Annotated in this window: 49 protein-coding genes (2 of these 49 only partly in view); 24 read left to right on the top strand and 25 right to left on the bottom strand. The window is 63.2% G+C overall.

What is annotated here, in order from left to right; translation table 11 throughout:
• Window positions 1-330 carry the 5' portion of a DUF5998 family protein gene (locus tag ON058_RS06110; protein WP_274668142.1) on the bottom strand. 231 nt of this gene lie to the left of the window's left edge, so 330 of the gene's 561 nt are visible here — the first part of the coding sequence; the start codon lies at window positions 328-330; its stop codon lies beyond the left edge, outside the window.
• Between the two features lie 123 nt (window positions 331-453).
• On the opposite strand from ON058_RS06110, the gene ON058_RS06105 reads away from it, so the two are divergent.
• Both ON058_RS06105 and ON058_RS06100 read left to right on the top strand, forming a co-directional pair.
• Window positions 454-2,889: a DNA topoisomerase (ATP-hydrolyzing) subunit A gene (locus tag ON058_RS06105; RefSeq protein WP_274668141.1), complete on the top strand. Its 2,436-nt coding sequence runs from the start codon at window positions 454-456 to the stop codon at window positions 2,887-2,889.
• A gap of 4 nt (window positions 2,890-2,893) precedes the next feature.
• The gene (locus ON058_RS06100; RefSeq protein ID WP_274668140.1) at window positions 2,894-3,307 is read left to right on the top strand and encodes a GNAT family N-acetyltransferase; all 414 of its coding nucleotides are present in this window, start codon (window positions 2,894-2,896) and stop codon (window positions 3,305-3,307) included.
• Window positions 3,308-3,371: 64 nt separating this feature from the next.
• On the opposite strand, the gene ON058_RS06095 is transcribed toward ON058_RS06100, so the two are convergent.
• From ON058_RS06095 to ON058_RS06085, 3 genes are read right to left on the bottom strand one after another with little or no spacing between them, the layout of a single operon-like run.
• On the bottom strand, window positions 3,372-6,047 hold the full coding sequence (locus ON058_RS06095) for a phosphoenolpyruvate carboxylase (RefSeq protein WP_274668139.1): 2,676 nt from the start codon (window positions 6,045-6,047) through the stop codon (window positions 3,372-3,374).
• Between the two features lie 57 nt (window positions 6,048-6,104).
• Complete coding sequence (locus tag ON058_RS06090; protein WP_274668138.1) at window positions 6,105-7,499, bottom strand: threonine/serine exporter ThrE family protein; 1,395 nt, start codon at window positions 7,497-7,499, stop codon at window positions 6,105-6,107.
• Window positions 7,500-7,540: 41 nt separating this feature from the next.
• On the bottom strand, window positions 7,541-9,640 hold the full coding sequence (locus tag ON058_RS06085) for a type IIA DNA topoisomerase subunit B (protein ID WP_274668137.1): 2,100 nt from the start codon (window positions 9,638-9,640) through the stop codon (window positions 7,541-7,543).
• 105 nt (window positions 9,641-9,745) lie between these two features.
• On the opposite strand from ON058_RS06085, the gene ON058_RS06080 reads away from it, so the two are divergent.
• On the top strand, window positions 9,746-10,585 hold the full coding sequence (locus ON058_RS06080; protein ID WP_274668136.1) for a tryptophan-rich sensory protein: 840 nt from the start codon (window positions 9,746-9,748) through the stop codon (window positions 10,583-10,585).
• Here the strand turns inward: ON058_RS06080 and ON058_RS06075 are convergent.
• The gene (locus ON058_RS06075; protein ID WP_274668135.1) at window positions 10,580-11,074 is read right to left on the bottom strand and encodes a GNAT family N-acetyltransferase; all 495 of its coding nucleotides are present in this window, start codon (window positions 11,072-11,074) and stop codon (window positions 10,580-10,582) included. The two genes, ON058_RS06080 and ON058_RS06075, sit on opposite strands and share 6 nt — an antisense overlap.
• 1 nt (window position 11,075) lies before the next feature.
• Window positions 11,076-11,447, bottom strand: a complete 372-nt coding sequence (locus ON058_RS06070; RefSeq protein WP_274668134.1) for a hypothetical protein — start codon at window positions 11,445-11,447, stop codon at window positions 11,076-11,078.
• An 84-nt stretch (window positions 11,448-11,531) separates the two neighbouring features.
• Between ON058_RS06070 and ON058_RS06065 the strand changes: the two genes are divergently transcribed.
• Together ON058_RS06065 and ON058_RS06060 are read left to right on the top strand one after the other, a co-directional pair.
• Window positions 11,532-12,512 carry a DMT family transporter gene (locus ON058_RS06065; protein ID WP_274668133.1) on the top strand — a complete coding sequence of 327 codons (981 nt, stop codon included), beginning with the start codon at window positions 11,532-11,534 and terminating at the stop codon, window positions 12,510-12,512.
• 69 nt (window positions 12,513-12,581) lie between these two features.
• On the top strand, window positions 12,582-14,045 hold the full coding sequence (locus tag ON058_RS06060; RefSeq protein ID WP_274668132.1) for a sodium:alanine symporter family protein: 1,464 nt from the start codon (window positions 12,582-12,584) through the stop codon (window positions 14,043-14,045).
• Between the two features lie 44 nt (window positions 14,046-14,089).
• On the opposite strand, the gene ON058_RS06055 is transcribed toward ON058_RS06060, so the two are convergent.
• Window positions 14,090-15,394: an RNA polymerase sigma factor gene (locus ON058_RS06055; protein ID WP_274668131.1), complete on the bottom strand. Its 1,305-nt coding sequence runs from the start codon at window positions 15,392-15,394 to the stop codon at window positions 14,090-14,092.
• A gap of 240 nt (window positions 15,395-15,634) precedes the next feature.
• Complete coding sequence (locus tag ON058_RS06050; protein ID WP_274668130.1) at window positions 15,635-16,681, bottom strand: DUF4192 domain-containing protein; 1,047 nt, start codon at window positions 16,679-16,681, stop codon at window positions 15,635-15,637.
• Window positions 16,682-16,788: 107 nt separating this feature from the next.
• On the opposite strand from ON058_RS06050, the gene ON058_RS06045 reads away from it, so the two are divergent.
• Window positions 16,789-17,862, top strand: coding sequence for a polyprenyl synthetase family protein (locus ON058_RS06045; RefSeq protein WP_274668129.1), 1,074 nt, complete (start codon window positions 16,789-16,791; stop codon window positions 17,860-17,862).
• 61 nt (window positions 17,863-17,923) lie between these two features.
• On the opposite strand, the gene ON058_RS06040 is transcribed toward ON058_RS06045, so the two are convergent.
• Complete coding sequence (locus ON058_RS06040; protein ID WP_274668128.1) at window positions 17,924-18,274, bottom strand: Rv2175c family DNA-binding protein; 351 nt, start codon at window positions 18,272-18,274, stop codon at window positions 17,924-17,926.
• Window positions 18,275-18,384: 110 nt separating this feature from the next.
• Here ON058_RS06040 and ON058_RS06035 point away from each other — a divergent pair, with 110 nt between their 5' ends.
• Together ON058_RS06035 and pknB are read left to right on the top strand one after the other, a co-directional pair.
• Window positions 18,385-19,743 (top strand): LysM peptidoglycan-binding domain-containing protein, encoded by a 1,359-nt coding sequence (locus ON058_RS06035; RefSeq protein ID WP_274668127.1) that lies wholly within the window; start codon window positions 18,385-18,387, stop codon window positions 19,741-19,743.
• 60 nt (window positions 19,744-19,803) lie between these two features.
• Window positions 19,804-21,753: a Stk1 family PASTA domain-containing Ser/Thr kinase gene (pknB, locus tag ON058_RS06030; RefSeq protein WP_274668126.1), complete on the top strand. Its 1,950-nt coding sequence runs from the start codon at window positions 19,804-19,806 to the stop codon at window positions 21,751-21,753.
• A 96-nt stretch (window positions 21,754-21,849) separates the two neighbouring features.
• On the opposite strand, the gene ON058_RS06025 is transcribed toward pknB, so the two are convergent.
• Genes ON058_RS06025 through ON058_RS06010 form a run of 4 tightly spaced genes read right to left on the bottom strand, consistent with a single transcriptional unit; the run spans window position 21,850 to window position 26,222 of the window.
• A complete protein-coding gene (locus ON058_RS06025; protein WP_274668125.1) occupies window positions 21,850-23,199 on the bottom strand; it encodes a class II 3-deoxy-7-phosphoheptulonate synthase in 1,350 nt (449 codons plus the stop codon).
• Between the two features lie 4 nt (window positions 23,200-23,203).
• On the bottom strand, window positions 23,204-24,403 hold the full coding sequence (locus tag ON058_RS06020; protein ID WP_274668124.1) for a pyrophosphate--fructose-6-phosphate 1-phosphotransferase: 1,200 nt from the start codon (window positions 24,401-24,403) through the stop codon (window positions 23,204-23,206).
• Between the two features lie 53 nt (window positions 24,404-24,456).
• A complete protein-coding gene (locus ON058_RS06015) occupies window positions 24,457-25,230 on the bottom strand; it encodes a 1-acyl-sn-glycerol-3-phosphate acyltransferase (protein ID WP_274668123.1) in 774 nt (257 codons plus the stop codon).
• 26 nt (window positions 25,231-25,256) lie between these two features.
• Window positions 25,257-26,222: an ROK family glucokinase gene (locus ON058_RS06010; RefSeq protein ID WP_274668122.1), complete on the bottom strand. Its 966-nt coding sequence runs from the start codon at window positions 26,220-26,222 to the stop codon at window positions 25,257-25,259.
• Window positions 26,223-26,314: 92 nt separating this feature from the next.
• Between ON058_RS06010 and ON058_RS06005 the strand changes: the two genes are divergently transcribed.
• Entirely contained in the window at window positions 26,315-28,099 is a 1,785-nt protein-coding gene (locus ON058_RS06005; RefSeq protein ID WP_274668121.1) for a long-chain fatty acid--CoA ligase, read from the top strand.
• A gap of 385 nt (window positions 28,100-28,484) precedes the next feature.
• A complete protein-coding gene (locus tag ON058_RS06000; protein ID WP_274668120.1) occupies window positions 28,485-30,182 on the top strand; it encodes a DEDD exonuclease domain-containing protein in 1,698 nt (565 codons plus the stop codon).
• A gap of 31 nt (window positions 30,183-30,213) precedes the next feature.
• Here the strand turns inward: ON058_RS06000 and trpD are convergent, their stop codons facing one another.
• Both trpD and ON058_RS05990 read right to left on the bottom strand, forming a co-directional pair.
• On the bottom strand, window positions 30,214-31,254 hold the full coding sequence (gene trpD, locus ON058_RS05995; protein WP_274668119.1) for an anthranilate phosphoribosyltransferase: 1,041 nt from the start codon (window positions 31,252-31,254) through the stop codon (window positions 30,214-30,216).
• A gap of 38 nt (window positions 31,255-31,292) precedes the next feature.
• Window positions 31,293-31,721 carry a hypothetical protein gene (locus tag ON058_RS05990; RefSeq protein ID WP_274668118.1) on the bottom strand — a complete coding sequence of 143 codons (429 nt, stop codon included), beginning with the start codon at window positions 31,719-31,721 and terminating at the stop codon, window positions 31,293-31,295.
• A 107-nt stretch (window positions 31,722-31,828) separates the two neighbouring features.
• Here ON058_RS05990 and ON058_RS05985 point away from each other — a divergent pair, with 107 nt between their 5' ends.
• From ON058_RS05985 to ON058_RS05965, 5 genes are all read left to right on the top strand, one after another.
• The gene (locus ON058_RS05985; RefSeq protein ID WP_274668413.1) at window positions 31,829-32,467 is read left to right on the top strand and encodes a heme-copper oxidase subunit III; all 639 of its coding nucleotides are present in this window, start codon (window positions 31,829-31,831) and stop codon (window positions 32,465-32,467) included.
• A gap of 13 nt (window positions 32,468-32,480) precedes the next feature.
• Window positions 32,481-33,263 (top strand): c-type cytochrome, encoded by a 783-nt coding sequence (locus ON058_RS05980; RefSeq protein ID WP_274668117.1) that lies wholly within the window; start codon window positions 32,481-32,483, stop codon window positions 33,261-33,263.
• On the top strand, window positions 33,260-34,333 hold the full coding sequence (locus tag ON058_RS05975) for a ubiquinol-cytochrome c reductase iron-sulfur subunit (RefSeq protein ID WP_274668116.1): 1,074 nt from the start codon (window positions 33,260-33,262) through the stop codon (window positions 34,331-34,333). Before ON058_RS05980 ends, ON058_RS05975 begins: the two co-directional genes overlap by 4 nt.
• The gene (locus ON058_RS05970) at window positions 34,333-36,054 is read left to right on the top strand and encodes a cytochrome bc complex cytochrome b subunit (protein WP_274668115.1); all 1,722 of its coding nucleotides are present in this window, start codon (window positions 34,333-34,335) and stop codon (window positions 36,052-36,054) included. The genes ON058_RS05975 and ON058_RS05970 overlap by 1 nt, the downstream gene beginning before the upstream one ends.
• 232 nt (window positions 36,055-36,286) lie before the next feature.
• Complete coding sequence (locus tag ON058_RS05965; RefSeq protein ID WP_274668114.1) at window positions 36,287-36,904, top strand: superoxide dismutase; 618 nt, start codon at window positions 36,287-36,289, stop codon at window positions 36,902-36,904.
• Window positions 36,905-37,137: 233 nt separating this feature from the next.
• On the opposite strand, the gene ON058_RS05960 is transcribed toward ON058_RS05965, so the two are convergent.
• From ON058_RS05960 to coxB, 3 genes are read right to left on the bottom strand one after another with little or no spacing between them, the layout of a single operon-like run.
• Complete coding sequence (locus ON058_RS05960; protein ID WP_274668113.1) at window positions 37,138-37,539, bottom strand: cytochrome c oxidase subunit 4; 402 nt, start codon at window positions 37,537-37,539, stop codon at window positions 37,138-37,140.
• 4 nt (window positions 37,540-37,543) lie between these two features.
• Window positions 37,544-39,265, bottom strand: coding sequence for a cytochrome c oxidase subunit I (gene ctaD / locus ON058_RS05955; RefSeq protein WP_274668112.1), 1,722 nt, complete (start codon window positions 39,263-39,265; stop codon window positions 37,544-37,546).
• Entirely contained in the window at window positions 39,265-40,134 is an 870-nt protein-coding gene (coxB, locus tag ON058_RS05950; protein ID WP_342452996.1) for a cytochrome c oxidase subunit II, read from the bottom strand. Before coxB ends, ctaD begins: the two co-directional genes overlap by 1 nt.
• 32 nt (window positions 40,135-40,166) lie before the next feature.
• Between coxB and ON058_RS05945 the strand changes: the two genes are divergently transcribed.
• Window positions 40,167-41,291 carry a cysteine desulfurase family protein gene (locus ON058_RS05945; RefSeq protein WP_274668111.1) on the top strand — a complete coding sequence of 375 codons (1,125 nt, stop codon included), beginning with the start codon at window positions 40,167-40,169 and terminating at the stop codon, window positions 41,289-41,291.
• Between the two features lie 110 nt (window positions 41,292-41,401).
• Here the strand turns inward: ON058_RS05945 and erpA are convergent, their stop codons facing one another.
• Window positions 41,402-41,755 (bottom strand): iron-sulfur cluster insertion protein ErpA, encoded by a 354-nt coding sequence (erpA, locus tag ON058_RS05940; RefSeq protein WP_274668110.1) that lies wholly within the window; start codon window positions 41,753-41,755, stop codon window positions 41,402-41,404.
• A gap of 77 nt (window positions 41,756-41,832) precedes the next feature.
• Window positions 41,833-42,810 (bottom strand): glycerate kinase, encoded by a 978-nt coding sequence (locus ON058_RS05935; protein ID WP_274668109.1) that lies wholly within the window; start codon window positions 42,808-42,810, stop codon window positions 41,833-41,835.
• A gap of 40 nt (window positions 42,811-42,850) precedes the next feature.
• Between ON058_RS05935 and nadA the strand changes: the two genes are divergently transcribed.
• From nadA to ON058_RS05920, 3 genes are all read left to right on the top strand, one after another.
• A complete protein-coding gene (gene nadA, locus ON058_RS05930) occupies window positions 42,851-44,056 on the top strand; it encodes a quinolinate synthase NadA (protein ID WP_274668108.1) in 1,206 nt (401 codons plus the stop codon).
• A 35-nt stretch (window positions 44,057-44,091) separates the two neighbouring features.
• A complete protein-coding gene (locus ON058_RS05925; protein ID WP_274668107.1) occupies window positions 44,092-44,688 on the top strand; it encodes a DUF3043 domain-containing protein in 597 nt (198 codons plus the stop codon).
• An 89-nt stretch (window positions 44,689-44,777) separates the two neighbouring features.
• Window positions 44,778-45,800, top strand: a complete 1,023-nt coding sequence (locus tag ON058_RS05920; protein ID WP_274668106.1) for an aldo/keto reductase family protein — start codon at window positions 44,778-44,780, stop codon at window positions 45,798-45,800.
• Between the two features lie 143 nt (window positions 45,801-45,943).
• On the opposite strand, the gene ON058_RS05915 is transcribed toward ON058_RS05920, so the two are convergent.
• Window positions 45,944-46,849, bottom strand: a complete 906-nt coding sequence (locus ON058_RS05915) for a LysR family transcriptional regulator (protein ID WP_274668105.1) — start codon at window positions 46,847-46,849, stop codon at window positions 45,944-45,946.
• On the opposite strand from ON058_RS05915, the gene ON058_RS05910 reads away from it, so the two are divergent.
• Window positions 46,848-48,029, top strand: a complete 1,182-nt coding sequence (locus ON058_RS05910) for a C4-dicarboxylate ABC transporter (RefSeq protein WP_274668104.1) — start codon at window positions 46,848-46,850, stop codon at window positions 48,027-48,029. The genes ON058_RS05915 and ON058_RS05910 overlap by 2 nt on opposite strands.
• Here ON058_RS05910 and ON058_RS05905 read toward each other — a convergent pair.
• Window positions 48,005-49,009: a quinone-dependent dihydroorotate dehydrogenase gene (locus ON058_RS05905; RefSeq protein ID WP_274668103.1), complete on the bottom strand. Its 1,005-nt coding sequence runs from the start codon at window positions 49,007-49,009 to the stop codon at window positions 48,005-48,007. The two genes, ON058_RS05910 and ON058_RS05905, sit on opposite strands and share 25 nt — an antisense overlap.
• 32 nt (window positions 49,010-49,041) lie before the next feature.
• Here ON058_RS05905 and ON058_RS05900 point away from each other — a divergent pair, with 32 nt between their 5' ends.
• Window positions 49,042-50,481, top strand: a complete 1,440-nt coding sequence (locus ON058_RS05900; RefSeq protein ID WP_274668102.1) for a leucyl aminopeptidase — start codon at window positions 49,042-49,044, stop codon at window positions 50,479-50,481.
• Window positions 50,482-50,588: 107 nt separating this feature from the next.
• Here the strand turns inward: ON058_RS05900 and ON058_RS05895 are convergent, their stop codons facing one another.
• Window positions 50,589-50,921, bottom strand: a complete 333-nt coding sequence (locus tag ON058_RS05895) for an oxidoreductase (RefSeq protein ID WP_274668101.1) — start codon at window positions 50,919-50,921, stop codon at window positions 50,589-50,591.
• A gap of 89 nt (window positions 50,922-51,010) precedes the next feature.
• On the opposite strand from ON058_RS05895, the gene lpdA reads away from it, so the two are divergent.
• Genes lpdA through ON058_RS05880 form a run of 3 tightly spaced genes read left to right on the top strand, consistent with a single transcriptional unit; the run spans window position 51,011 to window position 55,074 of the window.
• The gene (gene lpdA, locus ON058_RS05890; RefSeq protein ID WP_274668411.1) at window positions 51,011-52,399 is read left to right on the top strand and encodes a dihydrolipoyl dehydrogenase; all 1,389 of its coding nucleotides are present in this window, start codon (window positions 51,011-51,013) and stop codon (window positions 52,397-52,399) included.
• A 20-nt stretch (window positions 52,400-52,419) separates the two neighbouring features.
• Entirely contained in the window at window positions 52,420-54,177 is a 1,758-nt protein-coding gene (gene sucB / locus ON058_RS05885) for a 2-oxoglutarate dehydrogenase, E2 component, dihydrolipoamide succinyltransferase (protein ID WP_274668100.1), read from the top strand.
• A 6-nt stretch (window positions 54,178-54,183) separates the two neighbouring features.
• Window positions 54,184-55,074: a TIGR01777 family oxidoreductase gene (locus ON058_RS05880; RefSeq protein ID WP_274668099.1), complete on the top strand. Its 891-nt coding sequence runs from the start codon at window positions 54,184-54,186 to the stop codon at window positions 55,072-55,074.
• A 15-nt stretch (window positions 55,075-55,089) separates the two neighbouring features.
• Here the strand turns inward: ON058_RS05880 and ON058_RS05875 are convergent, their stop codons facing one another.
• Together ON058_RS05875 and ON058_RS05870 are read right to left on the bottom strand one after the other, a co-directional pair.
• On the bottom strand, window positions 55,090-56,433 hold the full coding sequence (locus ON058_RS05875) for a protein kinase (protein ID WP_274668098.1): 1,344 nt from the start codon (window positions 56,431-56,433) through the stop codon (window positions 55,090-55,092).
• Window positions 56,434-56,561: 128 nt separating this feature from the next.
• On the bottom strand, window positions 56,562-57,671 hold the 3' portion of the coding sequence (locus ON058_RS05870) for an MMPL family transporter (RefSeq protein ID WP_274668097.1). It continues 1,098 nt past the right edge of the window; 1,110 of the gene's 2,208 nt are visible here — the last part of the coding sequence; its start codon lies beyond the right edge, outside the window; it ends in the stop codon at window positions 56,562-56,564.

The following is a 57,671-nucleotide window of genomic DNA, read 5'->3' as shown; positions in this document are numbered from 1 at the left end:
GTCCACGAAGTTCTCGGGGTGGTGGACCACATGAGTCATTGCCACGTTCGTCACTGCACGCAGCAATGCCGTCTCGACGGTCGCGGAGGCTTCGTGAGGGCCTTGCGCGGCATGCCCCGCGCCGTCGTCGATGTGCATCCGTAGGAGGCGTGTCTCTGTCAATGCCAGCACGGTCATGTGACGACGCACTTCACGGTCGTCAAATGTTGTCTCGGCATGCACAAAATGCGCGACGACCGCTTCATCTCCCAGGGCTCGACGGAGAACGGAGTTGGCGAGGACGGGGTAGTAACCCGCCACCGCAACGGCTTGGGTGAGCGTGTCAGACATGCCGGTATTGTTCCACTTCGCGACACAGGTGACCACTTGCGCCGCGTGGCAGCGGGTCCATTCTCATGGACCTAAGGCAGAATACGACAGTCACTTTGCTAGACCGAGAGCCTGAGGAGTCACATGGCCGACGCGCACGACGGACAGATCATCGATATCGACGTCAGCGCTGAGATGGAGACCTCGTTCCTCGAGTACGCCTACTCGGTCATCTACTCTCGCGCTTTGCCCGATGCACGCGACGGCTTGAAGCCGGTACAACGACGCATCATCTACTCGATGAGCGACATGGGATTGCGGCCAGAACGGGCACATGTGAAGTCCTCACGTGTGGTCGGTGAAGTGATGGGTAAGTACCATCCACACGGCGATAGCGCGATCTACGATGCGCTGGTCCGCATGGCGCAACCGTTCTCCCTGCGCCTGCCCATGGTCGACGGCCACGGAAACTTCGGCTCACTCGACGACGGCCCCGCCGCATCTCGTTACACCGAAGCGCGCCTCGCTTCCGCATCCATGGCGATGGTCGCCGACCTCAACGAAGACGTGGTCGACACGGTCCCCAACTACGACAACAAACTCACCCAGCCTGAGGTGCTGCCCGCAGCATTCCCCAACTTGCTGGTCAATGGAGCGGCCGGAATCGCGGTGGGTATGGCCACCAACATGGCGCCCCACAACCTCATCGAAGTGGTGTCCGCGGCCCGTCATCTCCTGGACAACCCCAAGGCCGACCTCGACGACCTGATGCGCTTTGTGCCAGGCCCGGACCTACCCGGCGGAGGCAAGATCGTCGGCCTCGACGGGGTCAAGGAGGCCTACGCGACTGGTCGCGGAAAGTTCATGACCCGCGCGAAGACTCGCATCGAGAAGGTCACCGCCCGCCGCCAAGGCATCGTTGTCACAGAACTGCCCTACTTGGTGGGTCCGGAGAAAGTGATCGAGAAGATCAAGGACGCGGTATCCGCCAAGAAACTTCAGGGCATCACCGCAGTCACCGACCTGACCGACCGCCACAACGGGCTGCGCTTGGTCATCGAGATCAAGAACGGCTTCAACCCTGAGGCAGTGCTGGAGCGCCTGTACAAGCTCACTCCGCTGGAGGAGAGCTTCTCGATGAACAACGTTGCGCTGGTCAACGGACAACCTCGCACCCTGGGATTGCGCGAAATGTTGTCCGTGTGGGTTGACCACCGCCTCGATGTGGTGCGCCGCCGTAGCCAGTTCCGCTTGAACGCGCGTCGTGACCGCCTGCACCTGGTCGACGGGCTTCTGATCGCCATCCTGGACATCGATGACGTCATTCAGATCATTCGCTCGTCCGAGGATGCTTCCGAGGCGAGGGAACGGCTTCGCACCGCTTTTGACCTGTCGGAGATCCAGGCCGACTACATTCTCGAGCTGCGCCTGCGCCGACTCACCAAGTTCTCGCGTCTCGAACTCGAAAATGAGAAGGCCCAGTTGCTGGCCGAGATTGCGGAGCTCGAAGAGATCCTCGCATCGGACAGGGCGTTGCGTGCTGTCGTGGGTGCGGAGATGGACGCTGTCGCGGCCGAGTACGGCACGCCGCGCCGCACCATCTTGTTGGCCGATGCTGGCGCAGTGACGTCTGCCGCTAGCGTTCCGAGCGGCAGACGGGGAGCGGCTCCCGCATCACTCGAAATTGAAGACACTCCATGCTGGGTGATGCTGTCAGCAACGGGCCTCATCGCTCGTACCGCGGATGACACAGAACCCACTCGGGAGGGGCGCCGCAGCGCGCACGATGTCCTACGCGCATGCGTACGGACCACAACGCGTTCAGATGTGGGCGTCATCACCTCCGCCGGTCGCATGATTCGCTTGGCGGTCGAAGAGACTCACGCGATTGCTGCAACGAGTGAGCCTCCTTCACTGGGCGGCGGCACTCCCCTGGCCGAGCACATCGTGTTGGAGAAGGACGAGACTGCCATCACCTTGGTGCCTCTCGAAAGCGACGCACCACTTGCGCTGGGAACCGCACACGGAATCGTCAAGCGCGTCAAGCCCGAGCCCGCACCGAACAAGGACGCCTGGGAAGTCATGGGCCTCAAGGACGGCGACCGCGTCATCGGCGCAGCGAACGCGGCGGACAATGCTGAGCTCGCCTTCGTCACCGATCAAGCAGCACTCCTTCACTTCCCTGCCGACAAGGTGCGCCCCCAGGGACGGTCCGGCGGCGGTATGGCTGGCGTCAACTTGCCGGAAGGCGTCTCCGCTTTGTTCTTCGGAGTCATTGACAACCCCGCAGACGCGGTCGTGGTCACGATCTCGGGCTCATCGACAGCCTTGCCAGGCACCATTCCTGGCGCTGCCAAGATCACTCCGCTGTCGGAGTACCCCGGCAAGGGGCGCGCCACCGGTGGCGTGCGTGCCCATCGCTTCCTCAAGGGTGAAGACGTTCTGCTTCATGCCTGGGTCGGGACCGGGCCCGCGAAGGCCACCTCGGGCGCGGGACAGGAAGTTGCGCTCCCGGAGGAGCACGGCCGACGCGATGGCTCGGGAGCGCCGTTGGCGACACCCGTCGGCGGGCTGGGATAACCGGATGGACGCGCTCATCCGGCGAGTCGACACGTTCGACACCGATGAGTACATCGACCTCTTGGTTCGTTCCACGCTGGCGGAACGCAGGCCTGTCCACGACCGCGGTGCTATCGAAGGTGCGCTCCGCGGCAGTGATCTCTGCGTCGAAGCACGCACGGAGGGAACTCTCGTCGGCGCGGCACGCGCTGTGACCGACTTCCATCTCGCCTGCTACCTCGCAGACCTTGCCGTGGATTCCGCGCTCCATCGCAGCGGTGTCGGGCTTGCCCTCCAACGCGAGTTGCGTACGCACCTAGGTCCCCACTGCAAGGTCAAACTGTCGGCGTCACCTGCGGCATCGGACTACTACCCGCGCATCGGCTACAGCCCCAGTACCCGGGCTTGGCAGCTCAATCCTGGCGATACGCTCGGTTGACACATGACGAGGGGCCCGGCATCTCGGTGAGATGCCGGGCCCCTCGTCATGTCCTAGGAGGAACTCAACCCGTGTTCTGCAGGCCTGCGGAGACACCAGAGACCGTGAGCAGCAACACCTGACGGATCGCATCCGTCGTGGTCTCGTCAGCGGAGCCTTCACGCAATGCAGCGAGCGCGCGCACCTGGATCAATGACAGCGCGTCCACGTACGGTGCACGCAACTGAACGGCACGCCCAAGAATCCGCCGCTTCGACAGTGGCCACTCGCTCTCCGTGACCTTCAGGACCCACTCGCGGGTGATCCGCATCTCGTCGAGCACCAACTCCGCGAGATCGGGGCGGTCGCCCAGCGCAAGGTAGCGCGCAGCGAGAAGCTCGTCTGTCTTGGCCAGCGACATCTCGATGTTGTCCAGCAACGTCGTGAACAACGGCCACTCGCGGTACGCGCGGCGAAGCTCGTCGATATCGCCGTACTCAGCGAGTGCGGTGCCCAGGCCGTACCACCCAGCAAGGTTGATGCGAGCCTGGCTCCATGCGAACACCCACGGAATCGCACGCAGATCGTCCAAGGAGTTCACCGACAGCCCACGCTTGGCGGGACGGGAGCCGATCTGCAGCATCCCGAGTTCCTCCAACGGAGTCACCTGAGCGAACCACTGGGGGAAGCCGTCAGCCTTCACAAGCGAATGGAAGCGGGTGCGCGAGGTCGCGTCTAGACGCGAAGCCAGGTCAGCGAACTCCTGGGTCGCGCCAGTGTTACGCGCCTCAACAGACGGCGAGGCCTGAAGTAGCGTCGCCGCCGCGACTTCCTCAATGTGACGCTGAGCGATCACCGGATCACCGTAGCGAGCAAGAATGACTTCACCTTGCTCCGTCAACTTGAAACGGCCATCCACGGAACCTGCTGGCTGCGCAAGCACAGCACGATTCGCAGGGCCACCACCACGGCCGAGTGCACCGCCACGGCCGTGGAAGAGCGTCAACTGAATCTCGTGACGAGCCGCCCACTGCGCGATGCGCTCCTGCGCCGCGTGCAGCGCCAAGGTCGCGGCAACCGGACCAACGTCCTTCGACGAGTCCGAGTAGCCCAGCATGACCTCGACACGGCGTCCGTTCTCAGCAAGACGCTTCTGCACCTGAGGCAGGGTCAGCATCGTCTCAAGGATGGGGACCGAGTTCTCAAGGTCGTCAAAGGTCTCAAACAACGGAACCGCGTCGATGATGGGTGCTTCTTGGTCCCCGAACGCGTGTTCCGCAAGTTCATAGACAGCAGCAAGATGCTCAGGCGCCTGGGTGAAGGACACGATGTAGCGTCGTGCCGCACGAACGCCGTAGCGCTTCTGAATGGCACCAATGGCGCGGTACGTGTCCAGCACCTCAACAGTCTGAGTCTGCAACTCGCCGTGAACACCGTTCGCACGGATGTCCTCGAGCGCGGCAGCATGCACCTGCGAGTGCTGTCGGACTTCCAACTCTGCAAGGTGGAAGCCGAAGGTCTGCACCTGCCACAACAGCGTTTGGAGTTCGCCGTATGCCGTACGCGGTGCACCAGCCGCGACGAGCGACTCCTGCACCACCGTGAGGTCTGCTTCCAACTCACTCGGGTCGCCGTACTGCAGGTCAGCGTTGCGGGCCTGCGTGGCAGCCACACGTGCCGCGACGAACATCATGGCGGCGCGGTGCGGTTCACGGGGAGACTCTGCGTCAGCGTGCGCAGAGACCTCGGCATCGATCTGTGCCTGACGTTGGCGCAAGAGCAGCAAAGCTTCCGACGGCGGTGTGGACTTGTCGTCCAGCGTCAGTTGACGGGCAACCTTGACCGACGCGCTTTCCAAAGCCTTGAGCGCATGGTCTGCCGCCAGAGCCGCAGCGGCACGGGTGACATCGGCGGTGACGTTGGGGTTACCGTCACGGTCGCCGCCAATCCACGATCCCAACGACACGAACGGGCGCGCCAGCGGTGCTGTGCGGCCCGCATCGTCGCCCGACAAGAAGTCGTCGAAGCGGCGGTAGACGTCGGGGAAAGTCGTAAACATGGTGGCGTCGAAGACCGCAAGCGCCGATTGGACCTCATCGAGCACCGTGGGCTTGTGAGCCCGGATCAGTGCGGTGCGCCAGAGCGCGTCGATTTCGGCCAGCAGCGCACGGTCGTTCTCCGCGCGAGACGTACCACCCGCGTGGTCCTGAGCGCGGTCATCCATGAGATCAGAGATGCGGCGGATCGCACCCGACACGGCACGGCGGCGCGCCTCCGTGGGGTGGGCCGTCAACACCGGCCGGAACTCGAGGTCCTGGACCCGACGCAATGCTTCCTCACGGCCCACTTCATCCGTCAACTGAGCAAAAGCTGCCGACAGCGAGTCATCGTCGGTCAAGGCCGACGACTGGCGGTGGCGCAAGACACGCACACGGTGGGACTCCTCCGCCAGGTTGGCGAGGTGGAAGTAGCACGTAAATGCTCGGGCTACCTGCTCGGCACGTTCAAGGGAGAATCCCTCGACGAGTGCATGGGCTTCCTCGATGGCAGCGGTACCGACATCGCTGGAGTTGTCGTGGGCACGAATGGCGAGCTCGCGAAGCCGCTCGACATCGTGCAACAGATCCGGTCCACCCGACTCCTCGATCACGCGTCCCAGGAGTCCGCCCAGCAGGCGAACATCGTCGCGTAGCGGATCGGGGACATCGTGTCTGGCGAGGGAGCGCTCGGCCGGGGAGCTGAGGTTCTCTTCGATAGTCACGGACACGAGGGTAGCGGCATAGAGCCCTTAAGTGAATTCCCACGCTTGGGTAAAGGCTCAGTCTTCGAATGCCCAATGCTTGTCGGTGAGGAGTTTCGCTCCCACCAAACCGACCATGATCGACAGCACCACGAGGGTCACCTCGAGCATGCCAGCCACCGCAGACAAATAGTCTCCTTGGTTCACCGCGACGAGCGCTTGGTGAGCTGCTACTCCAGGAATCATCACCAACACCGCTGGTACGGACAACGTGATGTGGGGGAAACGCCCTCCTCGGGCAGCAAAAGCTGCCATGCACCCCACAGCCAAGCAGGCCACGGCCGTTGCCATCTGCGTCTCCATGCCAGCATCGATCGCAGCGAGTCGCCCCGTGTTGCCGATCGCTCCGATCACTGCCGCAGAAAGAGCCATCCGCCACGGGCTGTTGAACATCAGTGCAAACCCCAAAACACCGAGGAACGAAGCCGCCGCCCACAGTGACAGGTCCCCCGCAAGCGGATACTCGTGATCCATCCGCGGCTGGGTGTCCAACGTACTCACCAAAGACACTGCCCACACGGCAACCCCTGCAGCCATCGTCATCATGGTGCCGTAAGCAATGCGTTGAATACCCGACTGAAGGTCCAGCTTCGCCATATCGAGCGCGCCAGTAATAAGCGCGAACCCAGGCAGCAGGAACAGCACCGAGGAGATGTAGCCCGCCGCATGCGTGCCGAGTTGGGGCCCCATCAGCCCAATCACCGCGAGACCAGCGACGTACAGCGACGTACTCACGACCGCAGCCGCCAAGGTGGTCCCAAAACCGTTAAAGCCGCGGTGCGCAAGCGTGCGGCGCACCCACTGGGCAATCGCCGCAGCGACAAACACCGTCAGGACTTCCCACAGCACCGCACCGTTCAGAACCGCGAACGCAGCGCACGCGAGACCCGCAACCGCAGAGTTCACCCAGCCTGGATACAGCGCTCCCCTACCCTCGATCTCGTCAAGCGCACGGTGAACCTCTGCCGGCGTAGTTTGCTGAGGCAGCGTGCGGCGCATGCGGTCCAAATGCCACAGTCGATCCGTATTGACGGCGAAAGAACGGTTTTCTGCGACTTCCGTGCGGAAGATCCGTCCCCGATGAGATGTGGCAGCGATATCCGTCATGGCGACGTGGTTGGTGTGCTCATGCACACCAATGGACAACGCCACCGCTTGCATCGCCTGCTTCACCCGGTAGCTGGCAGTCCCCGCGGCAAGCATGAGCCGTCCGGTACGGAGCACCACCCGGGACTGTTCGATCAGCGCGACGGGCTCGAGTGATTCCTCGTGCTCGTGGTCAACATCGTGGATCTCCTCGCGACACTCACGAGAACGGTCCGAAGCCTCCTCAAGCATGTGTGGCTCGCCTGCGCCGATTTCGTCGACAGAGCGCACCTGCGTCTCGTCCCGGTCGTCTCCCAGATCCCTCACGGTGTCCATTGTGCCGATGAAACTCCAGGAGACGCAGGACTTTAGGCGTCGATCTGTGCCATATCGAGTTTCTCGGCGCCCGCGACAATGAAGTCACGACGGGGAGCAACCTCGTTGCCCATCAGAAGTTCAAAGACACGTTCGGCGGCCTCAGCATCGTCCGCAGTGATTCGACGCAACGTGCGGTGAGCGGGGTCCATGGTGGTTTCGGCAAGCTGATCTGCGTCCATCTCGCCCAAGCCCTTGTAGCGCTGGATGTCCTCGTTGTACTTACGGCCGGCACGACGCAGGTCACGCAACGTGTCCGCAAGTTCCTTCTCCGAGTACGTGTAGATGTACTCCTTTTCCCGGCGCGCCGACCCCTTGACCTCAACTCGGTGCAACGGCGGTACCGCGGCATACACGCGGCCAGCGTCGATCATGGGACGCATGTACCGGAAGAACAACGTCAACAGCAGGGTGCGAATGTGCGCGCCATCAACGTCAGCATCCGTCATCAGAATGATCTTGCCGTAGCGAGCCTGCTCAAGGTCAAAGGTGCGGCCCGAGCCTGCACCGATGACCTGAATGATCGATGCACACTCGGCGTTGTGCAGCATGTCGGTGACGGAGGCCTTTTGGACGTTGAGGATTTTGCCCCGGATCGGCAGCAACGCCTGGAAGTCCGACTGCCGCGCAAGCTTGGCCGTGCCCAAAGCGCTGTCGCCCTCGACGATGAACAACTCAGACTTCTCGACATCGTTGCTACGGCAGTCGGCAAGCTTCGCCGGCAGCGAGGAAGTCTCCAAAGCGTTCTTGCGTCGTGAGATCTCCTTCTGCTTGCGTGCAGCCACTCGTGCCCGCATTTCCGCGACGATCTTCTCCATCACGGTGTTCGCCTGCGCCTTGTCATCACGCTTGCTCGAGGTGAGGCGCTCCAGCAGTTCCTTCTCCACGACCTTGGCGACAATCGCACGTACCGGGGTGGTACCCAGGACTTCCTTGGTCTGACCCTCGAACTGAGGCTCAGGGATCCGGACGGTGACAACGGCCGTCAAACCGGCCATGATGTCGTCCTTCTCGATGCGCTCAGCGCCATCTTTGCCGGTCAGCTTGAGGCGGCGCGCGTTGGTCTCAATGACCTTGCGGATCACTTTGGTGAGGCCCGCTTCGAAGCCTGCCTGGTGGGTGCCGCCCTTGGGCGTCGAAATAATGTTGACGAAGGACCGCACCTCGGTCTCGTAGCCCACGCCCCACCGCAAGGCAACATCGACCTGGCATTCTCGTTCAACTTCTTCGGATACCAGCGTGCCGTCCGCTTTGAGCACCGGGACTGTCTCGCGATAGTGACCGCTACCCTTCAGCTCCCAGGTATCGGTCACCCCAGCATCGGCCGCAATGTACTCAACGAAGTCACGCGGTCCACCGTCGTAACGGAACGACTCAGCGCTAATCTCGTCGGGATTGCGTTCGTCACGCACGGTCAGGGTCAGGCCGGGGACCAGGAACGCGGTCTGGCGGGCACGGGTGAGCAGGTCCTCAAAAGTGAACCGGGCGTTCTTGTTGAAGATCTGGCGATCGGCCCAGTACCGGATACGGGTACCGCTACGTCCCTTCGCGACCTTGCCGACGACTGCAAGCTCGGAGCCCGTCGTAAAAGGCGCGAACGTGGAGTCCGTGCTGGGCCCGTGGGCGGAGTCGTCCCAGTTTCCTGGCTCACCACGACGGAAAGCCATGTGGTGCGTTTTCCCGCCACGGTCAACCCACACGTCGAGACGCTCGCTCAGAGCGTTGACCACGGACGCACCCACACCGTGGAGGCCACCGGACGCAGCGTAGGACGAGCCGCCGAACTTTCCTCCTGCGTGCAATTTGGTCATCACGACCTCGACACCGGTCAGACCAGTCTTGGGTTCGACATCGACGGGGATGCCACGGCCGCTGTCACGCACCTCGACAGAGTCATCAGGGTGCAGGATCACGACGATCTCGTCACCGTGACCGCCCAGCGCCTCGTCAACTGAGTTGTCGATGACTTCCCACAAGCAGTGCATGAGACCACGCGAGTCCGTGGTGCCGATGTACATGCCGGGTCGTTTGCGAACCGCCTCGAGCCCCTCGAGAACGGAAAGATGCCGTGCGGAATAGTCGGATGCTGCCACGGCGACAAGGGTAGTTGCCGGATCTGACGTAGAGAACCAGCCACACCGCACTGACGTGCGGAATATCGCCCCCGGATCAGTGTTGTCCCACGTAGGAGGCCAACGATGACCCACAACACCAACAACATTCGTCCTGTGGATGCCCGCACCCCAGCGGACCGAGTGCGACAGGTGTGCGTCGCTGCCGGTTCCGCGCTCGCAATCGCGGGTGCCGCCTGGGGTTCAGGCGCATGGAGCGGCACGCCCATCGAGGAGGCCGCAGATGGGGCACTCGCCGCAGACGCCACGTTGCTGGCACCGGCTTCTCCTGCCTTCGGCGTGTGGTCAGTGATCTACATAGCGCTCGCCGCGTTCGCTGTGCTTCAAGCGCTGCCTTCGAGGGCAAACGATCGTCGTATGCGGACGGTCTCGTGGCTCATCCTCGTCTCGATGGTGCTCAATGCGGCATGGATCGCAGTGGTGCAAGCGGGCTGGCTGTGGGCTTCTGTGGTGGTGTTGGCGACGCTGGTCGCGGTCCTTGGCATCATTGCGAAGCGGCTGGTCGCGATTCCGACGTCCGATGCCTGGGGCACCGCCGTCACAGAACTGGCAGTCGGCGCGTACTTGGGGTGGTCGTCCGTAGCGTTGGCCGCGAATGTCACCGCTGCAGGGAGCGCTAGCCTCGACGCTCAGCCTGCAGACGGTATCGGCTACGCGATCGCGGTATGCGTAGTCGTCACGATGCTTGCTGTCGTCATCGCTCGGGCCCTGCGAACGCACCCGTGGCTGAGTATCGCTGCTGGCCTTGCGATCACCTGGGGCTTGGCGTGGATCGCCGTGGGCAGAGCAACAGGCGAACCCGAAAGTTTGGCGATCATGTGGGCTGCCGGGTTGAGCGCCGCGATCGCGTTCTCAGCGACGTTCGCGGCTATCGACTTCGATCCTGCTCGCAGGATCGAGTCATAGCCCCTCGGCGTCAGCCGACGGGTCATCGGCGCGGCCCCGCACGGTCATCATCGCGATGTTGTCTTGCTTGATGTAGAAGCCCAGGTCCTCGTACAGGTGTCGACCCATCGGAGTCGCGTGGAGCTCTACCACCTCGATGCCGCGCTTATCTGTCTCGCTCAACAGGGCATCCATGATCGCGCGCGCATACCCTTTGCGTTGATGCTGTGGAGCGGTCGACACCCACTGCACGTACCCCATCTGATGCGCCATGGCGCCCGGCTTGGGTAGGCGGGGAGCAACATTGAGCAGCCCGCAGCATGCCAAGCCGCCCTCCGGGGCGTCAATCACCATGCCGATGAGGTCGCGGCCGAGACGGTCACGCACCAGGCGGGTCGCATCAACAGCCCACGTCGGCGTCGGTTTAGCACCGACCGCCTTATACATGAGGGCACCCAGGTGCACGATCTCCGCGGCGTCGGCAGAGGTCGCGAGCCGAACGGTCCCCACGTCAGCGCCAGGCGACGGCGACGGCGATGTTCACGACCGTCAGCGCGCCCACGAGCCACCAGAATGTTGTGACCTTGCCGGCGGGCTCATCCGACGTCAGGCTCTTCGTGCGCTTGGCTCCCACCTCGGCGAGGCCCGCAACAGCAATCGCAACTCCGAGCTTCACGGCAATCTTGACGTGGTCGACGTCGTAGTCGTTCATTTCGGCAACTCCCACCAGAAGCAAACCCGTGATGAGTTGCGCACGTGCACCCCACACCATCGTCTGCGTGATGCGCTTGACGTCGGAGCGCCATTGCTCGAGGAAAGGCCCCAGAATGGCCGCTAGTCCAATGAAGTGGGCAATAAGCAACGCATACCGCGTGGCATCCATGGTGGAGTTCCGCCTCTCTGAAGAGTTCGGCTCCGATGGTATCGTGCGCCACCGTCACGGGCGCCCACCACATACGATGACGGCGTGGCCACTCATCGGCGGATTCCCGCACTCGGCGCAGCAATGGTTCTCACTGGCGCATTTCTCTTTGGCTTCAACGGCTCCATGTCCAAGGTCGTGATGGAAGCTGGGATCACGCCCGAGCAGTTGACGTTTTTTCGCGTCGTAGGAACCGCAGTCCTTGCTGGAAGTCTCCAAGCCATCATTGACCCTGCTTCGCTCAAAGTGACGTGGCGAGAGCTCCGCACCTACGCAGTCGTGGGCGTTGCTGGATTGGCCATGGTGCAGTGGCTGTACTCCGTGGCGATCTCTCTCCTCCCCGTCGGAGTTGCACTTCTGTTTGAGTACACCGCAGTCGTCCTCATCGCACTGTGGGCACGCTTCGTTCTCAAGGAACAGGTTCACCCCCGCCTGTGGTGGGCGATCACTGCAGTACTGGTGGGTCTTGCCGTGGTGGCTCAAGTGTGGAACTCGTCGCTTGCGCTGCTGGGCGTCCTTGCTGGCCTGGGGGCTGCCGTTGCCTACGCGATCTACTTCCTCACCGGCGAAAGGTCCGTCGCGAGCCGATCGCCACTCGCGGTGGCATTCTGGGTTGCCTTCTTCGCCTCAATGTTTTGGGCGGTCTTCTCACGTTGGTGGGAGTTGTCACCCACCGCACTGACCGAGCCGGTCTCATTGGGCGGTGCGCTTGACCACATGACCGCGCCGATGTGGCTTCCCGTTCTAGGCATCGTCGTCCTAGGCGGCTTCGCCCCCTTCACCTTGATCTTCATGTCTCTCCGTCACATCAGCGCCACAACGTCAGGCATTCTGGCCTCATCCGAGGTGATGTTCGCCTTTGCTGTGGCATGGCTCTGGCTAGGCGAGTCGCTCACCCCGGTCCAACTTGTCGGTAGCGCTGTGGTGGTCACAGGGATTGTGTTCGCCCAAACTGCACGCAGACCAGCACCACAGGCCCACAGCCACACTCCGTTCGCCACGGGGGTTCCGCCGGAGGCTCCATAGCGGGCTTGGCCGTTCCCGTCGCTGGCCCGCCGGGCGCCCGGGGCGTCCCGCGGTTAATCTGGCCTCACCATGAGCACAGTGGACGTGTGGGTCGCGACAGCAGTTGATGACTTGTGGACGTGGGTCGCCGCCCCCATCGTCCTCGTCATGGGCTTGTACTTCACTGTCCGTACGGGTCTGGTCCAGGTACGTCTGCTCCCACGCATGGTGCGGAGCCTCACCGACGCCACGCCCGTCGACGCTCAGGGCCGCCCTCAGTCACTGTCTGCGTTCCAAGCGTTTACCCTGTCTGCGGCTTCCCGGGTGGGCATCGGCAACATCGCTGGCGTGGGGACCGCCATTGCTATTGGCGGCCCCGGAGCGGTTTTTTGGATGTGGATGATGGCGTTGATCAACGGAGCCACCAGCTTCGTTGAGGCCACGCTCGCACAGCTGTACAAGCGAAGGTCCCGGGACGGATTCGTGGGTGGTCCCGCCTACTACATGGAGCGTGGGGTGGGGTCACGTGCGCTCGGGATGGTCTACGCAGCCGTGCTCATTGTGAGTGTTCCTTTTGTGGTGAACTCGCTCCAGGCATACACGATCTCCGAGACCGTCACGGGAGCGTTCGGCGCGGACCCCAACGGCCCGGTCCCGTGGGTCATTGCAGTGTTTATCGCGCTCTCTACAGGACTCGTCGTCTTCGGCGGGGTTCGCCGGATCGCGCACTTCACAGCGTCGCTTGTGCCGTCGATGGCGGTGCTCTACTTGACGCTCGGAATCTTGATCGTGGGCAGCCACCTCGATCAGGTGGTTCCGGTCTTCGAAGCAATCCTCACTGACGCGTTCACGGGAAACTCCGTTGCCGGCGGCGCGGTGGGGTCGGTGTTTGTCGTTGGCGTTCAGCGCGGAATGTTCTCCAACGAAGCCGGCCTAGGCACCGCACCCAATGCCGCGGCGTCGGCAGCCACCACGCATCCGGTCAAGCAAGGCCTCGTTCAAACCTTGGGTGTGTACTTCGACACCTTCATCGTGTGCTCCATCACCGCGTTCATCATTCTGGTGGCGGTTCCGGACCTGTCAGGTGCAAGTCGTGGAATCGAACTCACTGAGACGGCGGTCATGGGGACTCTCGGAGCGTGGGCTGGCTATCTCCTTGCCCTCATCGTGTTTCTCCTGGCCTTTTCCACGATTTTGGGGAGCTACTACTACGGCGAAGCCAACATCAGCTACCTCACGAGCAGCCGCGCTGTGATGAGAGTCTTCAGGATCGGAGTCGTGGCCTGTGTGGGGTGGGGGTGCCTGGCGCAAGCGAACGTGGTGTGGACGCTGTCGGATGGCGCCCTGGCCGTCATGGCGCTGATCAACATCCCAGTCCTGGGCGTATTGAGCCGTCACGTGGTTGCCCTACTGCGGAACTACAGCGCCCAGGTACGTGCGGGCCAGGACCCTGTTTTTGTGCGAGACACGCTCCCGAATGCGGGTCGCATTGATGTGTGGGAGTCGGAGGAAACAGTAACGGGCCGGCCGCCGCCCCACACAAACGAGGGGTGACGACCAGCCCGTCAAGGTCTGGTGGCGCGGTGAGCGCGAGCTGCTTAGTCCAGGTAGTCGCGCAACACTTGCGAACGCGACGGGTGACGCAACTTCGACATGGTCTTGGATTCGATCTGGCGGATGCGCTCACGCGTCACACCAAACACGCGTCCGATCTCGTCGAGAGTCTTGGGCTGTCCATCGGTGAGACCAAAGCGCATTCCCACGACGCCCGCTTCGCGCTCGGACAGCGTGTCCATCACCTTGGTGAGTTCTTCCTGCAGCAACGTGAAGCCCACAGCATCTGCGGGCACCACGGCCTCAGAGTCCTCGATCAGGTCACCGAACTCCGAGTCGCCGTCTTCACCGAGCGGAGTGTGCAGCGAAATGGGCTCTCGACCGTACTTCTGAACCTCAACGACCTTCTCAGGAGTCATGTCCAGCTCTTCAGCCAACTCTTCCGGAGTGGGTTCGCGTCCCAGGTCCTGCAGCATCTGACGCTGGACGCGAGCGAGCTTGTTGATGACTTCCACCATGTGTACCGGGATACGAATGGTGCGAGCCTGGTCCGCCATGGCGCGCGTGATGGCCTGGCGAATCCACCAGGTGGCATACGTCGAGAACTTGTAGCCCTTGGTGTAGTCAAACTTCTCGACCGCACGGATGAGACCCAGGTTGCCTTCCTGAATCAGGTCCAGGAAGAGCATGCCGCGCCCGGTGTAGCGCTTCGCCAGCGACACCACCAGACGGAGGTTTGCCTCGAGAAGGTGGTTCTTCGCGTGACGACCGTCGTTGGCGATCCACTCGAGTTCCGTACGCATCTTCGGAGCGATCTTCTCGCCAGAAGCCAACTTCTCTTCGGCAAACAGTCCAGCTTCGATGCGCTTGGCAAGATCGACTTCCTGCTCAGCATTCAGCAGAGCGACCTTACCGATCTGCTTCAGGTAGTCCTTGACCGGGTCCGCGGTGGCACCCGCGGTGGTCACCTGCTGGACAGGAGCGTCGTCGTCAGCGTTTCCGAGGACGAACCCGCGGCTGTCGTCTGACTCGTCTTCCTTCTTCGCGGTCTTCTCGTCTTCGGCCGGTTCTTCCAACTCGCGCTCTTCGGGCACGTCGGAGGCCTTGACGGTCTCCTTCTTTGGAGCGGCCTTCTTCGCGGCAGGCTTCTTGCGGGCCGGAGCCTTCTTCTTGGGGGTCTCCTTCGCCTCAGCTTCGGGTGCGTCGTGGGATTCCACCTCAGCTGCGGCCTTCTCGGCCGAGGAGGAGTTTGCCTTCGCAGAAGCGGTCTTGCGGGCGGTGGACGAGGCTGCGGTAGTCGTGGCCTTCTCCTTCTCGTTGGAGCGCGCCGCATTCGGCGCGAGCATCATGTCGAGGTCTCGACGCTGGTCGTGTGGGTTGCATGAGGCCTTCCGGCTCGCTCGGCACCCCCAGGAGGCGTCTCCATGCGCTGCGGCAGATGAGTCGACTCGACGGCAGTTGAACGATACTCCGGGGAAGCGTTGGACATCTCCCGAAGAGCGCCTCAAACAAATCCATTCAAGTATAACGGGCTTGTCAACTGATTCGTTCCCGAGGTCCCCTCCCCCAGGCTCGGTGACAATCCTGGTCTAGGAAGCATCACCCCACGTCTCGCGGGACCCTGTCCATCCTGGGCGCAGTCCAGCGTCGCACATGTCCGCCAAGAGCGTTGCCAAAGTGTAGGTGGGATCTTGTCTGAGGGCGGCGGCCGCAGATGATCGAGCCGTATCAATGTCGCCGCTCCACCAGTGCAGGACGGCCTCCAGACTGAAGGCAACGGCGCGCGCGGAGCCCCGGCTCATGCGGGCGAGCTCCCGCACCCAGGACACCGCCGCAGCGATGTCAATGGGGTCCGGCGCTGCGGAGCTTCCAGGTCGCAAGGCTCCGTCCATCACCCCTGCAACGGCATCGTTGCTTCGCCCCTCGAGCACATCCGCGATGACCTCTTCACTCGCACCCCACCAGTACACAATGAGCGCGTCTCGCACCCGGACATCGTTGAGTCCAGCGATGACCTTCCCCCAGGTGGGGGCGTCGGTGCGACCCCCGATGGTCTCGAGCACGTGTTCCCAACTCTGGAGACACCAGGGGGCGCGGGATGAACAGCGCTTGGCCCAGCGGTCGGCGGCCGCGGCCGCGTTCTTTCGCATGCGGGCGGACTCGACTCCCCCGGCGGGACGCGGCCGAACACTGTAACGAGAGGGGGCCGACAATGACTCCGGTTGGGCTTCCGGCAGGGGGCGACCCTCCGGCGGACAACACGCATCGTCGCAACACCCTGGACCCCAGTAGTAGCTCCCGTCAGTCGCCCACGAGTCGAGCACCGCGATATCGGCGCCAAGCCCGGCCTGAACTGCATCAAGCGCGATACACGCGAGCCGCGAGTCCTCGTGCGTCCAACTGACCAGCAAGACGCGGCTGACGCCTTGCTGACGTAGAGCGCGGTCCAAGGCGGCCACACATGTCCACGACGTGTCGCGCATCACGAGATCACGCCGGTCCAGTCTCATGACGGTGGCAAGTCGCCCATCACGCTCGACCCCGACGACGACGATCGACTCACGTGGGACAGATTCCAGCAGGTGCGGAAGGGCGGAAATGAGCTCTCCGGGTCCGCGCAGAGTGTGTGGTGTCATGGCGTCCACTGTGGTCTCGGAATCCACCCTGACCAGGGGTGTGCCCTCAAGTTGTGGACGGCCTTGGAACGGTCCTTCACCTGGGGAAAGCCGTCTACGCTGGGGGCGTGAATGATCTGCGCCGAGCTTGGTTGACCGCCACTGATGCAGCTATCGAGGAGACGCTTCGCTCTGTGGCCAATGCGATCGGGCCGGCGGGCCCCGTTGCATCCGACTTGATGGATCCGCTCCGCAGCGCGTCCCATGGGGGCAAGCGCTTGCGTGCACTCTTGCTGCTGGCCTCACACCGTGCACACGGTGGTCACGACGAGACGGTCGCGGTGTATCTGGCTGCCGCACTCGAACTCTTTCAGACCGCAGCACTGCTTCATGACGACGTTCTCGATGACTCCGACACGCGCCGCGGCAAGCCCGCCACGCACAAGGTGATCGCAGCACTCCATGACACCAACGGCTGGACCGGCGATTCCGAGACTTATGGCCGGGCGGGAGGCATTCTTGCGGGCGACCTCGCGCTGATGGCTTCCCACCGTGCAAGTTCTGCTGCTCACAGTGCGAGCCCGGGGCACGGAAGTGCCCTTGCCAATGCGTTCGTGGCTATGGCCGACCTCGTCACGGTCGGCCAGTACGCGGACATGCACGCCGCAGCTCAGCCCTTCTCAGCGTTGGAATCCCAGCGTGAGGCGATTGTGGGCGTGATGCGATGCAAGACGGCCTCATACTCAGCCGAGTACCCACTGGTGCTCGGGGCTCTCGCCGCCGGGGCGTCCTCGGCCCGGGTAGCTGAACTCCACGAGGCCGGGGTCAATCTGGGTCTTGCGTTTCAGTTGCGCGATGACGTGTTGGGGCTGGTGGGTGAACCGGCAGTCACCGGCAAGCCCGCGGGTGACGACATCCGTGAGGGCAAGCGCACATTACTGCTGTGGGACGCCTGGACTCATGGAGACGATGCGACACGAGAGACGATCGCAGGTGCGCTTGGCGATCGTGCGGCATCCGACACTGACGTACGCAACGCGGTCAGCGCCATGGTGGATACCGGGGCGCTCGAGCGTGCTGAAGCCGCGATCGCCGGCTACGGGACGGCAGCGCTGACGGTGCTGGAGTCTGGCTTCTCAGACCCAGAAGGGGCTGAGGTCCTCATGGAAGTCGCACGAAGCGTCGTAAAGCGCGAAGCGTGATGCTTGTGGCCACCTGGCGTGAACAGCCCGTGCCACACCTGCGGCAGCCAGGGACTCGACGCTAACCGAGTGTTTGTGCGGCGCGCCGCACCGGCGCACGTTTGCCGGATCGCAGCGCTTCCAGCGGAGTGGTCTCGAGTTCGTCGTTGACCTCGGTGAGCCACTCAACGATCTCTGCGTCACTCAGTCCAGCATCGGACAGCAACGTGATGGTGCCCGCCAAGGTGGGGAGCACGTGAGTGCTGTGATCGTCAGCGACGATGAACTCCTGAGGCAGGTAGAGCGCATTGTTCTCACCGCGGCGGACGGCCACGAGTTCACCCTGGCGAAGGAGATCCCGGATGTGCGTGGCTTCCAAGCCAAGCGCGTCAGCGAAGTCAGGAACGGCCAGCCACGTCACAGAATCAGTCACCCCCCAAGGTTACAAAGTGTTGCGGGCTCTTGCACACGTCACTTACGTTGACTACAGTCACTTGTGTCACATCTGTCACATGAGACACAAGTCTCGGCGAGGAGATCACTGTGGGACGCAAGACCTTGAGCCGCCGCGCAGGACGCGGCGCTGCACTGTGCGCAACCGCCGCCGTCGCGATCACTGCCTTCACGAGCATTCCGGCATCCGCCGATGAACAGCACCGGGTCTCCTCTGGAGACACCGTCAGTGGCCTTGCCGTTCGCTACGGCTCATCGGTCTCCAGCATCATCAACGCCAACAACCTCAACTCACGGGCCACCATCATCATCGGCCAGACGCTCACCATTCCCACCTCGGGAACCAGCACGTCAACCGCGAGCACCAGCACAGGCACCCACACGGTAGGTAGCGGTGACACCGTGTGGAACCTGGCACGCAAGTACGGCACTACGGTCTCTGCGATCGTCCAAGCCAACGGGCTCGGATCGAACGCCATGATTCGCCTCGGCCAAAACCTCACCATCCCGGGCGCATCGGCCTCCACCACTGGGGGCACCTCCAGCGCCGCCACTGGTTCGGCAACGTTGTCACACAAGGTGGGCAGCGGCGATACCGTCTGGGGCCTCGCACGTCAGTACGGCACCTCAGTCTCTGCCATCACTGCTGCCAACAACTTGGGCGCAAACTCCATGATTCGCCTCGGCCAAACCCTGACCATTCCCGGCGGTGCGAGCGTGGGCTCCTCCACTGCCACGACTGTGTCACACTCCACTGCTCCCACCCTTGCCACGGGCGACAACCTCACCTCGTTCACGGGAGAAACGGTGACGTACACCGTCAAGGCAGGAGACACCCTGGGCGCCATCGCGGCCCAGCACGGAGTGTCCGTCTCTTCCCTGGTCTCACACAACGGACTGAAGAACGCGTCACTCATTCGCATTGGCCAGCAGCTCACCATCAACGGCGGAACGCCATCGGGACTCGTCGGTGACAGCTTTGCGGGCCGCACCTACGACGCACCCACCGTCGGCGCGGCCAACCAGAACAAGGCAACACTCAACGCGATGGAAGTCCCCAGCCGGGACGCCATGCAGCAGATGGTGATCGCAGCGGCCAACAAGTACGGCGTAGACCCAGCGCTCGCGCAGGCCATCGCCTACCAAGAATCCGGCTTCAACATGCGCGCGGTCTCCCCCGCCAACGCAATCGGAACGATGCAGGTCATCCCCACCTCAGGCGCGTGGGCTTCAGACATGGTGGGCCGCGACCTTAACCTCCTGGTCCCCACCGACAACGTTGAAGCGGGCGTAGCGATCCTGAAGCACCTCACCCGCAACGGCCAGAACCTTGAGATCGCCATCGCCGGGTACTACCAAGGTGAAGCTGGTGTACGGAAGTACGGCATGTACTCCGACACCAAGCGCTACGTCGCCTCCGTGCTCGCGCTGATGGAGCGCTTCAAGTAAGTCGCGCGGCTCACCGCACGGCCGCCATGGAGTCGCCCTCTCCTTGCATACAATGAACCCGTGTCTGAGACCATGACCGATCCGTTGCTTGGCCGCCTTATCGACGGCCGCTATGAGGTGCGCGAACGCGTAGCCGCGGGCGGCATGGCAACGGTCTACGTCGCCTTCGACAAACGTCTTGAACGCGACGTGGCGTTGAAGGTCATGCATCCGCATCTTGCCGCCGATGCGTCGGAAGCCGACTTCGTCTCGCGCTTCCGACGTGAAGCGAAAGCTGCCGCACGGCTCACCCACCCAGGGATGGTGCGCGTCTACGACCAAGGCGTCGACGGATCTCTGTCGTACTTGACGATGGAGTATGTCCCGGGCGAAAACCTCCGCCAACGCCTCAACCGCGAAGGTCCCCTGAGCGTCGGCGAATCGCTCGAGATCACGACAAAGGTGCTCACCGCCCTCGCCGCGGCCCACCAGCAAGGCTTGGTTCACCGAGACCTCAAGCCAGAAAACGTACTGCTCGATGCAGAAGGTGAGCCCAAACTCACCGACTTCGGACTCGCCCGCGCTGTGACGGAGGTGACGAGCACCGCCACCGGCACACTCTTGGGAACGGTGGCATACCTCGCGCCTGAACTGGTCACCCACGGCGTTGCGGATGCCAGGAGCGATGTCTACGCCGCGGGAATTCTGCTGTACGAACTCCTCCTCGGCAAGCAGCCCTTTGCGGCCGAAACCGCGCTCGCGTTGGCATCACGGCACGTTCACGAAGATGTCCCCGCTCCGTCGGCGCAGCTCGCGTGGTTGCCGGTGGAAGTCGACGAGACAGTCGCGGCACTCACCAACCGTGACGCACAGGCCCGGCCGGCCGATGCTGCGGCAGCGTTGGCATTGGTGCGGGACCTTCGTACGTCACTTGATGACCCCACGCTTGCCCGTCGCGCCGACCGTCCTTCGGGTCAGGTTCCTGTCGTCATCCCGCACGATGCAACATCGGTGCTAGAAGATACCCCCGCTGGCACCACCGTTGCGCTTCCCATTGGACTCGATGGCGCGGGCATGGACATGGAGGCCTACGCCGAACACCTCACCGACGATGACCCTGAAGCACGCGAACCAGAGCGCCCTTCACACAAGGCTGCATGGTGGGTGGGTGCCGCCGCCGCTGCGGTGCTCGTCATGGCTTCACTTGGATTGTGGTGGTACCAAGCCGTAGGTCCCGGCGCCTACACCACGGTGCCAGAGGTCGTGGGGCAAAGCGCGGAGAACGCCACCAATGTGTTGGAGAACCTTGGTTTCGTCGTGAATGAGGATCAGGTCTACGACGATGCCATCGCAGCAGGAAACGTCGTCAGCACCGACCCCGCGGCGCAGCAACGTGCTTTGAACAATGCGGAGGTCACGATCTTCGTGTCCCTCGGCAAGGAACAGTTCGAGGTGCCGGTCGTGGTGGGTTCACTGCGTGAGGATGCCGAGTCCGCCCTCAACGAAGCGGGCTTTTCGCTGGCGGATCCAGTCATGAAGTACTCGGACACCATTCCTGCCGGAGAAGTCATCAGCGTCTCCCCCGGCGAGGGCGAGTCCGTGGATCACGACACCGCAATCGAGTTGACGGTCTCCGAGGGCCCTGAGCCCATCACCACCCCGTCAGTCCTGGGCCTCACAGAGGAGGACGCCATTGCGGAACTCAGCACGTATGGCATTACTCCCACGATCGAGTACGGCCGCACCGACGAGGTCGAGATTGGTGAGGTCTATGTGCAGACACCGGAAGGCGAAACCGACGGGTTCCGTACCCAAGAGATGACGCTGACCGTGTCTGAGGGCTATCCCCTGGTGCGTGTGCCGGACCTCCGTGGCGACGAGTTTGCGGACGCTAAGGCCGAACTCGAAGCACTCGGACTCACCGTCGACGGCGACGACAACCCCTGGAACTTCACCACCCGCGTCTACAACATGACCCCCGGGCCGAACACAGAAGTGGAACGCGGCACGGAGATCTTCCTCGAGTATTAGCAACTACTCGACAACAACCTCCGCCTTACGGATTGCCCCGAACATGAGTGAGGGCCCGGTCACAAGACCGGGCCCTCACTCATGTCTCTGGTGCGCCTAGCGCGACTCGGACAACAACTCCGAGACCTGGAACGCCATCTCCAACGACTGCCAGTGGTTCAGACGTGGGTCCACCTTCGTCTCGTAACGCGCAGCCAGACCGTCGTCGTCGATCTCTTCGGTACCGCCCATCACTTCGGTCACGTCGTCGCCTGTGAGTTCGACATGCAGACCGCCCGGAACGGTGCCCAGAGCCTTGTGAACCTCGAAGAAGCCACGCACCTCATCAAGAATCGTGTCGAAGCGGCGGGTCTTGTAACCCGACTCTGAGGTGAAGGTGTTGCCGTGCATCGGATCCGTGAGCCACGTCACAGCAACCCCAGCATCGCGCACAGCCTCGACCAACGTCGGCAAGGCGTCTCGCACCTTGTCAGCGCCCATACGTGCCACGAACGTCAGTCGCCCTGGCACATTGTCAGGGTTGAGCTTCTCTGCCAATGCCAGTGCGTCAGACGGCGCCGCAGTGGGGCCGAGCTTGACTCCAATGGGGTTGCGGATCTTCGACATGAACTCCACGTGAGCTCCATCGAGTTCTCGTGTGCGCTCCCCGATCCACAGGAAGTGGCCAGAGCAGTCGTACGCCTCACCTGAACGCGAGTCAATGCGAGTCAGTGCACGCTCATAGTCGAGCAACAAAGCCTCGTGGCTAGAGAACAAATCGACGGACTTCAAGGCGTCGAAGTCTCCACCAGCCGCGGCCATGAACCGCACTGCACGGTCAATCTGCGCGGCCATCTGCTCGTACTTCGCGTTGGCCGGATTGGCGGCAAAGCCCTTGTTCCACGAGTGCACGAGGCGCAGGTCCGCAAATCCACCCTGGGTGAAGGCGCGCATCAAGTTCAGCGTGGACGCCGACACGTGATACGCATCCATCAACCGCTCTGGATTGGGGATTCGCGACTCTTCCGTGAACGCATGCGAGTTCACAATGTCGCCCCGATACGCGGGAAGGGTCACGCCGTCGCGAGTCTCAGAGTCTGCGGATCGTGGCTTGGCGTACTGCCCCGCCATGCGACCAATCTTCACGACCGGGGTTGACGCGCCATAGGTCAAGATCACTGCCATCTGGAGGATGGTCTTGATCTTGTTGCGGATGCGGTCAGCCGTGGCCTCGGAGAAGATCTCTGCACAGTCACCGCCCTGCAGGACGAAGGCTTCCCCTCGTCCTGCAGCAGCAAGATGTTCACGCAGAATGTCAGCCTCGCCCGCGAAGACCAGTGGGGGGACTGCCCGCAGGCGCGCTCCTACCTCTGCGAGAGCGTCTGCGTCAGGCCACGAGGGCTGCTGCTTCGCTTCGCATGACAGGTAGGAGTCGACGCCCGCGGCCGCGAGAGCTGCTTCACTCACGGGGTTAGCCCTGACCGATGTCCGCCAGGGTCTGGCGGTACCAAGGAGTGGTGACGTCGAAAGGCTTGTGGCCCGCGATACGCGGGAACTCAATGGCCTTGAGACGGTCGCCGTCCTCTTCGTCGTGGCCAATGACGCCTGCTTCGCCGCGCAGTGCGCATTCGACGGCAAGGTCGGTCATCGACTTGATCAGACGCAGGTCTTCAGGGTTGGCCTTAGCCGCACGCGAGAAGTACCCGGACTTCTGCACCATGACCTTTTCGGCACCCAGGCGCTCCGCGAACTGCTTGGCGAACCACTGGCCGGGGTTGATGGTGTCGAGCTTGACGTGACCGAAGGGATCGCGCTCCACTTCGCCGCCGGCTTCTTCGATCTCGGCGATGATTTCCGGTACACCGGCACCTTCCGACAGGAAGATGTTGACGTTGCCGACTTCATCCATGACGGCCTTGAGGCGCTCGGCCTCGGCGTCGAGGTCAAGCTTCTGCTCCGGCACGTAGAGGGCGTGGATGTCCCAACGTTCCTTGGACAGGCCAATCTCCGGCAGCCACTCCTGAGTGTCCAACCACTGGCGGTACTTCATACCCGCGGCGGCGGTCAGCCATCCGCATGCACGGCCCATGACTTCGTGGATGATCAACATGCGCGGGCCCGAGCGGTGTTCACCGATCACGTTCTGAGCGAACTCGGCGGCCTGCTCCGCAGCGGACCATGCACCAAGCGACTGCTTGATGGGCACGACGTCGTTGTCGATGGTCTTGGGCAGACCGACGACGGTGAGTTCGTAGTTGTTCTCGTGCAGGTACGCGGCGAGGTCGGCAGCGGTGGTGTTGGTGTCGTCGCCACCAATGGTGTGCAACACGTCAACGCCGTCAGCCTTGAGCTGTTCTGCGGCAACCTTGAGCGGGTCTTCGCCTTCGCCCACGAGTCCACGCTTGAAGCAGTCGTCGTAGTTGGTGAGCTTGACACGCGAGTTACCGATGGGCGAGCCACCAAACTCGTGGAGGAGTCCGGCCTTTTCACGGACCGCGGGCGTCACTTCCAGGTACTTGCCCTGCAAGAGCCCCCAGTAGCCGTGCTCATAGGCAATGATCTCAACCTCAGGGGAGATCTCGGTGTAGCGCTCAATTAGGCCTCCGACAGCGGAGGACAGGCACGGGGCGAAACCGCCCGCGGTGAGCAGGGCGACGCGACGGACCGACATAGCAGACCTTTCGTGGGTGGGATAGTTCTCTTCAAGCATTCTAGGGGGACGCTTTATTGCTGCTCTTCCTTGGTTTCGGCGGCCGATGGCGCCGACGGTGGGGACTGGAAGCTGGTGGCGCTGGGAGCGGCGGTGCCTTCGCGGGCAGCACGATCGAGCGCGCGCTTGTACTGGGCTGCGTCGCGGTCGACGTACTCCTGCCCAGAGAGCTCCTGGATGGCGCGCATCACGACGTCAGTGAGTTCGCGCAATGCGTCGCGGTCATCTTGACGGCCTGCGTAGGCCTCGATGCGGATGGGTTCGCCGATGCGCACTCCGATGGGGTGGCGCGAGGGGACCTTCTGTCCGATGGGCTGTGCGATGTGAGTGTCGATCATCGCTACAGGAACGATGGGCACTCCGGCCTCAATCGCCATGCGTGCGGCACCCGTCTTGCCTCGGTAAAGGCGCCCATCGGGGCTACGAGTGCCCTCGGGATAGATGCCAAGCAACTCGCCGCTTTGAAGCGCCTGAAGGCCAGTGCGGAGTGCTGCCTCTGAGGCACGTCCACCACCACGGTGGACGGGGATGACTCCCACACCCTCCATGAATGCGCGAGTAGCCCAGCCTTTGGGGCCCTTGCCGGTGAAGTACTCGGCTTTCCCGAGAAACACGACTTTGCGTTCGAGGACGAGCGGCAAAAAGATGGAGTCCGAGAACGACAGATGGTTGCTCGCCAAAATAGCGCCACCGTTTTCGGGTACGTTCTCTTCGCCCTCAATCCAGGGTCGGTAATACGCCTTGACCGGTGGGCCAATGAGGGCGTGCTTAAACAAGCGGTAGTACATGGTCCGAGTGAACCTCCCGGTCTAGCCTACTCGCCTGAAGAGGCAGCATCCCGCGCGAGTGCGGCGGCACCGACAATTCCGGCGTCATTTCCCATTGATGCAGCCACGATAGGGGCAACAGGCCTGTGGCCGAGCGCGGGCAGTGCGCCCCGGTATGCGTCGCGTGCCGGGCCCAGGAGCATGTCGCCTGCGGCGACAACTCCCCCACCAATGACGTACATCTCTGGGTCGAGAACTGCGGACATCGAAGCGGCCCCGACGCCGATCCATCGTCCCAACTCATGGAGAAGCTCGACACCGAGTTCGTCGCCATCGGCGGCAGACTCGGTCACGTGCGGCCCTGCGATCATTGAGGGGTCACCGCCCGCCAACCGAATCAGTCCGGCGGCGCGGACTGGCCGTTCGGTTGCGGCGCGACGCGCTTCGCGCACGAGCGCTGAGCCGGATGCGTATTGCTCCCAGCACCCACGGTGGCCGCAGCCACAGGGGTGGCCATCCGGCACCACACGAACGTGACCTAGTTCAGCAGCAAAGCCCGCGGAGCCGCGAACCAACGCGCCGTCCGAGATGATCGCGCCGCCGAGTCCTGTTCCGATGGTGAGCATGATCATGCTGGAGGCGTCACGAGCGGGACCATAGGCAAACTCGGCCCAGCCAGCGGCGTTCGCGTCGTTCTCGACCACGACGCGAAGGTCGGAACGGCCGGTTCGTTCGGCAACGCGCGCCGCCAATGGATACTCCCGCCACGCGATGTTGGGGGCAAACAGCACCCGTTCACGGTCGGCGGAGACAAAGCCGGCTGCCGCCAGGCCGACGGCTTGGAAGTCGTAGTCCTGCCCCAGCTCCTTGACCGCATCGGCAATTGCAGCATCGATGCTTTCGGGATTCTCAGGTTGGGTGGGGCGACGAACCTTTGCGAGAATGGTGCCAGCGTCGTCAACGACGCCCACCGCAATCTTGGTACCGCCGATGTCGACGCCGACAGCATGCATGCCAGTGACACTCCTCGCGAGTCAGGGGTTGGGCCTACAAAAAGGGTATCGTGAGCGCGACCTCTCACAACGCCGACGAAAGACCCATGTTGATGGCTCCTACATATGCTCCACACATTATTGACCTTGTTCGCTCCCGGTGGGACGACAAGGGAGACGCCGTGGTGGTCAGTTACCCGGACGCCAACGACGAGTGGGTCGACGTCACCGCGAAGGACGCCCGGCTCCAGGTCGACAACGTTGCCAAAGGCCTGATTGCCGCAGGTGTGGCCCCTGGAGACCGCGTCGCCATCTTGAGCCGCACGCGGTGGGAGTGGACCGTTGCCGACCTCGCCATCATGACCGCAGGTGCGGTGCCGGTCCCGATTTACGACACCTCCTCCGTCTCCCAGATTCAGTGGATCTGTGAGGACGCTGGTGTGTCTATCGTCATTGCAGAGTCTGCTGCGCACGCAGAACGTGCCCACGCGGTCCGCGAACAGAACACCAATCCCCTGTCCCAGGTGTTGGTCATCGAAGACGGCGCAATGGAAACACTGGCAGCGCAGGGAGCTTCGGTCACCGACGCGGAACTCGAAGCACGCCTTGCCACGGTTACCCACGACACGCTCGCGACGATCATGTACACCTCGGGCACCACTGGCAATCCCAAGGGTGTGGAACTCACCCAGTTCTCCTACGTTCGCCACATCGATGGCATGGTCACAGAGATGCACGACATCGTCTTCGAAGAAGACGCGTCGACGGTCCTGTTCCTCACTCTTGCCCACTCTCTTGCCCGGCTCGTGCAGCACATCCTGTTGTCGACGGGTATGCGCATCGGCTACTGCCCCGACTCAAGCAAACTGGTGAAGCTCATCGGCACGTACCACCCCACGTTGCTGCTGGCGGTACCGCGTGTATTCGAGAAGGTCTACAACGGAGCAGAGCAGAAGGCCGCGGCGGGTGGCAAAGTCAAGATCTTCCGGTGGGCGGCCAAGCAGTCCATTGACTACTCGCGCGCGCTCGACGCTCCGGGTGGCCCCAGCGCCATGCTCAAAGCTCGCCACGCCATCGCAGACAGGTTGGTGCTGTCGAAGATTCGTCAGACGCTGGGCGGACGTGCTCACTGGGCAGTGTCGGGCTCCGCGCCACTGGGCGAACGACTGGGCCACTTCTATCGCGGCCTGGGGCTCACAGTGCTCGAGGGCTACGGCCTGACCGAAACCAATGCGGCATCCCACGTGAACCGCACCGACCTGGCTAAGATCGGCACTGTCGGACCACCGTTGCCTGGGCTTGAAGTCCGTATTGCGGAGGACGGCGAAGTACTGATGCGCGGTGAACAACTCTTCCGTGGCTACCACCGCAACCCCGAAGCCACGGCCGATGCGGTGATTGACGGCTGGCTCCACACCGGTGACCTGGGCCATCAAGATGATGATGGCTACCTCACCATCACTGGCCGCAAGAAAGAGATCATTGTGACCGCCGGCGGAAAGAACGTTGCGCCCGCAGAGCTTGAGGACCGCATTCGCGCCTACGCGCTCGTCAGCCAGTGCGTGGTGGTGGGCGATGCACAGCCGTTTATCTCTGCCCTCATCACGCTGGACGCCGAGGCGCTGCCTGGCTGGCTGAAGGGCAAGGGTTGGGACCCCATGACCACTGCGGAAGCAGCCCAAGACCCCCGCATTCAGGGACGCATCCAGAAGGCGATCGACCGCGCCAATGTTCACGTCTCCCGAGCAGAGTCGGTTCGCGTGTACCGCATCCTCGACGAAGACCTCACCATTGAGAACGGATATCTCACGCCGTCACTGAAGGTGAAAAGGGGACGAGTGCTCGCAGACTTCGCGCCCGTGATCGACGGCATCTACCAGGGCAAGCACCTTCACTAACTCGCGACTGCCCGGCGGCCAACCCGGCCGCTGGGCGCCGTTGCAGTTCCCCCACGGCGCGCAAGGCGCAACGGCGGCACGAGGCCCGCCCCTGCGAGCGCAACAACTGCCCGGTGCTGATCGGCATCGAGCTCAATTGTCGCCCCCGAGGTGACGAAACTCGCGTTAGCAACAACTTCCGTAACCTCGGAACGATCCGGGGCACGCACCGGAATCGTCAGAAATGACACGACGCAATCGCGGCACGATGCGCCCCGGACTTCGCAGGAATCGCAATCAATGAGCATGTGGGCACCGTACGGCGAGGGTCTGACACTGGTGACCACAAACCTCCCGCTGCCCCCGTGCCCCCTCTGTGTCAGAGGTGAGGCGTAACGTCGACGCCATGGAGGAAAACACCGTCGCGACGTTGGACGACTTTGGCGAGCCGTTGTCCGCGACGACGTTCGTGGTCCTCGACCTCGAGACCACCGGCGCGTCCCCTCAGTCATGCGGCATCACCGAGATCGGCGCGGTCAAACTCCGCGGTGGAGAAGTCATCGGAGAGTTCCACACGCTGATCGATCCCGGCACCGCCATTCCACCCATGATCGTCGCGCTGACCGGGATCACCGATGCGATGGTCATGGCGGCGCCCCGAATCCAGGAGGTCCTTCCCGCGCTTCTCGAGTTCATCGGGGATGCCGTGTTCGTGGCGCACAACGCACGTTTCGACGTCGGTTTCCTCCGCGCGGCTTGCCACCAGCACGGGTATTCCTGGCCCAAGGTCGAGGTGCTCGACACACTGACGCTTGCCCGCCGGGTGGTCACCAAAGAAGAGGCCCCTAACCGCAAACTTGGCACGCTAGCCCGCGTGTTCGGAACCGAAGTCACGCCCAACCACCGCGCGCTCGACGATGCCCGCGCGACCGGCGAGATTCTGCACGGGATGCTTGAACGTTTGGCAGCATTTGGCGTGACCCACCGTGGCGACCTGGACACGTTGAAGTCGCGTGTTTCACCCACGACCCGTGCGAAGGCCACACTCGCAGACACCGTGCCAGCTAAGCCGGGGGTCTACGTCTTCAAGGGTCCTCAGGGCGAGCGTCTCTACGTCGGCACGTCTAAAAACTTGCGTGCCCGGGTCAAGCAGTACTTCACCAGTTCAGAAACCCGCGGTCGTATCAAAGAGATGGTGGAACTCGCGGTCGATGTCGACGTCACGGTATGCGCAACTGCCCTCGAAGCCATCGTGCTCGAGACTCGCCTCATCGATCAGTGGCGGCCCCGCTACAACCGTCGGTCTGCGCGCCCTGAGCGCACGCCATGGGTAAAACTCACCAGCGAGCCGTACCCGCGACTCGTCGTGAGCCGCACAGCAAGCGTCAATGATGCCCACCTCGGCCCCATGCGCTCCGGGGCGGACGCAAAGCTCGCCATTGAAGGACTTCAACAGGCTTTACAGATCCGGACCTGCGCCACTCGCCTGACCATCACACCGCGCGCCGGTGCCCGGGCCTGCATGCTGAAAGACCTCGGAGCCTGCTCTGCACCGTGCGTCGCCGGGGCCACCGGTGAGTATGCCTCCGCCGTTGCTCGCGCCACCACAGCGCTGGGATCCGACATTGGTCCAGTCGTGACCGCACTCGCTCGAGCTGTCGACCATCATGCAGCCCGTGAAGAGTATGAACGCGCCGCGGACACTCGAGATCGCCTGAGCGCCATCGTTGAAGCCGCCGAACGCACGGCGCGGCTCACATCACTACGGGCATGCAGCATCGTCGCTGTTCACGAAACGGCGAGCGGTTGGGAGTTGGCATCGATGTCCCAAGGGGCCCTCGTCGGCGCGGCAACGGTGACCAGCGGAGTGTGGAAATGCGCAGATCGTCTGCGCGACAAGTGGACGACTACCGCGGTCGACGACACGCTCGTCGAGGAGTCTGAGTTACTGCTCCGCTGGCTCGACAGGCCAGGAACACGTCTCTTGTACGTCGATGGCGAGTGGGCGTCCCCTATCAATGGTCCGGGCCGCTATCACCGCTGGGTAGATGCAAGAAGAGCAGATCGAGAATCGCGCGCCCATCACCTTCAGCTGCGTAGCTAATCCGCCTGAACAGAATCCCCGCAGGGGGCACTTACGCCTGTGTCGCCGCTGCCCACCGCGCGAGGACGTCATGGGCGGCGCCGGAATCAAGCGCCTTCTCTGCATGGCCCAGGGCTGCGGCGAAACGCTCAACCAAGGTCCCGGAAGCTGTTCCGGCCAGCGTCGCGTCTGCCACAAGTCCGGCAGCCGCGTTCAGCACAACGGTCTCCCGGACCGGACCACGGCCGCCGTCAAACACGTGGCGCGCCACCGCAGCGTTCTCCTGAGCTGTGCCACCGCGGAGATCCTCGATTTCCAATGGCTGCAGCCCCAAGTCCGCGACCGGGTCCAAGCGAAGTTCGTTCACCTCTCCCCCGCGCACTTCCCACACTGTGGCGGGGGAAGTTCCCGCAAGTTCGTCAAGACCGTTGTCACCGTGGAACACCAAGGCTTCACGCCCCTGCGAAGCGATCACTCCAGCCAACACGGGAGAGACACGCATGCTGGACGAGCCGATAGCACTCGCCTGAGGCTGCGCGGGGTTAGTCAGCGGGCCCAAGATGTTGAACGTCGTAGGGATCCCGAGTTCCTTGCGAATGGGCATCGCAAACTTCATGGCGGGATGGAACACTTGCGCGAAGCAGAAGGTGATCCCTACCTCACCTGCAAGTTCTGCGACCCGCTCCGCCGGCAGGTCAAGGTTGACGCCCAACTCGGCCAGAACATCGGCACTTCCGGACTTCGAGGTCGCCGCTCGGTTGCCGTGCTTGACCACCGTCAGGCCCGTCGCAGCGATAACGATCGATGCCATCGTGGAGATGTTCACAGTCGAGAAACCGTCTCCACCGGTGCCGACGATGTCAACGGTGCGCCCGGGCACCTCAAAGCGCAGTGCGTGCGCCAGCATCGCAGCGGCGAGCCCCTCGACCTCCGCAGGGGTTTCCCGCTTCACCCGAAGCGCAGCAAGAAAGGCTCCCATCGCCACGGGCGACGCTGAATCCGTGAGGATGTCATCCATGACGGCAGCAGTTTCGGCCGCAGTGAGGTCATCGTGTTCGACGAGGCGGGACAAGAGCTCTTGCAACGCGGCCATAGGGCAGCCCTTCGATTGGTGACGAAACGGGTGACGCCTTACGACGCCTGGGCGGCGGGAGCGAAGAACGCGTCCACGCTCTCCCTCACCACAATCGGGTCGAGGGGGTGCGCCACTGCCGCGTCAGCTTCAGACCACGTCGCCAACCAGGCATCGCCGGGGCGACCCACAAGAAGAAGAATCGGCGGGCACACGAACAACTCGTGCTTGAGCTGGCGGCAGATACCCATACCGCCCGACTTCGCGGCCTCGCCGTCCAGGATCAGCAGGTCGAACTTCTGGTGGTCGGCGGCATCGATCACCGCGTCATGCGTCGCAGTCTCGAGCCACTCGATCTCACGTCCGTGGGTAGTCGCGCCCACGGCGAAACGCACCTTCTCGCGTACGTTCCGGTCGTCGCTGTACAAGAGGATCCGAGCCTTTGCCGGGGCGGGCGCATGGGACTCGTGCTTGGCCACATCACTCATGGCGCCCATTCTGGCACGTTCTGCGCAGGCCGTTCGTTGACCACTGTGAGAACGGTCATGGAGCGACCGCCGCGTCGTGGTGCCCGGAGGTCTTGACGTACGCAATAATGGGACCTATGTCCCATGCGACGACTATGCCGTCACCCATCCATGCCACGCGCCCAAACCAGGTAGCTGTTGGCACTATCGTTTGGCTCAGTTCCGAGTTGATGTTCTTCGCGGGCCTCTTCGCGATGTACTTCACACTCCGGGCTCAGGTCCCCGAGGTCTGGGCGGAGGAGACACAACTCCTCAATGTGCCGTTTGCTTTGGCGAACACGACCGTGCTGGTGCTGTCCTCTTTCACTGCACAGTTTGGAGTCCTTGCCGCTGAGCGCTATCAGCGCCGCCGTACGGGCTCACTGTGGAACGTTCGCCAGTGGGGAATGCACGAGTGGTTTGTTCTCACCTTCATCATGGGCTCGATCTTTGTGGCGGGCCAGGTGTTTGAGTACGCAGAACTCGTGTCCCACGGTCTGACACTTTCGTCCAGCCCCTACGGCTCGGTGTTCTACCTCGCCACGGGATTCCACGGCCTCCACGTGGTGGGCGGGCTGATCGCTATGCTGTTCGTGCTCGCACGCTCGTTCGCTGCGAAGAAGTTCGGTACCCACGAGGCCACCACCACCATCGTGGTGTCGTACTACTGGCACTTCGTCGACGTCGTCTGGATCGCCCTGTTCGCCGCGATCTACCTGGTTCAGTAGGGATGTGTCGCTGATGAACACACTCGCACGCAAGCGCCACCACAAGGCAGCACCGCTACTCCTGGTTCTCGCGCTTCTCGCCCTCATCACTGGCGCGGCTGCTTTTGCCGCGCCCTCTGCCACCGCTACAGCAGAAGCCTCCGCCGACGATGTCGTCGCGGGTGAACGTCTGTTCGCCGCGAACTGTGCTTCATGCCACGGCCTCGATGCCGAAGGTCAGGATGGCGTGGCGCCGTCACTGGTCGGAGTCGGCGCTGCTGCTGTTGACTTCCAGGTCGGTACCGGCCGGATGCCAATGCAGGCCTCGGGTCCGCAGGCCCCCGCGAAGCCGGTCCAGTTCTCTCAGGACGAGATCAACCAGCTCGCTGCCTGGGTGGCCTCGCTCGGCGCAGGACCCGCAATCCCCACGGCTGAACAAGTTGATGGCTCCTTGGGTGATGCTGCAAACGGCATGGAGGTGTTCCGCACCAACTGCGCCATGTGCCACGGCTCGATTGGTGGCGGCGGCGCGTTGACGCAGGGCAAGTTCGCGCCCTCGCTGCTGGAGACCACCCCAGAACACATCTACGAGGCGATGTTGACCGGCCCCCAGTCCATGCCGGTGTTCAACGACGCCAACGTCACCCCCGAGCAGAAGCGCGACGTCATCGCCTACCTGGAAGCGCAGCAGGCAGGATCGCCCGGCGGCCTCTCTCTTGGCGCCATCGGTCCGGTGTCCGAAGGCCTGTGGGCCTGGCTGATTCTGCTCGGCCTGATCATTGCCAGCACCATCTGGGTAGGAGCACGTTCTTCATGAGTACCCCCGAGAACACCCCCGACAACGAGCCCCAGGAGGGCTTCGTCGACCCAGGCCTCCCGGAGCACCGGCCTCGCCGTGCAGACGTCGAGCCCAAAGCGGACAAGCGGGCTGAACGCCAGGTCGCCGCACTGTTTGGACTCTCCGTCATCGGCACGGGCATCGCACTGTGGGCCTACTTCACCAAGGACGTGGGCGATGGCGGCGATGTCGCCACCATCCAGAACACCAATATGTGGATTGGACTGGGAATCGCGCTCGCCATGGCCGGCATCGGTTTTGGTGCGATTCACTGGGCCAAGACCCTCATGCGCGACCACGAGATGGTCGAAGAGCGGCACGAGTTGCGTTCCTCTGATGAAGCACGTGAGGGCGCTGTTCAGAACCTCAAGGACGGCGCCGCCGACTCATCGCTCGGCGGCGAGGGTGCCAAGCGACGTAGCGTGCTCAAGGGCTCGCTCATCACTGCCCTCGCCATCGCCCCGCTCGCCGTCCTGGTCCCCCAGATCGGCAACATGGGCGGTGACTGGAACGTGTCCAAGTTCCGTCACACCTTGTGGGGCCCCGGTGTTCGCCTAGCACGCGACCCCGATGGCGCCCTCATCAAGGCATCAGACGTCACCATGGGCTCCGTCTTCCACGTTATCCCCGAAGGCCTCAACGACCTCGATCACCACCACAAGATGGTGGAAAAGGCCAAGGCCGTTGTCTTGCTGATTCGCCTGGATCCCCAGGACATGAAGATTCAGGCAGGTCGCGAGGACTGGTCGTTCGACGGCATCGTCGCCTACTCCAAGATCTGCACCCACGTGGGATGCCCCGTGGCGCTCTACGAGCAGCAGACTCACCACTTGTTGTGCCCCTGCCACCAGTCGACGTTCGACGTGGCAGACGGCGCCAAGGTGGTCTTCGGTCCCGCCAAGCGGCCCCTCCCCCAGCTCCCCATCGCAGTTGACGATGAGGGCTACATCGTTGCCCAGAACGACTTCGACGAGCCCATCGGCCCGTCGTACTGGGAGCGCCTCAAGGGTGACACCGCCGCTGCAGACGTCCAGGAGGAGAGCCACTAATGGGCGCCAAACTCAACAACGCGGCGGCAGGTACCGCTAACTACGTCGACGAGCGCACCTCGATCGGTGGCTTCGTCAAGTTCTTTGCACGCAAGCTCTTCCCTGACCACTGGTCATTCATGCTGGGTGAGATTGCGCTCTACGCGTTCATCATCCTGCTGTTGTCGGGCGTGTTCCTGACGGCGTTCTTTGTGCCGTCGATGACGGAAGTGCACTACGAAGGTCCCTACGAGACCATGCACGGCGTGGCCATGACGGAAGCCTTCGCATCGACGTTGAAGACGTCGTTCGAGGTGCCCGGTGGTCTACTGATTCGCCAGATCCACCACTGGTCGGCACTACTGTTCCTTGCGGCGATCATGACGCACATGTGCCGTGTGTTCTTCACGGGTGCATTCCGCAAGCCCCGCGAACTCAACTGGCTCGTGGGCTTCACCCTCATGATCCTTGGCCTCGCGGCAGGCTTCACCGGCTACTCGTTGCCCGACGACGTGCTGTCTGGAAACGGTCTTCGCATTATCGATGGCGTGGTGAAGTCGATCCCGCTCATCGGCTCCTACACCAGCTACTGGCTCTTCGGAGGCGAGTACCCCGGAGTCGACATCATTCCTAGGCTCTTCACTGCGCACGTGCTGATCGTGCCGGGTCTGATCCTCGCCTTGGTCGCGCTCCACTTGTTCCTGGTGTTCCTGCACAAGCACACGCAGTACCCCGGTGGCGGCAAGACCCACAAGAACGTCGTTGGCCTCCCGCTGTTCCCGGTTTACACCGCGAAGGCCGGCGGATTCTTCTTCGTCGTGTTCGGTGTCGTGGCGCTCGTCGCTGCGGTCTTCACCATCAACCCCGTGTGGAACTACGGACCCTACGACCCCTCCCCTGTGTCCGCAGGTACCCAGCCCGACTGGTACATCCTGTTTGTCGACGGCGCGTTGCGCCTGATGCCGGGTTGGGTGTTTGGTCTGCCGCTGGAATGGGAAATCTTCGGCTACACGTTGTCGATGAACATCCTCCTCCCGGCAGTGATCATCCCCGGACTGTTCTTCGGAATCATTGCGCTTTACCCCTGGCTTGAAGCGTGGGCCACCGGTGACAAGGGCGAGAAGCACGTGCTGGATCGCCCCCGGAACGCACCCGTGCGCACGGGTATCGGCGTCGCGATGATCGTCTTCTACGTCATCCTGGTGATCGAAGGGTCGAACGACATCGTTGCGTCCCTCTTCCACCTCTCACTCAACGACCTCACGATCTTCTTCCAATGGACGATCTTCATCTTCCCGCCGCTCGCATTCTGGATCACCAAGCGCATCTGCATGGGTCTCCAGCGCAAGGACCGTGAGCTCGTCCTTCACGGCCACGAGACGGGAACCATCGTCCGTCACGAGAACGGCGAGTACATCGAGGTCCACCAGCCGCTCGACGAGCAGGAAGTCTGGTTGCGCGTCAACTACGACAACCGCAAGCCGCTTGAGATTGAGCCGGAGTTCAACGAACGTGGCGTTCGCCGTCCCGGATACAAGTGGGATCTGTTCAAGCAGCGCCTGTCAAAGTTCTACTACGAGGAGCGTGTGGAGCCCGTCACCTGGGAGGAGTACCAGGAGGCGCAGCGCCACCACGGCCCGAGCGAACAAGGCAAAGCTGAAGCCGTTGAAGCGGAACACGCTGATGAGCGACTGAACAAGGAATGGGAGTCCGTCGACAAGGCGGAGTCCACCGACAAGTAGGTCACAAGCTCACACGGAAGAGGGCGGTTCCCCAGTTGGGGAGCCGCCCTCTTCCGTATCTCTACGCATGAGCCCGGCTCCGCTCCCCCGTACGTGGAATGTGCCCAGGAAAAACGGTGTTGTCACATGCGGGAACGGTGGCCACAAGTTGCTCTGAGAGCGATAGGCTCGACCCGTACCCGGAAACCCCAACGCGGCCCCACCCCATGGCCGCGTGCAACATGGAGGAAGCATGGCTGACTACGTACTGCCAGATCTCAGCTACGACTACGGTGCCCTCGATCCGCACATTGCTGGCGAGATCATGGAACTGCACCACAGCAAGCACCACGCCGCCTATGTCGCTGGCGTCAACACCACGCTTGAGAAGCTTGCCGAAGCTCGTGACACCGACAACTTTGGTGCCGTGGGCGGCCTGGAGAAGGCACTTGCCTTCCACCTGGGCGGCCACACCAACCACTCCATCTTCTGGACCAACATGTCGCCCGACGGCGGAGACAAGCCCACCGGCGAGCTCGCGTCCGCGATCGATGACAACTTTGGTTCATTCGAGAAGTTCCAGGCCCACTTCACCCAGAACGCGATGACGATTCTGGGCTCAGGATGGTCCATCCTCGCGTGGGACACCCTGGGCAAGAAGCTCGTGATTGTGCAGCTCTACGACCAGCAGGGCAACGTTCCTGTGGGCCTCATTCCGCTGCTGATGCTGGACATGTGGGAGCACGCCTTCTACCTCCAGTACCGCAACGTTAAGGCCGACTATGTCAAGGCCTGGTGGAACATCGTGGACTGGAGCAATGTCCAGGCACGCTTCGCCAAGGCAGTCCAGGTCGAAGGCATCATCGCGTAAGACCAAAGACGCCAACAGCACGCTGTACAAGGCGGCGGTTCCCTCGCGGAGCCGCCGCCTTTGCTGTTGCATGAACGCGGTCCGCTCCACCACCGCGCCTGGCTGGGGAGCAGCCACCCACATACCCCATCAGCGCACTGACGGGGCAAAAACGAAAAAGGCCCGGTGCCCCTGCGGGGGCACCGGGCCTCTCTCTTGGTCCCGTCGCGTCAGTAAACGCGCTGGGAGACTCCCTAGTGTGCGTGTCGGCCCAGAGAGAACTCCATGACCCAACCGGCAAGTCCGATGACTCCAACGATGGTCGCGGGAACCATGATCCACCAGCCCACGGCCAGCGCGACAAACGCAAGCGCTGCACCGGCGGCCAGCACCAGCGGCCACCAGCTCCAAGGCGCGTAGAAACCCTGTTCACCGGACAGTTCCGAGATCTCGGCTTCTTCCCGGTCCTCGGGGCGCTCGCCGTGACGCTTCTGCAGCATCTTGAAGTAGACGCCGACCATGATGAACATGCCGAACGTGAGCAGGATGCCGGTAAAGCCGACCCATTCCGTCCAGTCAGTCAGGAATCCGTAGACCAGCGCCGCGCCGAGGAAGAAGATCGACGGCAACGCAAAGATGTTGGCTTCGAGACGCATGAGCTTATGCTCCCTTCGTCACAGGTGCGGCATCCACGGGAGCGTGGTGCGAACCTGCGTGGTCACGGGCCGCGGCCTCCGGGTGGTGCAAGTCGAACGCGGGGCGTTCCGAACGGATACGCGGAATGGACGTGAAGTTATGGCGCGGCGGCGGGCAGCTCGTGGCCCACTCAAGCGAGTTGCCGTAGCCCCACGGGTCATCGACCTCGACCTTGGGTGCACGCTTCGACGTGATGTAGATGTTCCAGAAGAACGGCAGGGTGGACAGCGCAAGCACGACCGAGCCGATCGTCGACAGCTGGTTCATCCAGGTGAAGCCGTCCTCGACCAGGTAGTCAACGTAGCGGCGGGCCATGCCTTCTGCGCCCAACCAGTGCTGGACCAAGAAGGTCGTGTGGAACCCAATGAACAGCAACCAGAAGTGAATCTTGCCCCACGTCTCGTTCAGCATCTTTCCGGTGAACTTTGGCCACCAGAAGTAGAAGCCGGCGAACATCGCGAACACCACGGTTCCGAAGACCACGTAGTGGAAGTGTGCCACCACGAAGTATGAGTCTGAGATGGGGAAGTCCAGCGGCGGCGCCGAGAGGATCACACCGGTGAGGCCACCGAAGAGGAAGGTGACAAGGAAGCCCACCGACCAGAGCATCGGTGTCTCAAACGTGAGTTTCCCTCGCCACATGGTGCCGATCCAGTTGAAGAACTTCACTCCTGTGGGCACTGCAATGAGCATCGTCATGAAGGCGAAGAACGGCAACAGCACCGCGCCGGTCACGTACATGTGGTGTGCCCACACCGTGACGGAAAGCGCAGCAATAGCGATGGTCGCGTAGACAAGTCCGTGGTAACCGAACAGCGGCTTGCGCGAGAACACAGGGAAGATCTCAGAGACGATGCCAAAGAATGGCAACGCGATGATGTACACCTCGGGGTGGCCGAAGAACCAGAACAGGTGTTGCCACAGAATGGCGCCACCGTGGTCCGGGTTAAAGACCTGCGAGCCGAGGACGCGGTCGGAGCCGAGCGCGAACAGTGCGGAAGCCAGCGGCGGGAACGCTACGAGCACCAGCATCGATGTCACGAGGATGTTCCAGGTGAAGATCGGCATGCGGAACATGGTCATGCCCGGTGCGCGCATCGTCACGATCGTGGTGATGAAGTTCACTGCACCAAGGATGGTTCCGAATCCACCCAGCGCAAGCCCGAAGACCCAGAGGTTTCCACCCACGCCAGGTGAGTACACAGCGTTGGACAGTGGCGCGTACGCGAACCAACCGAACGACGCCGCACCCTGCGGGGTAAAGAATCCAGCAACGGCGATGATTCCGCCGAACAGGTACAGCCAGTAGGCGAACATGTTCAGTCGCGGGAAGGCGACGTCGGGGGCACCGATCTGGAGCGGCGTGATGACGTTGGCGAAGCCCGCAAACAGCGGCGTTGCGAACAACAGCAGCATGATCGTGCCGTGCATCGTGAAGAGCTGGTTGTACTGCTCTGCCGACTGCACCACCTGCATACCGGGTGCGAAGAGTTCCGCACGGATGAGCAGAGCGAGCACGCCGCCAATGATGAAGAAGAAGAACGACGTGATCAGGTACATGTACCCGATGGTCTTGTGGTCAGTGGAGGTGATCCACTTGATCACGGCAGAACCAGAGCGGTGCTGGCGGGCCGGAGCAGGAGCAGTCTCAAGCTCGCGGGGCGTTTCTCCAGGAGTGTGTGCCATTACTCGGTCTCCCCGTGCTCATTCGCAAACTCGACGACCTGGTCACGGCTGTACTCGAGCCCGAGTGCGCCTTCATAACCCTTGTCGCGGAGTTCCTGCATGTATGCGTTGTACTCGTCGCGTTCGACAACCTTGACGTTGAAAAGCATCGAGGCGTGGAACTCACCGCACAACTCAGCACACTTGCCCTGGTAGGTACCAGTCTGGGTGGGCGTGACAGCCCACTCGTTGGTGCGGCCGGGAACGGTGTCTTCCTTGTACAAGAAGGCAGGAATCCAAAACGAGTGGATGACGTCGCGAGAGTCAAGGGTGAACAGCACGGTCTCGTCAACGGGCAGATACAAGGTGGGGAGGGTTGCCTCGACACCGTCCTCTCCCGTGAGCTGCGCCTGGACGCCCGGATCAAAGACATCGTCGCTGAGGTAGTTGAAGTCCCAGCTCCACTGCTTACCGACGACCTGGATCTCTAGATCCGGGTCTTCCGGGATTGCGGTGATCTCCGCGATGTCCTCGGCGGTGTACTTGAACAGCACGCCGATGGCCATGATCGGGACGAGCGTGTACATGATCTCCAAGGGGAGGTGTACGCGCGTCTGGACGGGAAGCTTGTTGTCGCCCTTGCGCTTGCGGTAGACAGCAACACACCAGAGCATGAGGCCCCAGGTGATGATGCCGACTGTCAGCGCGGCGATCCACGACCCATTCCAGAGCTGGATGATCGTGCCGGTTTGGTCGGTGATCTCGGGGGTCGACGGGAGCGCGCCATTTTCAATACCCTGCGAACATCCTGCGAGGGCTAGCGCGACACCCGCGGCGCCGGCACCGATGGCGGCCTTTCGGGGCATGCGGAAAAGAACAGTTGAGGACACGCGGTCAGTCTAGCGCGCGATAACGTGTGGGCATGCCAGCACGCCGCACCTTCCTTGATGCTGGCGGGCGTTCGCCCGTCACTCCTCGTACCGCTCAAGCCCTCGCCGCGGGATTGGTGGACGGTTGGGCTGATCCGGCGCGTCTCACGACAGAATCACGGCAGGCTCGCACGATCCTCGATAGTGCACGAGGCGCCATCGCGGAGGTTCTCGCTGTTCCTCAAGACAACGTGTACTTCGCTCACTCGGTTCCCATGGCGTGTGAACGCATCGTTCGGGGCATGTACGCAGCGCGGCGTGGGCGCGACCGCATGGTGATGTCGGCAATCGAGCGCGAGGCACTGACGGACGTCGCTGAGTTTATTGCGCCCGGTGCAGTCGACCGCATCGACGTCGACGGTTCAGGCCATCTCGACGTTGCGGCCTTTGCACACGCGCTGTCCGATCCGCGCGTCGCCATCGCCGCTGTTCAACATGCCAACCGAGAGATCGGCACCATCCAGCGCCTGGACCGGATCTACGACGTCGCCAACGCCGCGGGGGTGCCACTGATTGTGGACGCAACTGCGAGCATCGGCCATGTTGATGCCCCGGAACACTGGGATGCACTCATTGCGGACCCCTCAGACTGGGGTGCGCCTGCCGGTCTTGCCATCGTGGCAGTGAGGCCCCAGACCCGATGGCTGGAAGCCTGGCCGGCGGGCGACGACCCTTGGGCTCCGGGAGGAGTCTCCGTCCCCGTAGCCCTGGCGGCGGCGGTGGCATTGCAGGAACGCGTGGAGAACATGGAGCGCGAGTCGCAACGCCAGTTTGACCTTGTGACGCGCTTGAGGGCCGGGTTCGCCCAACTCGAAGGCGTGCACGTTGTGGGTGATGAGGTGGAACGCCTCCCCCATCTCCTCACCGCCGCATTCCTCTACCTTGACGGTGAGCCACTGGTCACTCGACTCGACAGGGAGGGTTTTGCGGTGGGATCCGGCTCGGCATGTGGCAAGGCGCAGTTCCAACCCAGCCAGGTCCTCGCGGCGATGGGTGCCTTGACGCATGGCAATCTCCGCATCGGCCTTCATCCCGGCATCACCGACGGCGAGATTGAGCGCTTCCTCGCGACGATGCCACGAGTAATCGAAGTTGTCCGGCAGTCAATGACGTCGTAGCAACGGGTCCGCCCGTCAACGTACGCAGAAACAGCAGAACGGGCGGCCGAGTCAACGTACCTCTAAGGTACGGACTCGCACCGCCCGTTCAAGCGTCGATATCTGCGGGCTTAGGAGAAGGAATCTCCACACGCACACGAACTCGCAGCGTTGGGGTTGTCGATCGTGAAGCCCTGCTTCTCAATCGTGTCGGCAAAGTCGATCGTCGCACCGTCGAGGTACGGAACCGACATCTTGTCGACGACCACCTGCACGCCATCAAAGTCGCGCACGGCGTCGCCATCGAGCGAACGCTCGTCGAAGTAGAGCTGATAGATCAGGCCCGAACACCCACCGGGCTGCACAGCCAGGCGCAGTCGTAGGTCATCGCGGCCTTCCTGCTCCAGCAGGCTCTTGACCTTGCTGGCAGCGGCATCAGTAATCACAACTCCGTGGCTCGAGACCTCGGTCGCAGTATCTGTCACAGGCCGCCTCCTTTCCTAGTTCCTACTCGTCTAATGTACGCGGCCCACCGGATTATTCCCACCACGTCTGTGGGAGGTTACCGCCGCGGCGACCAGGTCTGACACACGCGCGCCACATGGGAGGCCAGGTCTGCGGCGGTCGCCGTACCCTCGTGTGCGGCCGCGATACCTCCGGCCATCAGGTCTCGCTTGCCCACCAGAACTTCTGGTGTCAGTACCGCGCAGGGCGCTCCCGTCGCGGCGGCGAGGTCGCTTGCGGCGCGTGCCACTCCGTGATCAAGCAGGTGCGGCGTCAACTCTGGTGTGATCGCGACCACGAGTTCAGGCTCCACCGCGCCGGCTCCAGCGAGTTCAGCAAGGCGGGCCGATGCTGGCAACAGTTGCGCGCCCACGGCCGCCAAGCAGTACGCAAGACCGCCGGCGGCGCCGGTTCCGGGAACGTCCGACAGTCGCGACGGGCCCATGAGCGAGCGCGGCTGTGCTTCATCGACGTGCCTCGCGATGGTGTTCCAGTGGGCTTCCTGTGCTTGAGAGTGGGTGGCAAGCGCAACATCGTTCTCACGCCCGTCGCGCAGGCTCGCGCTCATCCCTTTGAGGCCTAGCAACGGTCGGGAGCTGCTGACGAGCGCCTGCACGGTCAGGCCTGACAGCGCCTGGCGCATCTCGCTCACTGTCGAGTTGCCCCACACCAAAGTCGCGTCGTGTTGAGGGTGCGTGTCTCCCAGCGGCACCACGATCGTGCGCCCGCTGAACTCAGGCGATTGCGCCACGTGAGTCAAGGTGTTACCGAGCAGGGCAGGATCCCAGGCCTCACTTCCGGGAGGCGGTGTCAGCACGATGACGTTGTCTCGCACCACATAGTCAGTGGTGTCTTGGGGGGACTCCCCCGACCATAGGCGGCCACTCGCGGGCCCACCGTCGCCCACGGCGAGCGTCACGACATCGTCGGAAACGTTGCGCGTGCGCCACGCCTCCGATGCAGTATGCGCCACCGTGGCCGGGTCCATGCGGTGGCCGTTGTCGGTCCACCCGTCAGTCAGAAGCAAGACTCGCATGCCCTCTAGTGTGCCGCGCGCGTCATGAGACAATGACCGAATGAGCACGACGTTCACCGAGCCCACTCAGTCGCCTGCGTTGCTCCTCCTAGGAAGCCGACGTGATCCGCTATCCGAACGCGGCGTTGACTGTCCTGGCGGGTTGCCTGCCGCTTCCGACCCTGATCTGGTCGAGCGCGCACGCAAGGCCAAAGAGACGCTCGGAGATCGCGTCTTCATTCTGGGCCACCACTACCAGCGTGACGAGGTCATTCAGTTCGCGGACGTGACGGGCGACTCGTTCAAGTTGGCACGGGAAGCGGCCGCCCGGCCGGAAGCCGAGTACATCGTCTTCTGCGGTGTCCACTTCATGGCAGAGAGCGCGGACATTCTCACAACTGACGACCAGCAGGTGGTCCTTCCTGACATGGCCGCCGGATGCTCGATGGCGGACATGGCCGATATCAACCAGGTGGAAGATGCTTGGGAGCAGTTGGCCGAAGCCGGTGTCGCGGCACAGACCGTCCCCGTGACTTACATGAACTCCACGGCAGCCATTAAGGCCTTCTGTGGCCGCAACAACGGAGTGGTGTGCACGTCTTCGAATGCGGAAGTGGCACTCCGATGGGCCTATGACCAGGTTGGCGGGCTCGAGGGAGACGGCAAAGTCCTCTTCTTCCCCGACCAGCACCTCGGCCGCAATACCGCGGTGCTGAAACTGGGCTACTCGCTCGATGACTGCGTGCTCTACGACCCCCGCAAGCCGTACGGTGGCAACACGATCGAAGAGCTTCAGGCGGCGCGCATCATCTTGTGGAAGGGGCACTGCTCAGTCCACGGCCGTTTCCGCAAAGAGAACGTCGACAACGCCCGGGAACGCGTGCCAGGTATCAACGTGATCGTGCACCCCGAGTGCTCTCACGAGGTCGTCACCGCGGCGGACTACGTGGGATCCACTGAGTACATCATTCAGAAGCTGAATGAAGCGGAGCCCGGCTCTTCGTGGGTCATTGGCACGGAGCTGAACCTCGTGCGCCGTCTCGCCAATGAGCACCCAGATAAGGAAGTTCTCTTCCTCGAGGACACTGTGTGCTTCTGCTCCACGATGAACCGCATCGATCTGCCCCACCTGGTGTGGGCACTCGAGTCGCTCGTCGCAGGCGAAGTGCCGAACCGCATTGTGGTGGACCCCAAGACTCAAGCGGAGTCCAAGATCGCCCTTGACCAGATGCTGGCGTTGCCCGGCATCGGCGCTGACAAGAAGTAAGCCCGGCTGCACTCCAGCCCCGCCCCTAGGAACTCATGGCAGACAAAAAGAACACCGAAGACTCGACCGTCGACGTCCCCCAGGATGGTGTGGAGGTCGCGGAGACGCCCGCCACCGGCAAGGGCCGTCCCACGCCCAAGCGCAAGGACCAGGAAGCCGCGAACCGCCGTTCCGTCATGGACGACGGCAAGGCCGATGTGAAGGCTCGCAAGGCCAAGGAGCGGGCGTTGCGTGATCGCGAGTACCAGGCGCTGCGCGCGGGTGACGAGGCGAACATGCCGTACGAACACCGCGGCCCAGAGCGTCGTTTCCTTCGCGACTGGGTAGACGCCCGGTGGAGCATCGGTGAGTTCCTCCTACCCTTGGCCCTCGCCTTCGTGTTGGCATCGCTCTTTACCGCACAGATGGGTCCCATTGGTGGGCTCCTGGTGTTGGTGTTCTACGGCATTGTGCTGATCGCTGCAGTCGAGACGTTCATCATGGTGCGTCGTGTCAAGAAGCACTTCATTGCGAAGTTCGGCCAGGAGCGTCTGCCCCGCGGATGGAGCTTCTACGTCATCTCCCGTGCGCTCAACCTGCGACGTTTCCGCCTGCCCAAGCCCAAGGTCTCGCGCGGCGAGTTCCCCGTCTAGCAGGGCGGGAGCATCGGCGCTTCGCCGATGGCCGATGCTCCCTCAACGGAACGTTTCGAGCACCCCTCACGCACAGTTAGGCTGAGGGAATGGTCAACTATCGCTATCTCGGCAACTCCGGTCTCAAGATCACTGAACTGACCTACGGGAACTGGCTCACCCATGCCTCCCAGGTCGCAAACGAGCAGGCTGCGGCCTGCGTCAAGGCGGCGCTCGACGTCGGCATCACGTCCTTTGACACTGCAGACGTGTACGCGAACACCGCGGCAGAGACTGTCCTCGGCGACATTCTGCGCGGCGAACGCCGCGAGTCGCTGGAAATCTTCACCAAGGTGTACTGGCCGACCGGCCCTGGTGGCGCGAACGACGAGGGCCTTTCGCGCAAGCACATCATGGAGTCCATCAACGGCTCCTTGAAGCGCCTCCAGACCGACTATGTGGACCTCTACCAGGCTCACCGCTTCGACCACGAAACTCCCCTCGAAGAGACCATGCAGGCTTTCGCTGATGTGGTCCGTCAAGGTAAGGCCCACTACATTGGCGTCTCCGAATGGTCTGCTGATCAGATTCGTCGGGGCGCCGCGCTGGCCAAGGACCTGGGCTTCCAGCTCATCTCCAGCCAGCCTCAGTACTCGATGCTGTGGCGCGTCATCGAAGATGAGGTCGTTCCCGCATCGGAAGAATCCGGCCTCAGCCAGATCGTGTGGTCGCCGGTGGCTCAGGGCGTGTTGACGGGCAAGTACAAGCCGGGTGCTCCCCTGCCGGAAGGGTCTCGTGCGACGGACGAGAAGGGCGGCGCGAACATGATCAAGCGCTTCCTGAACGACGATGTCCTCGAGCGTGTCCAGCGACTGCAGCCCATCGCGGAAGAACTCGACCTCACCATGGCTCAGCTTGCTGTCGCGTGGGTGCTGCAGAACCAGAATGTCGCGGCGGCGATCATCGGCGCATCCCGTCCCGAGCAGGTGTACGAGAACGCCAAGGCCTCTGGCGTAGTGATTTCGGCCGATGTCATGGCCAAGATCGATGACGCGCTCGGCAACGCAGTCGAGCGTGACGCTGCGAAGACAGTGGAAACCAACCCCACGGGTCGTATCCACTCGAACGCGTAACCAAAGCCGAAAAACACGAAGGCCCGGGACCAGTGGTCCCGGGCCTTCGTGCATCAAAGGAGAAAACAACGCTCACCTTGTGAGGAGGCGTGTACTTCATCAACGCTCCACAAGACGCCCGTGTTCCCACGTGTTTCGAGGGCCTAGTGGACTGATGTGTGTGGGCGCGAGATCTGATCGAGAAAGTCCCTTGCGGATGCCGGCAAGTTGCGCGTACCGTCCCACACTGCAGTGAATGGACGCGTCCACGGCTCGGTGTTGACTGGCACTTGTACGAGGCGGCCCATCGCGAGGTCGTCTGCGACCGCTACTGCGCTCATCGCGGCAGCTTCTCCGCCGGCGAGCACCATCGCGCGCATGGCGGATGTGGTCGACAGTTCAGCGGCGGGACGCGCGAGCGAGTGCCCCTCGCGTTCCAGGGCGCGTTCAACGGTGACCCGCGTCCCCGACCCAGGCTCCCGCATGACCAGTGGCGTGCGCGCGACCGTGGCAAGAGAGACCGTCCGGCGCGTTGCCCATGGGTGGCGAGGAGCGACCACCAAGATCACTTCATCCGTCCCTACTCGCTTGTGACGGAGTCTGGCTGGCAGTGAAGGAGACTCGATGAATCCCACGTCATCGGTTCCCGCACGCACGCGCTCGACGACGGTCGCCGAGTTGACCGCTGTCAGTTCGACCCTCACGTGTGGTTGATGCGCGTGCGCGGCGACGAGCCACGACGGGACCAAGTGTTCAGCGATGGTGAGAGAGGCAGAAATCCTCAGGTGCGCGGCACGATCGTCACGGAGCGATGCTGCCCCCGCGGTGAGGGCGTCGAGTTGGTCCACGACAGCGAGCGCCCAGTCGGCCACGAGTCGCCCGTGCGTGGTGAGCGTGGTCCCGCGGGCTTGCCTCACGAAAAGCGCCAGACCGAGCCGACGCTCGAGCGCACGCATGCGCTGTGACACTGCTTGTTGGGTGACGTTCAGTGCTTCTGCGGCTGCGGTCAGCGACCCGTGCTTCTGGACGGCAAGGAGCATCCGCAGTTCTTCGATGGACGGTTCAGCCATGAGCGCCTCCCACAACGTGGGCTTGTGGATCGGTGGAGATTCGACTCTACCGCGGACGCATGTGAACGATGACGATGAAGTCATGCTTGATCATGTTTCTACGCCCCAGTGGTTCACGCCCGTCATGGGGACCGCCATCGTGGCGACATGCCTTTCCCTGGTGCCTGGCGCTCACGTCACCCCTCTCCTGATCGCTGCCGAGGCCGCATGGGCGGCCAGCGTGGTCATGCTGATCGCCGCCATCGCGTACGCCGCGAGGTCGTACACCCGCGAGCGCGGATTGCTGCGCAGCGAACTCCACAACCCCGCAGTGGCGCCATTCTTCGGGGCAGTGTCGATGGCGCTGCTCGCAGTCGGCGGCGCAACGCTGTTGGTGGGCCCTCGAATCTTCGGTGCACAGGCGGCCGCATGGATTGATCTGGCTCTCTGGGTTGTCGGTACCACCATCGGCATCGCCGTGGCTGTCACCATTCCTGCCCTGCAGTTCACTTCGCACCGCGTTGAGCTCCACCAGGCATCCCCCACCTGGCTACTCCCGGTCGTCGCCCCCATGGTGTCTGCCGCTACTGGTGCCGCACTTGTCGACCAGTTCGACTCCGCTGTCCTCGCCCACGCCCTCGCCGTGACATCGCTCATGCTGTGGGGGGCAGCTGGGATAGCAGCCGCCCTCATCACGGCATCTCTATGGTGGCGGCTCGCGCACCATCAGCACTCCGACGCCGCCACCGTGCCCACACTGTGGATTGTGCTGGGACCGCTCGGTCAGTCCGTGACGGCGCTATGCATGCTCGCTATTCACGCCCCTGACGCCTTACCAGAGCTGACGCCGCTAATCTCTGCGTTCGCTGCGCTCTACGGCATCCCGGTCCTGGGCTTTGCATTGCTATGGCTGGCAATCGCGGGCGTCGTCGCGTGGCGCCTCACCAAGGGACGGCTTCCGTACACGATGTCCTGGTGGTCTTTCACGTTCCCCGTTGGCACATGCGTCACCGGCGCTGCCGGGCTTGCCTCAGTGACGGGAGCCGCAGCCTTCGGAGTCGTGGCCTGGGCGCTCCTGCTGTTGCTCCTTGCAGGTTGGTGTGCGTCTGCCGTGGGGACTACACGTGCCTGGCACCTCAGCAGAGCGCACTCCAAGCACCTCCGTGCAGACGAGGCTCAGTTGAGTGCAGCGTTGAGTTGAGCCACCCACCGCGGCCCGTTGTAGACAAAGCCGGTGTAGGTCTGCACGAGCGTGGCGCCAGCGTCCAGCATCGCTTGCGCATCGGCGTCGCTGTCAATACCCCCCACGCCAACGATCACGGCCTCGTCACCCAAGCGGGCGCGCAACCTCGCGACCACTTCCTTCGCACGGGCATGGACAGGCGGACCCGACAGTCCGCCCGGACCTCGCTGATGGTTGATCGTGGTGTTGGTGGCAGTGATGCCATCAAGGCGGAGTTCGCGAGCGAGGTCTGCGACAGCGTCGACGTCCTCATCTGCCAAGTCCGGAGCAATCTTGACGAGCAACGGCACGTGGCGCTCGGGTACAGCAGCGTCAGCGGCCTCTCGCACCGCGGCCAAGATGGGACGCAACGACTCGGTCGACTGCAAATCCCGCAAACCAGGGGTGTTCGGTGATGACACGTTCACGACCAAGTAGTCCGCGTACGGGGAGAGCCGTGTCGCGGAATACGAGTAGTCGCTCGCTGCGTCCTCTGGCGCTGTCGTCTTGGTCTTGCCTAGGTTGACGCCTAAGACCACGTCACGGCCACGCCGCGACGACCTCACCTCACGCAACCGCTCAGCGACAGCATCGGCGCCCTCGTTGTTGAAGCCCATTCGGTTGCGGATACCGCGGACGTCTTTCTCTCTCCACGAGCGCGGCTTGTCATTGCCTGGCTGCCCCACGGCAGTGACGGTGCCAATCTCCACAAAGGCAAAGCCCGCCTCTGACAGCCCCACGACGGCCTCGGCGTTCTTGTCCATGCCCGCGCCCAGGCCCACACGGCCTGGGAAGTCAATGCCCATGACGGTGACGGGCGCGGGACGTTGAGGGTAGACCTTGGCCCGGCGGGCAATCCGGAACACCCAGGCACCGTAGCGAAAACTCAAGACGCCAAGCCGGTGCGCCTTCTCAGCGTCGATGCGGGACAGGATGTGGTCATAGAAGGCGCGATACACGCGGACAACTTATCGCGAGATAAGGTCGACACATGACCTCATTGAACGCCACAAGCGACATCGTTTCCACGATCGACGCCGACGCCCTCATCCTTGGGTTCGACGGCGACGTCACCTCACACGCTCTCCTCCCGGAGGACGTCCGCACCGCAATCGCCACCACCGCGACCGCTCTTGAGCCCAAGGCGAAGCTGGGCGCAGTCACCGTGCTGCCCGGTCTCGACGTGGCGGCCAAGCGTGTTGTCCTCGTCGGCATTGGCGATGGCTCGGAAGGCCACCTGCGTGAAGCCGCAGGAGCCGCCTCAAGGGCCGTCGGTACGCGCCCCGAGACCGTCATCCTGGCTCTTCCGACCACCGATGACGCCACGGCCGCCGCCGTTGGTGAAGGAGCCATCCTGGGTTCCTACACCTTCAACGAGTACAAGTCCGACGAAAAGCTCGCATCCTACGAAGGCGCGACCTGGCTCCTCGCGGGCGCTTCTGACCCTGCGATCGAGCGCGCACGCATCGTCGCCGCTGCCGTGGCAGGCACCCGCGACCTGGTGAACACTCCCCCGCTCGACATGTTCCCGGCGGCTGTCGCAGAAGTGGCGCAGTCCTACGGCGAACAGTTGGGCGTCAACGTCACCACCTGGGAGCCCCAGCAGCTCGCCGACGAAGGCTTCGGCGGCATCCTTGCCGTGGGTATGGGCTCCTCGCGCCTGCCCCGCCTGGTCAAGGTGGAATGGGCGCCCGAAACCGCAACTTCACACGTTGCGCTGGTCGGCAAGGGCATCACCTTCGACACCGGCGGCATCTCGCTGAAGCCGCCGAAGGGCATGGAGACGATGAAGTCGGACATGTCCGGCGCAGCAGCCGTCCTGCACATTGTTCTCGCGGCCGCGCAGCTGAAGCTGAACGTCAAGGTCACTGGCTGGCTCTGCCTGGCGGAGAACATGCCTTCCGGCACCGCCCAGCGTCCTTCCGACGTGATCCGCATCTACGGCGGCAAGACCGTCGAGGTGATGAACACGGACGCCGAGGGACGCCTCGTCATGGCTGATGGTCTGGCCCGCGCTATCGAGGAGAACCCTGACGCGGTCCTCGACATCGCCACCCTCACGGGCGCTCAGGGCGTTGCGCTCGGAACCCGCACGTCTGCCGTCATGGGTGACGAGGCGATTCGTTCCGAGGTCGTGGCCGCTGCCGACGCAGCTGACGAAGCCTTCTGGCCTATGCCGCTTCCGGCACACCTTCGCGACAGCCTGGACTCCAAGGTCGCAGACATGCAGAACATCGGCGAGCCCGCCGGCGGCATGCTGTCAGCAGGCCTTTTCCTCCAGGAGTTCGTGGGCGACACGCCTTGGGCACACTTGGACATCGCACGTCCCGCGTTCAACGAAGGCGCTCCGTGGGGACACAACCCCGCAGGTTCCACCGGCGCATCGGTCCGTACCATGCTGCGATTCCTTGAGACGCGCGCTCAGGGGTAGCCGACCGCACCTTGCTTGACATGGTGAAGGCCCGGTCTCCTCGCAGAGACCGGGCCTTCACCGTGTGCCACGCGCCTCACCGGCGGCACGGCACGTGTGCGCCCCGGTCAACCCTTGCGGTTGCGCTGGTTCCACTCACGCATCCGTGAGGGATACCCGGAGAGGTTGACGTCAAAGGACGGAATCCCCAACTGGGCGGCAAGCTTCTTCGCCGTGGCCTGATCTGGGACTCGACGGCGAGTCCACTCCCCCGTGTCGGCCACCACCACCATCGTCGTCTGCGTCACTCGCGTGGGCGGTTCGATGAAGGCTTCACACCCCTGCCGCTCACTCACAAAAGCTTTGAGATGCGACACCGTTTCGGCCCGGGCCTGCTTCGACCCCGTACCGGCGTCTGGTTCAGTCTTCTTTGACCCAAACATGCGAGAAAAGAAACTCATGGAACCAGGGTAGTCACGCGTCGGTGCAAACGCCTACGCTCACCAGTGGCAAGATGGACATTGACCCACATCCTCACAAGGAGTACTGCATAGTGACCGAGTCCACCCCACGCTCGTTTGACCTACTCATCCTTGGCGGAGGTTCCGGCGGTTACGCCGCTGCCCTGCGCGCCGCACAGCTCGGCCTCACCGTTGGACTGATCGAAGAGTCCAAGGTCGGCGGCACCTGCCTGCACAATGGATGTATCCCCACCAAGGCGCTCCTGCACTCAGCTGAACTTGCTGACAATGCACGCGAAGGCGCCAAGTACGGTGTGAACACCACCCTCGAGAGCATCGACATGTCTGTCGTGAACTCCTACAAGCAGGGTGTCATTGACCGCCTCTACAAGGGCCTCCAGGGCCTGATCAAGAGCCGCAAGGTTGTCGTGATCGAGGGCCATGGAACGCTCGTCGGCCCCGACGCCATCGAGGTTCGTGGTGAGCGCTACACCGGCAAGAACATCTTGCTCGCGACCGGCTCCTACGCCCGTTCGCTCCCCGGTCTTGAGATCGGCGGACGCGTGATGACGTCAGACCAGGCCCTCAACCTCGATGTGGTCCCCAAGTCGGCCATCGTGCTCGGTGGCGGTGTGATCGGTGTCGAGTTCGCTTCTGTGTGGACGTCCTTCGGTTCCGAGGTCACCATCGTTGAAGGTTTGCCGCACCTGGCACCCAACGAGGACGAGGCCCTGTCGAAGGGTCTGGAGCGCGCATTCCGCAAGCGCAAGATCAACTTCAAGGTCGGAGTGAAGTTCCAGGGCGTGGAGCAGCACGACAACGGTGTGCGCGTCTCGCTCGAAGACGGCACGGTTCTCGAAGCCGAACTTCTCCTCGTCGCCGTGGGCCGTGGCCCCCGCACCACCGGCCTTGGCTACGAAGAGCAGGGCATCCGCATGGACCGCGGCTTTGTGTTGACCGACGAGCGTCTGCACACCGGCGTCGCAAACATCTACGCTGCGGGCGACATTGTTCCTGGCCTTCAGCTCGCGCACCGTGGCTTCGCGCAGGGAATCTTTGTCGCGGAGACCATTGCCGGTCTCAGCCCCCAGCCCATTGTCGAAGCAAACATCCCGCGCGTGACCTACTGCGAGCCGGAAGTTGCTTCGGTGGGCCTCACCGAAGCCAAGGCCAAGGAAGTGCATGGGGCCGATGCTGTCGAGGCTCTCGAGTACAACCTTGGTGGCAACGGCAAGAGCCAGATCCTGGGCACGCAGGGCTTCGTCAAGTTGGTCCGGGTGAAGAACGGACCGGTCGTCGGAGTTCACATGCTCGGCGCTCGCGTGGGCGAGCAGATCGGTGAAGCACAGCTCATCGTCAGCTGGGACGCACACCCCGAAGATGTTGCTCCCCTCATTCACGCTCACCCCACCCAGAACGAGGCTCTCGGAGAAGCGCACCTCGCGCTTGCCGGTAAGCCCCTTCACGCTCACGACTGATCCCGGAAGGCAACTCTCACATGAGCAACGATGTCACTCTCCCTGCCCTCGGTGAATCCGTCACCGAAGGCACCGTTACCCGCTGGCTGAAGTCTGTCGGCGACACCGTCGAGGTCGACGAGCCACTGCTCGAGGTCTCCACTGACAAGGTCGACACCGAGATCCCCTCGCCGTTCGCCGGAACTCTGAACGAGATCCTCGTGGACGAAGACGAGACCGTCGAGGTCGGCGCAGTCCTGGCTCGCATCGGCGAAGCAGGCGCAGCACCCGCCGCAGCACCGGCACAGGAACCCGCACCCGCAGCGCAGCCCGCCGCGGAAAGCGCACCTGTCACGCCTGCACAGTCGGCACCTGCACCGCAGCCCACCCCGGCATCGGCACAGGAAGCCGCCGCCTCTGCTGCAGCACCTGCAGCCGCTCCCGCGGGCGGTGGCGATGAGGTGACGCTGCCTGCCCTCGGTGAATCCGTCACCGAAGGCACCGTTACCCGCTGGCTGAAGTCTGTCGGCGACACCGTCGAGGTCGACGAGCCACTGCTCGAGGTCTCCACTGACAAGGTCGACACCGAGATCCCCTCGCCGTTCGCCGGAACTCTGAACGAGATCCTCGTGGACGAAGACGAGACCGTCGAGGTCGGCGCAGTCCTGGCTCGCATCGGCGAAGCAGGCGCAGCACCCGCCGCAGCACCGGCACAGGAACCCGCACCCGCAGCGCAGCCCGCCGCGGAAAGCGCACCTGCCGCTCCGGCTGAGCCGACACCGGCTCCCGCATCGGCACCGGCTCCTGCGTCGGCGCCCGCTGCAGCACCCGCAGCACCCGCGACACCGCAGGCTGGCACCGAAACCGACGCCTCGGGCTACGTCACTCCGATTGTGCGCAAGCTCGCCAAGGAGCGCGGCGTGGACCTGGGCCAGTTGGCCGGTTCCGGCGTAGGCGGCCGCATCCGCAAGGAAGATGTGCTCGCCGCAGCCGAGGCTGCACCTGCAGCGGCAACACCTGCGCCTGCGGCACCTGCAGCGGCCCCGGCCGCCGCAGCACCCGCTGCACCGAAGGTGTCGGAGCTGCGTGGCACGTCAGTCAAGATGAGCCGCATTCGCAAGATCACGTCGGACAAGATGATGGAATCGCTGCACGGCATGGCGCAGCTCACATCCGTCGTTGAGGTCGACTGCTCCAAGATCTGGGCGCTGCGCAACAAGGCCAAGAACTCCTTCCAGGAGCGCGAAGGCGTCAAGCTCACCTTCCTGCCGTTCTTCACCCGTGCAGTCTCGGAAGCACTTGCCGAGCACGCATTCCTCAACGCGTCCGTCGACGGCGACTCGATCGTCTACCACGACTCGGTCAACCTGTCGCTGGCAGTGGACACCGACAAGGGCCTGATGCTTCCCACGATGCACAAGGCTGAGGACAAGACGGTGGCCGAGCACGCCAAGGCCATCGCTGACCTCGCGGAGCGCGCACGCACGGGCGGTCTCAAGGCTGACGAGATCTCCGGAGGAACGTTCTCGGTCACGAACACGGGTTCGGGAGGCACGCTGCACGACACCCCGATCGTGCCGAGCCCCCAGGTCGGTATCCTCGCTACCTGCGCCATCATCAAGCGCCCCGTGGTGGTGACCGGACCGAACGGTGAAGACGTGATCTCGATCCGTCCCATGGTCTACCTGCCGCTGTCCTACGATCACCGCATCGTGGATGGCGCGGACGCCGCCCGCTTCCTGCAGACGGTGAAGAAGCGCATCGAAGAGGGTGCCTTCGAGTCCGAGGTTGGCCTGTAAAGCGCAATGCGCATCGTCATCGCTGGTTCGTCCGGCCTCATCGGCACTGCTCTGCAGGAGTCGTTGAGGTCGGACGGCCACGAGACCATTTCCCTGGTGCGGCGCGAGGTTCGCGCCCCAGATGAGTCAATGTGGGACCCGCAAGGCGGACACGTTGACGTTGAACTACTTGCCAGTGCGGACGCCGTCGTCAACCTCGCCGGTGCATCGATTGGCGACAAACGACTGACGACCACGTACGCCGGAGTCGTGTTGCAGTCCCGCCTTGGCGCCACCGGCACTCTTGTGCGCGGCCTGCGTGACGCCGCATTTAGCGGAGTACTGCTCCAAGGCTCAGCGATGGGCTACTACGGTGCGCGCGGAAACGAAACGCTGACGGAGCGCTCTGCGCCCGGCGACACCTTGCTCGCAAGCATCGTTACCCAGTGGGAAGCTGCAGCCAAGCCTGCCCTCGAGGCGGGTATCCGTACGGTGTGGTGCCGGACAGGTCTGGTGCTGGCACCTCACGGAGGCTTCGCCGCGCGGCTACTCCCCCTGGTTCAGCGTGGCCTACTGTCTCGGTTCGGCAGCGGTGAGGCGTGGCATTCGTGGATCTCCCTGCACGATGATGTCAGGGCGCTACGGTTCCTCATGGACTCGGATCACGAGGGCCCGGCCAACATCATCGCCCCTATTGCTGTCAAGGATCGAGAGTTCATTCGCGTCATGGCGGCGGCAGCTGACAAGGGCACGGCGTTCCCTGTTCCAGCGTGGGCTATGCGTGCCGCGGTAGGACCGGCCGCCGAGGATCTGTTGTCAAGCCAGTTGGCGAAGCCTGGAGTGTTGAACCGCTTGGGATTCACCTGGGACCACCCGGAAATCACCAGCGCGGCGAACTGGGTCATGGAAGGCGTGTAGAGCGCCTTTTCTGATCTACCCCGCCGCGACTGGGCCCTGTTCCGGCGCGGAAGTCTCCTCTAGGGGAGCCGGGACAGCTCCTACCACTCGCCACAAAAACGTGAGCTCGCTGTCAGTATCCGCGGAGCGATCGAGTGTGAGCATGACCGCTTCGCTTGCTTCCGCTTTCGGGGTCACCGTCTCCTCCCCTGTGACCGCATCACGCTTGCGCACGCGGTGTTCCGACACGACGTAAGAGACGCGCACTTGCGCCGATTCGGAACCCACGTGGGCGGTGCGAGCCTCGATCTCGCTGACCTGGAGGCCCTCGTAAGAGAGATCTCCACTGTCGAGGTCCTCCGCCTGGGCGCGCACACCGTCAGCAAAGCTACTGTCCCCTGCGACAGTGGCACGGAGCGCGGCGCCGTTTGCTGCCGCGAGGGCAGCGAACCGTGCCTTGGTGAGGTCTGCAGCGGCGGTGGCGACAACCGCATCTGGTTGCGACGGCTCTGGGGCCGTCACGAGTGGGGTCGTGGAAGGTACGGCGTGAGATGGCGACGCGACAGGCGCGGTGTCGCGTGCCAGCAGTGAATCGTCGCCGAACAGGGACGTCGCACCCCACCACAGGGCGGCTATCAGACTGAGTCCCGCTACCCCCACTCCGGCCCGCAACGCCCACGTTCGGGCTCTCCAGGCTCGGCCTCGCGCCATCCTGACGGTGTGTTCCTGGGCGCCGCTGCGTAGCGCGCTGGCGACATCGACCGGGGCGGATTGAGAAAGTGGGTGGGCAGGCGCGATCTCGCTCAGGAGCGAGGGAACGTTGACCATGAGCGGACGGTGTTGCGGAGTCGGGGACGTCATCGCTGTGATGACACCTGCGGCACGTTCACCAGCGTCGTCATCAGCGCACCACTTCAACAGACGGCCTAGGGCATACACGTCACTGGCTTCGCAAGGCTCCCCTGCTACGACTTCTGGGGCGCGAAACCCGATGGTGCCGCGTTCAGAGTCGAGTACGGCGGCCATCGTGTCCACCAGAGTGACCTCGCTGCTCCCCACGACGATGTTGCGTGGCGACAGATCACCGTGGATGAGTCCGTGCGCGTGAAGCGCGGCCAGGCCCTGTGCGACCTGCTGCCCCCACCACACCAGTTCACCGGCCGTGAGGGGCGCCCGTTCTCGCGAGAGCTCGGCCATGTCACGGCCCTTAACGACCGGAAGATACGCGACCACCTCACCGCTGGCTTCGACTTCGATGCGGTCAGGAGCCAGCACGCCCGGATGATCGAGTTCGGCGAGCCGTGCGGCACGTGCGCGGGCACGCTTCTCGAGGTCAACACCAGATCCCAAGACGCGGCGCAAGCAGGACTGCGAAGTCATGCCTCCACAGTGCCGCGTTCTTCACGCCTGTCACGCGTTATCCACAAGGCTCAAGGGAAGTCCCTGAACGTGCAGTGCACCGCTGGCAGGCAGATCATCGGGGAGGGTCTGCCTGCCAGAAGCTACTCCTAGTCAGCGATGGAGCGTTGCCACGGCCACCAGGATCGGCGCCCGATGTCGCTCACCAATCCGGGAACGAGCAGTGAGCGCACCACGAACGTATCGATGAGCACTCCGACGCCGACCACCACCGCAATCTGCGCCAGGAAGATCAGCGGAATCACCCCGAGTGCCGCAAAGGTCGCGGCGAGGACGATACCTGCCGAGGTGATGACGCCACCAGTGACAGCCAGCGCGCGCCGCGTGCCCGCGCGGGTGCCGTGTACCAGGGATTCTTCGCGGGCCCTCGACATCAGGAAGATCGAGTAATCCACGCCCAAGGCGACAAGGAACACAAAGCCCAGCAACGGGACAGACGGGTCCGAGCCAGGGAAGCCGAACACCCAGTTGAACAGGATCGCCGACAGGCCAATCGCGGCTCCGTACGACAAGATGTTCGCCAGCACAATCAGCACCGGTGCCACGACTGCTCGCAAGAGGGCCACGAGTACCAGCAAGATCACGGCCAAGATGGTCGGCAAGATCACCAGAGTGTCGCGCTGGGTCGTCAGGCGTGTGTCAAGCTGTTCAGCTGCCGCGCCACCCACCAACACGTCCTCTCCAAGTGGGTGTACCGCGTCGCGAACGTCTGCAACAACATCGGCGGCCTCATTCGAGCTCGACGACACCTCCGTCACGGCGACCACCTGAACAGTGCCATCGATGACGACGGGTTCCTCGTTCGGGACCACGCCAGGAGGCGCTCCTTCTGCGACCGAGGGCGTCAGCAGATATGCCTGCGCTACACCGTCGACGGCACCAGCAGCCTCGACAGCAGCATCGGCTTGGTCCTCGGGGACAAAGATACGAATGGGCGACGACGCCCCGGCATCGAAATGTTCCTCAAGAATCTCCACGCCCAGCACCGAATCCGTGTCCCTGGTGAACACTTCCTGCTCGCCGAGACCCGACGCTTTGAACGTGGGAACAAAGGCACTCAAGACGATTAGTCCTGCTGCCGCGGCAAGCCACGTGCGACGCGGGTGAGCGTCGACGCCACGGGCGATGCGGGGCCAGAAGCCTCGGCGCTGCGAGGGGTCCGCGTCGACCTCAGCAGCGGCATCGGCACCATCACCGGC

Origin of the sequence: Demequina sp. B12, assembly GCF_028823635.1 — a bacterium.
Taxonomy (GTDB): domain Bacteria; phylum Actinomycetota; class Actinomycetes; order Actinomycetales; family Demequinaceae; genus Demequina.
This window is presented reverse-complemented; position numbering and strand designations above follow the sequence as displayed.

Bases quoted from the DNA above. Each gene is read 5' to 3' on its own strand.
- ON058_RS06105 (WP_274668141.1), top strand. From the start codon at position 454: ATGGCCGACGCGCACGACGGACAGATCATCGATATCGACGTCAGCGCT.
- ON058_RS06100 (WP_274668140.1), top strand. From the start codon at position 2,894: ATGGACGCGCTCATCCGGCGAGTCGACACGTTCGACACCGATGAGTAC.
- ON058_RS06080 (WP_274668136.1), top strand. From the start codon at position 9,746: ATGACCCACAACACCAACAACATTCGTCCTGTGGATGCCCGCACCCCA.
- ON058_RS06070 (WP_274668134.1), bottom strand. From the start codon at position 11,447: ATGGATGCCACGCGGTATGCGTTGCTTATTGCCCACTTCATTGGACTA.
- ON058_RS06060 (WP_274668132.1), top strand. From the start codon at position 12,582: ATGAGCACAGTGGACGTGTGGGTCGCGACAGCAGTTGATGACTTGTGG.
- ON058_RS06055 (WP_274668131.1), bottom strand. From the start codon at position 15,394: ATGATGCTCGCGCCGAATGCGGCGCGCTCCAACGAGAAGGAGAAGGCC.
- ON058_RS06050 (WP_274668130.1), bottom strand. From the start codon at position 16,681: ATGACACCACACACTCTGCGCGGACCCGGAGAGCTCATTTCCGCCCTT.
- ON058_RS06020 (WP_274668124.1), bottom strand. From the start codon at position 24,403: ATGTCGGTCCGTCGCGTCGCCCTGCTCACCGCGGGCGGTTTCGCCCCG.
- ON058_RS06015 (WP_274668123.1), bottom strand. From the start codon at position 25,230: ATGTACTACCGCTTGTTTAAGCACGCCCTCATTGGCCCACCGGTCAAG.
- ON058_RS06010 (WP_274668122.1), bottom strand. From the start codon at position 26,222: ATGCATGCTGTCGGCGTCGACATCGGCGGTACCAAGATTGCGGTGGGC.
- ON058_RS06005 (WP_274668121.1), top strand. From the start codon at position 26,315: ATGGCTCCTACATATGCTCCACACATTATTGACCTTGTTCGCTCCCGG.
- ON058_RS06000 (WP_274668120.1), top strand. From the start codon at position 28,485: ATGGAGGAAAACACCGTCGCGACGTTGGACGACTTTGGCGAGCCGTTG.
- trpD (WP_274668119.1), bottom strand. From the start codon at position 31,254: ATGGCCGCGTTGCAAGAGCTCTTGTCCCGCCTCGTCGAACACGATGAC.
- ON058_RS05990 (WP_274668118.1), bottom strand. From the start codon at position 31,721: ATGAGTGATGTGGCCAAGCACGAGTCCCATGCGCCCGCCCCGGCAAAG.
- ON058_RS05985 (WP_274668413.1), top strand. From the start codon at position 31,829: ATGGGACCTATGTCCCATGCGACGACTATGCCGTCACCCATCCATGCC.
- ON058_RS05980 (WP_274668117.1), top strand. From the start codon at position 32,481: ATGAACACACTCGCACGCAAGCGCCACCACAAGGCAGCACCGCTACTC.
- ON058_RS05975 (WP_274668116.1), top strand. From the start codon at position 33,260: ATGAGTACCCCCGAGAACACCCCCGACAACGAGCCCCAGGAGGGCTTC.
- ON058_RS05970 (WP_274668115.1), top strand. From the start codon at position 34,333: ATGGGCGCCAAACTCAACAACGCGGCGGCAGGTACCGCTAACTACGTC.
- ON058_RS05965 (WP_274668114.1), top strand. From the start codon at position 36,287: ATGGCTGACTACGTACTGCCAGATCTCAGCTACGACTACGGTGCCCTC.
- ON058_RS05960 (WP_274668113.1), bottom strand. From the start codon at position 37,539: ATGCGTCTCGAAGCCAACATCTTTGCGTTGCCGTCGATCTTCTTCCTC.
- ctaD (WP_274668112.1), bottom strand. From the start codon at position 39,265: ATGGCACACACTCCTGGAGAAACGCCCCGCGAGCTTGAGACTGCTCCT.
- ON058_RS05945 (WP_274668111.1), top strand. From the start codon at position 40,167: ATGCCAGCACGCCGCACCTTCCTTGATGCTGGCGGGCGTTCGCCCGTC.
- ON058_RS05935 (WP_274668109.1), bottom strand. From the start codon at position 42,810: ATGCGAGTCTTGCTTCTGACTGACGGGTGGACCGACAACGGCCACCGC.
- nadA (WP_274668108.1), top strand. From the start codon at position 42,851: ATGAGCACGACGTTCACCGAGCCCACTCAGTCGCCTGCGTTGCTCCTC.
- ON058_RS05925 (WP_274668107.1), top strand. From the start codon at position 44,092: ATGGCAGACAAAAAGAACACCGAAGACTCGACCGTCGACGTCCCCCAG.
- ON058_RS05920 (WP_274668106.1), top strand. From the start codon at position 44,778: ATGGTCAACTATCGCTATCTCGGCAACTCCGGTCTCAAGATCACTGAA.
- ON058_RS05910 (WP_274668104.1), top strand. From the start codon at position 46,848: ATGAGCGCCTCCCACAACGTGGGCTTGTGGATCGGTGGAGATTCGACT.
- ON058_RS05915 (WP_274668105.1), bottom strand. From the start codon at position 46,849: ATGGCTGAACCGTCCATCGAAGAACTGCGGATGCTCCTTGCCGTCCAG.
- ON058_RS05900 (WP_274668102.1), top strand. From the start codon at position 49,042: ATGACCTCATTGAACGCCACAAGCGACATCGTTTCCACGATCGACGCC.
- ON058_RS05895 (WP_274668101.1), bottom strand. From the start codon at position 50,921: ATGAGTTTCTTTTCTCGCATGTTTGGGTCAAAGAAGACTGAACCAGAC.
- sucB (WP_274668100.1), top strand. From the start codon at position 52,420: ATGAGCAACGATGTCACTCTCCCTGCCCTCGGTGAATCCGTCACCGAA.
- ON058_RS05880 (WP_274668099.1), top strand. From the start codon at position 54,184: ATGCGCATCGTCATCGCTGGTTCGTCCGGCCTCATCGGCACTGCTCTG.
- ON058_RS05875 (WP_274668098.1), bottom strand. From the start codon at position 56,433: ATGACTTCGCAGTCCTGCTTGCGCCGCGTCTTGGGATCTGGTGTTGAC.